The sequence below is a fragment of the Streptomyces sp. CB00455 genome, assembly GCF_001905445.1.
In the GTDB taxonomy this organism is placed as follows: domain Bacteria; phylum Actinomycetota; class Actinomycetes; order Streptomycetales; family Streptomycetaceae; genus Streptomyces.
This window is the reverse complement of record NZ_LIVQ01000003.1, coordinates 112660-169717: the sequence shown is the minus strand read 5'-3', so window position 1 is coordinate 169717 and position 57058 is coordinate 112660. Positions and strand designations below refer to the sequence as shown.

Sequence of the window (57058 nt, the reverse complement as noted above, 5' to 3'; positions counted from 1 at the left end):
CCGGGGCGCCGCCCAGGATCCGCGACCACCCCGCCGCATCCGTCGTCGCCGAAGCCGCCACCAGCCGCAGTTCCGGGCGCAGGGTCTCCCGTACGTCCAGCAGGAAGGCGGCCACGGTGTCGGCGTCCAGGTGCCGCTCGTGGCACTCGTCCAGGACCACCACGTCCACGCCGGCCAGCTCCTGGTCCCGCTGGAGCCGCTGCAGCAGCACCCCCGTGGTGACCACCTCCACCACCGTCCCGGCGCTCACGGCACGCTCCCCGCGCACGGTGAAGCCCACCGCGGCGCCGGCCCGCTCGCCCAGCAGCCAGGCCATGCGCCGCGCCGCCGCCCGGGCGGCGATCCGCCGGGGCTCGGCGACCACGACCCGCCGCCGCGGGCCGCCGCCGACCAGGCCCGCCAGCACCAGCGGCACCAGCGTGGTCTTGCCGGTGCCCGGCGGCGCACAGAGCACGGCGGCGCCGTGCGCGTCCAGCGCCGAGACGAGCGCGGGCACGGCCTCCCGTACGGGCAGGGCGTCGAGGTCGGCGGTACGGATCACGGGAGCCACGGTCAGTCGCGCTCGCAGACGAAGATCGCGGTGCCGGGGATCAGGTTGCCGCGCAGGGGCGACCAGCCGCCCCACTCCTGGCTGTTCCACCGCGGCCACTCCGGCTCGACGAGGTCGACCAGGCGGAAGCCGCCCGCCACCACGTCGCGGACCCGGTCGCCGATCGTGCGGTGGTGCTCCACGTACACGGCGCGGCCCTGCTCGTCCTGCTCCACGTACGGGGTCCGGTCGAAGTAGGAGGCGGTGACGGACAGCCCCTCGGGCCCGGGCTCGTCCGGGAAGGCCCACCGGATCGGATGGGTGACGGAGAAGACCCAGCGGCCGCCCGGGCGCAGTACGCGGCGCACCTCGCGCATGACGTTCACCGGGTCGGCGACGAAGGGGACGGCGCCGTAGGCGGAACAGGCCAGGTCGAAGGAGCCGTCGCGGAAGGGCAGCCGCCCGGCGTCGGCCTCGACGAGCGGGACGTCCTCGCCGATGCGCAGGGCGTGCTGGAGCTGGCGGTGGGAGAGGTCGAGGGCGACCGGCCGGGCGCCCCGGGCGGCCAGCCAGCGGGAGCACTGCGCGGCGCCGGCGCCGATCTCCAGGACGTCCTTGCCCCGCAGGGAGGCGGCGGGGCCGAGCAGGGCCGCCTCCTCCTCGTCCAGTCCCTCCGGCCCCCACACGAAGCGGTCGTCGCCGAGGAAGGCGCCGTGCTCGCTCTGGTAGTCGTCGGCGTTGCGGTCCCACCAGCCGCGGCTCGCCCGGCTGCTCTCCGCGTCCCCCGCGTCACGCCGGGTGGCCTCGGCGTCGTCGCCCCGGCCGGGACCGGCCTCGTGGCCGTCTTCGGTGGCGTAGTCCTCTTGGTTCATGGGGCCCGTCGTCGTAGTCTGCGAATGTCTGCGGGTGTCCGCTGCCGGCCGCGCCCGTGTGCGGCGGGTCGTGGCGACCGGCGCGTCGTGGCGGGGAGGAGCCATCGCGCCCCGCCGCCCACGATTTGTGCCGGTTATACGGCGGTCTGCCGGGGGTGTCCGCCTTCGCGCATTGACCCTGTCCGGCTGCCCCCGTATGCTACAAGTTGCGCTGCGAGCCTGTGCTCCTCAGACCTAGCAGGCTGCGCTTGCATCTGTTGATGTCCCCTCGGTTTTCGAGGCCCCGCCGTGTTTCGCGGAAATGGGGGCCTCCTTGGCTGTCCGGTCTTCGGTGGATGCCGATAAGGGCTCCCGGCGTAGCAGTACCTACGACTTTCTGTCCGTAACCGGAGCCCTTTCCCACATGACGAGCAGCACCGAGACCACCGCCACCACTCCGCAGGTTGCGGTCAACGACATCGGCGACGCGGACGCGTTCCTCGCGGCGATCGACGCGACGATCAAGTACTTCAACGATGGCGACATCGTCGACGGCGTCATCGTCAAGGTTGACCGGGACGAGGTTCTCCTCGACATCGGTTACAAGACCGAAGGCGTCATCCCCAGCCGCGAGCTCTCGATCAAGCACGACGTCGACCCGAACGAGGTCGTCAAGGTCGGCGACGAGATCGAGGCCCTGGTTCTCCAGAAGGAGGACAAGGAAGGCCGCCTGATCCTCTCGAAGAAGCGCGCTCAGTACGAGCGTGCCTGGGGCACCATCGAGAAGATCAAGGAAGAAGACGGCATCGTCACCGGTACCGTCATCGAGGTCGTCAAGGGTGGTCTCATCCTGGACATCGGCCTCCGCGGCTTCCTGCCGGCCTCTCTCGTCGAGATGCGTCGCGTCCGCGACCTCCAGCCCTACGTGGGCAAGGAGCTCGAGGCGAAGATCATCGAGCTGGACAAGAACCGCAACAACGTGGTCCTGTCCCGCCGCGCCTGGCTCGAGCAGACCCAGTCCGAGGTTCGCCAGACGTTCCTCACCACCCTGCAGAAGGGTCAGGTCCGCTCCGGCGTCGTCTCCTCGATCGTCAACTTCGGTGCCTTCGTGGACCTGGGTGGCGTCGACGGTCTCGTGCACGTCTCCGAGCTGTCCTGGAAGCACATCGACCACCCGTCCGAGGTTGTCGAGGTCGGCCAGGAAGTCACCGTCGAGGTCCTCGACGTGGACATGGACCGCGAGCGCGTCTCCCTGTCGCTGAAGGCGACGCAGGAAGACCCGTGGCAGCAGTTCGCCCGGACGCACCAGATCGGTCAGGTCGTCCCGGGTAAGGTCACCAAGCTGGTTCCGTTCGGCGCGTTCGTCCGCGTGGACGAGGGCATCGAGGGTCTGGTCCACATCTCCGAGCTGGCCGAGCGCCACGTGGAGATCCCGGAGCAGGTCGTCCAGGTCAACGACGAGATCTTCGTCAAGGTCATCGACATCGACCTCGAGCGTCGCCGGATCTCGCTGTCGCTGAAGCAGGCCAACGAGTCCTTCGGTACCGACCCGGCGTCGGTCGAGTTCGACCCGACCCTGTACGGCATGGCCGCGTCGTACGACGACCAGGGCAACTACATCTACCCCGAGGGCTTCGACCCCGAGACCAACGACTGGCTCGAGGGCTTCGACAAGCAGCGCGAGGCCTGGGAGACCCAGTACGCCGAGGCGCAGCAGCGCTTCGAGCAGCACCAGGCGCAGGTCATCAAGAGCCGCGAGGCCGACGAGGCCGCCGCTGCCGAGGGTGCTGCCGCCCCGGCCGCCACGGGCAACGCCAGTGCGGGCATCTCGGGTGGTTCGTACTCCTCGGAGTCGGACGAGACCTCCGGCGCCCTGGCGTCGGACGAGGCCCTGGCCGCGCTCCGCGAGAAGCTGGCCGGCGGCCAGAGCTGATCGCAGCGCGCATCGCACTCCGGTGTGAGCTGAGCTGAGTCGAACGGTAAGGCCCGTCCCCTCCGGGGGGCGGGCCTTACCGCGTTTTGCCAACTGGGGAATGGTGGAGCCCTCTTGAACGTTCTGGGCAGGGAACGAGACGAGGAGGAGTGGTGACGGTGCTTGATCCACAAGGTCTGTACGAATGGGATGCCAAGGGCCTGGCGGTGGCCGACCTGGCGCTCGCCCAGGACTCTGCCGGGCTGGTCATGCTGTACCACTTCGAGGGGTACATCGACGCCGGTGAGGCGGGGGAGCAGATCGTCGGGCGGCTCCTGGACACCCTGCCCCACCAGGTCGTGGCCCGCTTCGACGCGGACCGGCTGGTGGACTACCGGGCCCGCCGTCCGCTGCTGACCTTCCAGCGCGACCACTGGACGGAGTTCGAGGAGCCCAGGCTGGAGGTCCTGCTCGTGCAGGACGCCACCGGGGCGCCGTTCCTGCTGCTCTCCGGGCCCGAGCCGGATGTGGAGTGGGAGCGCTTCTGCGTCGCCGTCCGGCAGATCGTCGAGCGCCTCGGCGTCCGGCTCTCGGTCAACTTCCACGGCATCCCCATGGGCGTGCCGCACACGCGGCCCGTCGGCATCACCCCGCACGGCAACCGGACCGACCTCATGCCCGGCCACCGCAGCCCCTTCGACGAGGCCCAGGTGCCGGGCAGCGCCGAGTCGCTGGTGGAGTTCCGCCTGGCACAGGCCGGGCACGACGTGCTGGGCGTCGCCGCGCATGTGCCGCACTACGTCGCCCGTTCCCCGTACCCGGACGCCGCGCTGACGGTGCTGGAGGCGATCACGGCGGCGACCGGGCTGGTCCTGCCCGCCGTGGCGCACGCCCTGCGGACCGAGGCGCACCGCACGCAGACGGAGATCGACCGGCAGATCCGGGAGGGCGACGAGGAACTGGTCGCCCTGGTACAGGGGCTGGAGCACCAGTACGACGCGGCCGCCGGCGCCGAGACCAGGGGCAACATGATCGCCGAGCCTGCGGAGATTCCTTCGGCGGATGAGATCGGGCGCGAGTTCGAGCGGTTCCTCGCCGAGCGCGAGGGCGAGAACTGACAACGGGAGGAGCGGGGGCACCGCGCAGGATCCGGGGCGCAGCGTGGGCAACGGAGGGGCCGGGGGCATCGGAAGGGCCGGGGCCCTGTGGGGCGGCCCGGGCCGGGGTCTAGGCTGCGGGACATGCTGAAAGTAGGCCTGACGGGCGGAATCGGTGCCGGCAAGAGCGAGGTCTCGCGGCTGCTGGCAGGGTACGGGGCGGTCATCGTGGATGCCGACCGGATCGCGCGGGAGGTCGTCGAGCCCGGCACGCCGGGCCTCGCGGCCGTCGTGGCGGCCTTCGGCGAGGACGTCTTGACCGCGGAGGGCGCGCTGGACCGGCCGAAGCTCGGGTCGGTCGTCTTCGCCGACCCGGCGAAGCTCCGGACGCTCAACGCGATCGTGCACCCGCTCGTCGGGACCCGGTCGGCCGAGCTGGAGGCCGCGGCCGGACCCGACGCCATCGTGGTGCACGACGTGCCGCTGCTCACGGAGAACGGCCTGGCGCCGCTGTACGACCTGGTGGTCGTGGTGGACGCGGACCCGGGAACGCAGCTGAAACGGCTGACCGGCCTGCGCGGGATGGCCGAGGCGGAAGCACGCGCCCGGATGGCCGCCCAGGCCACTCGCGAACAGCGCCTCGCGGTGGCGACCCTGGTCATCGACAACGACGGGCCGCTGGAGGCGCTGGAGCCCCAGGTGCGCACGGTGTGGGCGGAGCTCACCGCGCGGGCCGAGCCCACGGCGCGGGCGGCGGAATAACGCTTGCCGGGCCGGGCGTTGAACGCGCCCGTAGAGGGAAGGAACCGACCGTGTCAGACACCCCGCCGCACTCCTCGTCGTCCTCGCCTTCGTCGCCGTCCGGCGCGGCGAGCCCCGAGACGCACGTCATCGACTACCGGGCCGCCGAGCAGCTCCTTGCCGCGCGCGACCCGCGCGGCGCCGTGAAACTGCTCGACTCGGTCATAGCCGCCCACCCCGAGAACACCGCCGCCCGGCTGCTGCGCGCCCGGGCCTTCTTCGCCGCGGCCCAGCTGCGCCCGGCGGAGCTGGAGTTCGAGCTGGTGCTGGAGCGCGAGCCGGACAACGCCTTCGCCCATTTCGCCCTGGCCCGGACCCACGAGCGCTCCGGCCGGCCCGAGCAGGCACGCAAACACTTCCGGCTCGCCGCCGCCCTCGACCCGCAGCCGGAGTACCTCGAAGCGGCCCGCTTCGAGGACTGAGCGGCGACAGGACCCCTGTCGGGCCGGGTCCGGCTCGGGCGCGGCGGGTCCGGGACGGGCGGCTTCGTCGCGGGCGGGTCCGGGACGGGGCAGGTCCGGGACGGGTGCCGGCAGGCGGGCGGCAGTATCCGGAAAGGGGCGGGGTGGCTGTGACGGGCGCCCGAGCCCTGCCCCGCCCTACCCGAAACACGGCCTAGCGGCTCCGCGGGGGTTCGTACGGGGGGATGTCACGGCCGGGCTGGTAGTGCGGGCCCTGGTGGATGTGGTGCACCACCACCGCCAGGTCCACCGCCGCCAGCAGCGCCACCACCCCGCAGGCCGCCGCCCACCCGGGACGCGCGGCCAGCGAGAAGACGGCCGTCCCGGCGGCGGCCCAGACCAGCCCCCACAGACTCAGCCAGAACCGCAGCCGCAGCGGACTGCGGGCGGTCACCGGCTCGTTCCCGGAACGCATGGCACTCGCCTCGGATCGGCTTCGCGGGCTTCACGGCTGCATGACGTCTCGGCCTCTCGGCGTCCTGGCTCCATGGTCCCACCTGGGGCGAGGGCACGCGGGTGCTCAGGCGCTGAGCTTGATCACGGCGAGGGTCGTCGTCTTCCTGAAGGCGGCGACGGCGGGGGCGTCGGACGGGTCGCCCGTCTATTCCCACGTCACGACCGTGACGGAGGAGCCGTCGCGTCCGGTGCCGGTTCGCCACCGAAGTGGGGTGCTGGAGGCGCTGATCCTACGGCGTAGGCCCAGGTCAGCGCGGATTGTCAGTGGCCGCACCTAAACTCGGGGGGAGAGCAGATCCACACCGACCGGGAGCCGGGGAGGGGGGCCACCATGACACCGCAGCCGCAGCCGCAGCCGCAGCCGCAGCCGTCGGCGTCCTCCGACGCGTCGCGCGGGCTGCTGCGCCACGCGGCCGTCTTCCTGCCCGGCGCCGTCCCCCGACAGGGCCGCATCGCGTTCTGGTCGCCCGATGGCGACGCCCTGCCCGAGGCGGGCGCGCCGGTCCCGCTGACCGTCGTGCGCCCGCACGGTGAGGCGGCCCGCAGCCGTACGGTCCCGGCCGTGGCCCTCTCCGTCACCGCCGCGCTGCCGCTGCTGGCCCGGGCGCCCCGCAGCCCCGCCGCCCATCCCGCAACCCGCGCCTGGGGCACCGCGGCCGTGCAGGCGCTCACCCTGATCGCCCGGGGCCGCCTGCTTCCCGGCGTCACCCCCGAGGGCATCGACGCCTGGCGCGCCGGACCGCTCGACGCCGCCGACATCGACCACCTCCGCGCCGTCGCCGGCGCCCTGCCGTACGAGGGGTACGCCACGCCCCTGGCCGGGCGCCGCCCGCTCCAGCTGCCCGAACCGGAAGCGCTGGTCCGCGCCTTCCTCGATGCCGTCGCCGACAGCCTGCCCCGCACTCCGGCCGCGGCGGTGGCCGCGGGCCGGCCCTTCGCCGCGCGGGAGCCCCAGCAGGTGCCGGGGATACAGGAGTGGGCCGCGCAGGTCGCGGCCGGAGCCGATGCAGGAGTGGGGATCTCCCTCCGGCTCGACCTGTCCTCCTTCCGCCTCTTCGACGAAGCCGAGGACGAGGACACCCGCCGGGCGGGCGCCGCCGTCATCCAGGTGCACAGCCTCGCCGATCCGACGCTGGTCACCGACGCGGGACAGCTGTGGGCCGGTACGGCGGCCGCCGGTTTCGGCCCCCGGGCCCGGATCGATGCCGTGCTCGCCCTGCGCCGGGCCGCGCGCGTCTGGCCGCCGCTGCTGCGCCTGCTCGACCAGCCGGTTCCCGATGCGCTGTCCCTGTCGGACCCGGAGCTGGAAGACCTGCTGGGCACGGCCGCGCCCCGGCTGGCTGCCGCCGGGGTCCTCGTCCGCTGGCCGCGCGAGCTGGCCCGTACGCTGACCGCGACCGCCGTCATACGGTCGACCGCCCCGGGTTCAGCCACCGACGGCACGGCCTTCTTCGATGCCGAGCAGCTGTTCGCCTTCTCCTGGGAACTGGCCCTGGGCGGCGACCGGCTGACCCCGGGGGAGATGGACGCGCTGGCCCAGGCCCACCGGCCCGTCGTGCGGTTGCGGGACCAGTGGGTGCGGGTCGATCCGGAGCTGGTGCGCAAGGCCCGCAAGCGCGAACTGGGGCTGCTGGACCCGGTGGACGCGCTGGCCGCGGTCCTGTCGGGAACGGCCGAGGTCGACGGCGAGCCCGTCGAGGCCGTTGCGGTGGGCGCGCTCGCCGCCCTGCGCGAGCGGCTGACGGGAGAACTGGTCCCGCTGCCGCAACCGGCCGCGCTCAAGGCCACCCTGCGCGACTACCAGGCCCGCGGTCTGGCCTGGCTCGACCTGATGACCTCCCTGGGCCTCGGCGGCTGCCTCGCCGACGACATGGGACTGGGCAAGACCGTCACCCTGATCGCGCTGCACCTGCACCGCGACCGCCCCGAGCCGACCCTCGTCGTGTGCCCCGCGTCCTTGTTGGGCAACTGGCAGCGGGAGATCGAGAAGTTCGCCCCCGGTACGCCCGTGCGCCGCTTCCACGGCGGCAGCCGCACCCTCGACGACCTGGCGTCCTGCGCCGGCGGCTTCGTGCTCACCACGTACGGGACGATGCGCGCGAGCGCCGCCCTGCTCGCCGAGCAGAGCTGGGGCCTGGTCGTCGCCGATGAGGCCCAGCACGTCAAGAACCCGCATTCGGCGACGGCGAAGGCACTGCGCACCGTCCCGGCGCCGGCCCGGGTGGCGCTGACCGGCACGCCGGTGGAGAACAACCTCTCCGAGCTGTGGGCGCTCCTCGACTGGACCACCCCGGGGCTGCTGGGTCCGCTCACCACCTTCCGGGCCCGCCACGCCCGGCCGGTGGAGCACCAGACGGAGGAGGACGGCGGCAACGAGGCGGCGGTGGCCCGACTGGCCGCGCTGGTACGGCCGTTCCTGCTGCGGCGCAAGAAGTCCGATCCGGGCATTGCGCCCGAGCTGCCGCCGAAGACGCAGACCGACCACCCCGTCTCCCTGACCCGCGAGCAGGCCTCGCTCTACCAGGCCGCGGTGGAAGAGGCGATGGCCGTGATCGAGTCCAGCGAGGGCATCCAGCGGCGCGGCATGATCATGAAGTTGCTGGCCTCGCTGAAGCAGATCTGCAACCACCCCGCGCAGTACCTGAAAGAGGAACAGCCGCGGATCGCGCACCGTTCCGGCAAGCTCGCCCTGCTGGACGAACTGCTGGACACGATCCTCGCCGAGGGCGGTTCGGTGCTGGTCTTCACCCAGTACGTGACGATGGCCCGCCTCATCGAGCGGCACCTCGCTGCCCGGGGCATCTCCCACCAGCTCCTGCACGGCGGGACGCCGGTCCCGCGCCGGGAGGAGCTGGTGGACCGCTTCCAGGCGGGCGAGGTCCCCGTCTTCCTGCTGTCCCTGAAGGCGGCCGGCACCGGCCTGAACCTCACCAGGGCCGGTCACGTCATCCATTTCGACCGCTGGTGGAACCCGGCCGTCGAGGAGCAGGCCACCGACCGCGCCTACCGGATCGGACAGACCCAGCCGGTGCAGGTGCACCGGATCATCGCCGAGGGCACCGTCGAGGACCGTATCGCCGAGATGCTGGAGGCGAAGCGGGCCCTGGCCGATGCCGTCCTGGGTTCCGGGGAGTCCGCGCTGACGGAGCTGACCGACCGCGAACTGGCCGACCTGGTCTCCCTGCGGAGGCCCGCGTGATCACCGCGCGGGACGACCGTCGCCGCACCTTCGAGACCGTGCCCGCGGGTACGGAGGCGGTGAGCTGGTGGGGCCGGGCCTGGGTGTCCGCGCTGGAAGGCGTCTCCCGCGATCCGGCCCGGCTGGCCAGGGGCCGGGCGTATGCCGCCGAGGGGCACGTCGATGCGGTGACCGTGACGCCGGGGCGGCTCGTGGCTTACGTACGAGGCAGCCGGCCCCGCCCCTACCGCACCGAGCTGGCGCTGCGCGCGTTCGAGGAGGCGCAGTGGGAGGAACTGCTGGAGACCGTCGCGGCCGACCCGGCGGCCCTCGCCGCCCTGCTGGAGCGGGAGGTGCCGCAGAGCCTGGCGGGAGCGGTCCTGCCCGGGGCGGGCGAACTGTTCCCGCGCTGCTCCTGCCCGGATGTCGCCCGTCCGCCCTGCAAGCATGCGGCGGCCCTCTGCTACCGCGCGGCCCGGCTCCTCGATGAGGACCCTTTCGTCCTGCTGCTCCTGCGCGGCCGGGGGGAGCGGGAGCTCCTCGATGAGCTGACCCGCCGCAATGCCGCCCATGCCGCGCGTGAACAGCCCGGCCGGGCGCCGGACTTCCCGGGCGTTGCGGCGCGGGCCGCACTGGCCCGCACCAGCCTGCCGCTGCTGCCCGCGCCGCTCCCGGCGCCGGCCGCCGCCGGGATCCCGCCGGCCTACCCGGCGGATCCGGCCGCCCCGGACCCGCTGGCCCTGGACCAGCTGGCCTCCGATGCCGCCGCGCGGGCCCTCGCACTGCTGACCACCGCCGAGGACCCGATCGCGGAGCTGGACCTGTGGCAGGACGCCGTCCGGCTGGCTTCCGGGCACGCGACGGCCGGGCTCACCGGATCGGCCCGCACCCTCTACCGCGACCTGGCCCGGGCCACCGGCCGCAGCACCACCGACCTTGCCCGGGCCGCCGCGGCCTGGCGGCAGGGCGGCCGCCCCGCCCTGGCCGCGCTGGAAGAACCCTGGGACCCCCCGGCCGGCCCCTTCGACCGGGCCCGTCCGGCGCTCCTCGCCGCCGCCCGGGGTTCCTTCCGCCCCGACCGCAACCGCCTCACGGCCGGTACCCGCCAGCTCCGCCTGGGCCGCGACGGCCTCTGGTACGGCTACGAGTCCCGCCCGGACGACGAGGACTGGTGGCCGACCGGCCGCCCCGCTCCGGATCCGGTCAAGGCCCTGCTGGGCTGAGGCCGGCCGCCCAGCGGGTCAATGCCGTGAAGTCCCGCTCCCGCAGGCCGTGGCGGGGGTGGATGCGCAGGAGCAGCGCCGGCGCGGGATGGTGCGCCGCGACCCACGCGCGGTCACGCGGATTGATCATGTCGTCGACCCAGGCGAAGGGCCGGCCTGCCGCCCAGTCCACGAGGGGGCGGGTCTTCCAGGAGAGGCCGTCCGGATCACGGGCGAACAGTTCCGGCCAGTCGACGACGGGGAGATCACCGGTCAGCCCGATGCGCGGGGCGATCAGCGTGTTGGCCTGGTGCGTCCAGGCGGTCGCCCAGGCGAGCTCGAAGGGCAGGGCCCGCAACCGGGCGCCGTGGGAGGGATGGAGGCGGACCCGCGCGCCGCGCCGGGCGCTGCGGGACTGCGGGTCGCGGTAGGAGAGCCACACGTCCGGTCGCATCCGGTGGCTGGTGTACCCGCGCAGGCCGGCGAAGGCGGACCGGAAGGGGTTGAGCGGCCCGTCCACATCCAGGAGGAGCAGCGGTCGTTCAGTCATAACGTGGCACTACCCAGTACACGATGGGGTGAAATGCCTACCGCCTCTATAACCCGAATGGGTTCAGCGCGTTGTCTCCGGTGCGGGACCACGCCCGCGAAATCCTCCGGAAGGCAGGGAATCTGATGCGTCACAGTCGTCGGAATGGCTTGATCGCGGCGGTGGTCGCGGGAGGCGGCATGGCGGTCGCGGGTGTGAGCGGATTCGCCTACGCCGATGCGGATGCGGCCGGACAGGCCGAGCGCTCGCCGGGGCTGCTCTCCGGGAACCTGGTGCAGCTGCCGGTGCACACCCCGCTGAACGTGTGCGGGAACACCGTCAGCGTGGTCGGCGTCCTCAACCCGGCGGCAGGCAACCGCTGTGCCAACGGCACCCCGGGCGGCACAGGACATCCGGAGCCCAGGCCCGCCCATCCGTCGGCCCACTCCGCCGGCGGGTCGAAACAGGGCGGGGGCAACGGCGGCGGAGCCACCGCCGACGGGCAGGCACAGGGCTCACCGGGGCTCCTGTCCGGCAACGGGCTCCAGCTCCCGGTCGACCTGCCCGTGAACCTCAGCGGCAATGCGGTGAGCATCGTCGGCGTGGGCAACAGCGCGACCGGCAACAGCTCCGTCAACGGCGAGGCGCCCACCGGCGGCAAGCCCGTCCAGCCTCCGGTACGGCCGGCCGGCCGGCCGCCGGTCGCCGAACAGCCGACCGCGACGCCGCCCGCGCCGCCGCGGCACACCAACGGGGCCGCCCTCGCCCACACCGGCGCCGACGCCGTGGGCCTCCTGCTGCCGGGCGGCGGGGCCCTGCTGCTCGGCGGGGTGCTCCTCTACCGCCGCTTCCGCCTCAACTAGGCGGCGTGCGCCAGCCGTCCAGCAGGGCGTCGATGCGTGACGCCAGCCGGGCCCGGGCCGCGAACCGCGGCACCCCCGCCATCAGCAGGGCGTCGTACTCGGTGTCGGTGTGCCGCACGGCGGCCCGGACCGCGACCGAGACCGCCGGTTCGTCGAGGGCCCGGCCGGCGGCGCTGCGGCCCACCCGTCCGCTGCCCCGCACGGAAGCATGAGTGGCGATCGCCACGGCCCGATCCGCCGGACACCCGGGGAACAACCGCACGATCTCGGCGGCGAAGGCCGCCGTGAACCGGGTGTCCTCGGCCGCGCGACGCAGCCGGTCGCGCTCCCGGCGCCGGGCCCGCGCCTCGGCGTCCGCGAGACAGGCGCGCTCGGCACGGGCCAGAGCGGCATCCTCGACGAGGATCCCCAGGCGCTCGTAGCGCCGGCGGCGCCGGTGGAAACGGACGACCACCGCCCAGAGCGAACTGCCTTCGCGCGCCCGGCGCGTGAGGGCCATGTCTCCGCGCGGCAGGTAGACCAGGTGCCCGAGATCGGCGCAGTCGAGGCAGCGCGGCACGCCCGCCTCCCGCACCAGATGCCGGAGCGGGCCCTGCCGGCACTCCGCGCAGTGGATCTGCTTCAGCGACTCGAAGACCACCAGGCTCATACAGGGGTGATACCGCCGCCGCGGCCACATATCACCTGGTGACGCCGTGAGGTTGATGTTTTGTCAACTTCCCCTGGATCCCGCGCCGTGTTCCTACGGTGGGGCGCATGGGTGGACAGCAGGCGACGCTACGGCCGGGCAGGGCGCGCGGCAGGGCGGAGACGGCATCTCCCGCATCTCCCGCATCTCCCGCGTCTCCCGCATCTCCCGCATCTCCCGCGGCCCGGGAGATCGTCCTGGCGCCGGGAGGCTGCACCGGCTGGCACTACCACCGTGTCCGCTTGGAGGCCGTCGTCCTGGCCGGGACCCTGACCCGCGTCCTGCACGACCGCACCGTCCAGGTGCATCCGGCCGGGAGCGCCTTCGTGGAACCCCCGGGCCTGCGGCACATCCACCTGGGCCACAACCTCGGCACCGAACCGGTCGTCCTGCACGTCACCGCGGCGCGGCCCGACGGCATCCCCTTCTCCACGACCACCCCGGCCCCGCCCGGCGCCACCCCGGCGGTCTGCCGGGAGCACGCCCGGTGAAGCCGGCCCGCGGCCCGGCCGGAGCGCTACACCAGACGGCGTATCTCCCCGCGCACCCGGTAGAAACCTCCTGACGCCGCGTGCAGCCCGTCCACCACGTACCGCGTCCCCGGTTCCCGTATCCCCCGGGGGAACTGCACGTTCCAGGACGGCTCGAAGCCCCCCGAGACCACCTGCACGCGGATCCGGCCCCCCTGCTGGACGCACTCCACCACCACACCGCCCGCCGGGGCCGCGGCCTCCCGGACCGTCGCGACCGCCGAGGCCGACGCGGCCGGGGTGTACACGGGCAGCGCCGCCGCCGACTTCACATCCACCGCCGCCGGGACCGAGCCCTGCTGGGCCGCCGCGATCGCCTGCTCGCTCGCGTCCACGCACACCAGGGAACCGTCGGTGGTGACCAGGTACAGCCGCTCGTCCAGATACTGCATGGACAGGGCGGAACCGCTGCCCGTCCCCAGCTTCCACAGCCGCCGGCCATCGGCATCGAAGCAGTACACCGAGGAGGCGAGGTCCCCGGCGAAGACGTGCCGGCCGTCCGGTGAGGTCGCGCACGAGTACACCGCGGCGTCACACCGGTAGGACGCCTCCACCGCGCCCGTCGCCTTCGACAGCCGCTGCACGACCTTGCGCCCGGTGCCCGCGTACACCGCGTGCTCCTCCTGCCAGCCGAACAGCACCCCGCCGTCGGTGTCGGTGTGCCACAACTCCCGCCCGCCGTCGGGGGCGTAGGCCGTCACCCCGCTGCTGTGCCCGTGGTAGACGGCCCGCCCGTCCGCCCGGACCATCCAGGCGCTGTCCCCGGCCGACCGGCGCGACCACTGGAACTCGTCCTCGTGGTCGATGACCGTCAGCCCGCCGCTGCGGTCCGAGACGTTCAGCACGCCCTCCCGGATGTCCAGCCAGAAGATGTCCACGTCCGCCGCTATGTCGTAGGCCCCGAACGGCACCTTCGACGACAGGTCGTACACCGTGCCGTCGTCACAGCCCGCGTATATCCAGAATTCGTCCGCCACCAGGCACTTCACCCCGTCCGGCAGGGAGTACCGGGCCAGGACCTCCCCGCCGTGGCTCAGGGTGTAGACGTCCCCCGCCTGGTTCCCGACCCAGCAGCGGTCCTCGTCCACGTGGATGCCGAAGGCCGAGGACCCGGTGCGGAACCGCCACAGCACCGGGGCCACGGCGCGCGCCGTCGACGGTGCGGAGGTGACCTGGCGGCGGGTCACGGACCGCGCGGCGCGCTGCCCCCGCACGGCCGGGGCGTACCCCTTGCGGACCTTCTCCCCGATCTTCTTGGCGGCGGCCGCCCGTGCCTTGTCCGCGGTCGGGAAGGAGGAGCTCTGCAGCTGGCCGTCCGCGCCGATGCGGCCGTACCGCACGGTGACGGCCACCCCGTCGACCGTCACCTCGTAGAACTTGTGCGCGGCGCCGTCCTCCTGCGACAGCTCCAGATACGTCGTCTCCCCAGCCATGACAGACCCCTCCCCGAAGGCCGGGCCACCGGCGCCCTTTCCGCCGGTGATCCCTCGTGAAAAACGCTACGGGCCACCACTGACAATGGGAGGGTGCAGCTGGAAGCGATCACATGGCAGCGGATGGCCGAGCGGCTCGCCGGCCGCCTCGGCGACACGACCCCCGCCCCTGAGCAGGGGAGTTGGCAGCGGGTGGGTATCGACGGGGCACCGGCCGCCGGGACGGCCCTTCTGGCGGGACACCTCGCCGAAGCGCTGCGGCTGCGAGGGCGGCCGGTCCTGGTGGTGGCGGCCGAGGGGTTCCTGCGGCCCGCCTCCCTGCGGTTCGAGTTCGGCCGCCAGGACGTCGACACGTACCTCGGCGGCTGGTACGACACGGCCGCGCTCTGGCGGGAGGTGTTCGGCCCGACGGATCCGGGGGGCACCGGGCGGGTGCTGCCTGACCTCTGGGACCCGGTGACGGACCGGGCGACGCGCAGCCCGTACGTCGAACTGCCGCCCGGTGGCGTGGTGGTCGTGCACGGCCCGCTGCTGCTGGGCCACTGGTTCCCGTTCGACCTGAGCGTCCACATCCGGCTCTCACCGGGGGCGCTGGCCCGCCGTACCGAGGAGTCCGAGCGCTGGACCCTGCCGGCCTTCGCGCGCTACGAGGCGGACACCGACCCGGCGGGGAGCGCCGACGCGGTGGTGCGCGCAGACGACCCCCGCCACCCGGCCTGGACGGGCCTGGACCGGTAGGGGCGCCCGGGGGGTGCCCCGGTTCCCGCCGCGGCCCTCCCGCCGCGGCCCTCCCGCCGCCGCCCTCCCGACGCCACCCGCGCCGACGGGCCCGCCGCCGCCCGGGGGCGGGGACTACGCCGGGCGGCCGCCCAGGCGGGTGACCGCCACGGCGGCGGCGCGGCAGCCCGCCCGGGCGGCCTCCACGGGGTCCGCGCCCGCCAGGCGGGCCGCCAGGAAGCCGCCGGTGAAGGCGTCCCCGGCGCCGGTGGAGTCCACCGCCTCCACCGCTTGCGCGGTGACCTCGGCCGTGATCCGGCCCCGCTCGGCCACCAGGGCGCCGGCGGCGCCCCGCGTCACCACCACCAGCGGTACCCGCCGGCTCAGCGCCGCCGCCGCACGCGCCACCCCGACCGGTCCCGGCAATCCGGCCAGCAGCAGCGCCTCGTCCTCGTTCGGCAGGAGCACGGCCGCCCCCTCGATGTCGTCGAGGAAGCGCCGCGGGCCCGGCGCCGCGAGGAATCCGGCCGAGGCGGGGTCCACGCTCACCGGCACCCCCCGGCCGCGGGCCGCCCGCAGCGCCACCAGTGCCAGCTCCCGGCTGCTGTCGGCGAAGAACAGGTACCCGGACAGGTGCAGGTGCGCCACCCCGTCCAGCAGGGACGGCGCCCAGTCGGCGGGGCACAGGCGCAGCGCGGCACCGCTGTCGGTCAGGAAGGTCCGCTCCGCGTCCTTGCCGACGAGCGCGACCACCGTGCCCGTCGGCTCCTGCCGGTCGATCACCAGCCGTGGCCGGACCCCCGCGTCCACCAGCGCCCGTTCGTGCCAGCGCGCCGACTCCACGCCGACCCGCGCGAGGAGCCGCACCTCCGCGGGCCCCGAGCATGCCGCCCAGCATGCCGCGTTGGCCCCCGCCCCGCCCGGCAGGGTGCGGATCCGGGCGGCCGTGTCGGTGGCCGGGGTCAGTGGTTCCGGATGGACGGCGACCACATCGGTCACCACGTCCCCGACGACGAGCAGCGCCCCCGGGCCGTCCGCCGGTGCCCCCGCTCCGCCCGGCGCCGTCCCCGTCCGGCGGCCGGGTACCGGGCCCGGGCCGTCCGGTACCCCGCCCGGGCCGTCCGGTACCGGGTTCGGGCCGTCCGGTACCGCGCCCGCCCCGCCCGGGGGAGGCCCCGCCCGGCGGTCCGGGACCGTCCCCGCTCCGTTCGGAACCGTCCGTGCCGGCCCCGTCATGCCCGCGCCGCCCAGGCCCCCGCGATCGCGGCCCCGAGCCGCACGTTGCCCCGGACCGCCGCCAGGTTCGCCTCCAGCGACGCCCCGCCCGTCGCTCCGGCCAGGAAGTCCAACAGGAACGGAGTCACCGCCTGGCCCGTGATCCCCCGCTCACGGCATGCCGCGAGCCCCTCGGCCAGCACCCGGTCGTGCAGGTCCGGATCCAGCTGCTCCGCCTCCGCCACCGGATTGGCCACCAGCAGTGCCGAATCCGGGCCGCCCAGGGCGTCCTGAGCGGCCATCACCGCCGCGACCTCCTCCGGCCCCTCCACCGTCCAGTCCACCGCCTCACCGGAATCGGCCAGGTAGAAGCCGGGGAACCGCCGCGTCCCGTACCCGAGCACCCCCACCCCCAGCGTCTCCAGCCGTTGCAGCGTGGCCGGTACGTCCAGGATCGACTTCACCCCCGCGCACACCACCGTGATCCGGGTCCGCGCCAGCAGCGAGAGGTCCGCAGACTCGTCCTGCGTCCGCGTCCACTCCCGGTGCACACCGCCCAGCCCGCCCGTGGCGAAGACACGCAGGCCCGCCCGGGCGGCCAGGAGGGCCGTCGCGGACACCGTCGTCGCCCCGGTCGCCCCAGCGGCCAGCGCGGGCGCCAGATCCCGGTGGCCGAGCTTGCGTACGCCTGCGCCGCCCGCGAGCCGCTCCAGCTGGGCCTTGTCCAGGCCCGCGTACGCGACCCCGTCCACGACGCCGACCGTCGCCGGAACCGCGCCCTGCGAGCGGACCAGCTCCTCCAGCTCCAGCCCCACCGCGAGATTGCGGGGGCGGGGCAGGCCGTGCGAGATGATCGTCGACTCCAGGGCCACCACGGGCCTGTCGCGGGCGAGCGCCTCGCGTACCTCTTCCGAAAGGACCGGGACCGCGGATGCTCTGCGCTGTGACATGTCCCCATCCATGGCACGGGAGGCGCGCCCCCAAACGCGCTCATGCCCCACCCGCCACAAGCTGTCCGAACAGTGCTCCTGCGCGGCCACCCCGGGAGTCCGCCGCGAGCCCCGGCCCGCAGGTGCCGGACGGCCGCAACCCGACGGCGCCAGTGACGGCGCCCCGCTGGACAGGGTGACTCGCCCGCCCCGTCCCCGCTGGACGCTCTGGCCACCGCGCCGGGCGCCTCCGCCGGATTAGGCTCACGCGCCATGAGCACCAGTGATCACAGCGCCGCGCCCGGCACCGTCCCCGCCCCCGACAGCGTCCCCGAGGCCGCACCCGCGGCCCCCGCCGCCTCTTTCGCCGTGTCCGTCCCGGACGTCCCGGACGCGGAACTGGAGGTCGAGGACCTCAACCCCGGGCAGATCGTCTCCGGCGACCCGGTGGTCACGGGCAAGGTGTTGTGGGAATCGCAGGACGGCAGCCAGATCCGCGGTATCTGGAAGATCACTCCGGGCGTGGTCACCGACACCGAGGCCGATGAACTGTTCGTCGTGGTCAGCGGCCGCGCCACCATCGCGGTCGAGGGCGGCGGGACCCTGGAGGTGGGCCCGGGCTCCGCCTGCGTGCTGCGGGAGGGCGACAGGACGACCTGGACCGTGCACGAGACGCTCCGCAAGGCCTACCACATCAGCTACTGACGTCCTTCGAGGGCGCCGAGGAAGGCGCTGGCGAGGGCGCTGACGAGGCTGACGAGTGCGCGGCCGAGGGCGTGGCCGCCGCTCCGGACCCGGGTGCGGGTGCGGGAGCCGGGTGGCGGCGCGCGGTGAAGAGCGCGAGTGCCGCCATCGGCAGGAGCAGGCAGGCGCCGATGGCGTTCAGCCAGCCGTAGCCCGCCTGGGACATGACCAGACCGGCGGCCGCGCCCCCCACCCCGGCCGCGGTGTTCATCGTCAGGTCGCTCAGGCCCTGCACGGCGGCCCTCGCGCGCTGCGGCACCGAGTCGGTCAGCAGGGCCGAGCCGGACACCATCCCGGCGGACCAGCCGAGACCGAGCAGGAAGAGGCCGAGGGCGGTCTGACCGTGGTTCGGCCCGGCGGTGCCGGCCAGCAGGGCCGCCACCGAGAGGAGCCCGGCCGCCAGACCGATCACGGACAGCCGGCCGAGACGGTCGGCGAGCAGGCCCATCAGCGGCGAGAAGGCGAACATCCCCGCGATGTGCCCGCTGATCACCAGGCCGACGAGCTCCAACCCGGCGCCGTGGTGGCCCAGGTCCATCGGGGTCATCACCATGATCGAGACCATGGTGGTGTGGGACACGGCGACGGTCAGCAGCGCGAGCCGGGCCCGCGGTGAGGCCTTGACGGCGGCGATCCCGGCGCGCAGCGAGCGCCCCTCGCGGGACCGCTCCTCGGGCGCGGCCAGCGCACGGGCCGTCAGCAGCGGGTCCGGGCGCAGGAGTACGCCGATCAGCGTGCCGGTGAGGAGGAAGACGGCGGCGGCCCACACGAAGGGGCCCGCCGTCTCGGGTATGGAGGTGCCGGCGAAGCTGCGGCTGGCGGGTGCGGACAGGTTGGGACCGAGGACCGCGCCGAGGGTGGAGGCCCACACGACGAAGGAGATCGCCCGGGCCCGCCGGTCCGGGGCGGCGAGGTCGGCGGCGGCGAACCGGGCCTGGAGGTTGGCCGAGGATGCGGCCCCGAAGGCGGCCATGCCGAGCATCAGCAGCGGGAAGCTCTTGACCGTGGCGGCCAGGACGACGAGGCACGCCCCGGCAGCGCCGATCCCGTAGGCCAGCACCAGGCCGGGGCGGCGGCCGCGCGCGGTCATCAGGGCCGCCAGCGGCAAGGACACCAGGGCGGTTCCGATCACCGCGGCGGTGGAGGCGAAACCGGACAGCGCCTCGGTACCGCTGATCTCCGTCGCGAGCACGGGCGCCAGGGCGATGCTGATGGGCACGCCCAGGCCGCCGAGGCTCTGGCTCGCCATGAGCACCCCGGTGGTGCGGCGCTGCAGCGCGGCCCGCTCGGTGGGGCCGGGGGCCGGCGCGGTGGACCGGCCCGGGCCGGGTGGAGTGCTCATGCCGCACACCCCGGGCGGGGACACGGGCGCGGGCGCGGGACGCGCGAGGAGGCCGTGCGGCCGGGTGCGGCGCGGCCGGGTGCGGCGGCTGGAGTAGTCACCGCGGCAGTGTGCCACCCCTTACCGCGCGGTGGTACCGGGATTCGGCCCTCCGCTCGCGCGGTGCCCGCATGCGCCCGCACCGCGCCCCGTGAGGAGGGGGTGCGCGCCCGCTGCCCGCCGACACGGCCCCCCGGTGTCCACAGCGTCCCGCTCCGTCCACCGCGCTCATCGCACTCCCCCCGCAGGCTCAGAACAGGAGCTCGGGAAGGACGCCTTCCAGTGCGAGCAGCCGCCGCTTGGTCTCGACCCCGCCCCCGAACCCCCCGATGCCGCCGCCGTTCTCCACGACCCGGTGGCAGGCCACCACCAGCGGCAGCGGATTGGAGCCCATGGCGTGGCCCACGGCCTGGGCGGCGCCCGGCCGGCCCACGCGGGCGGCGAGCTCCCCGTAACCGACGACCGCTCCGTACGGCACGGACCGGTCCAGCTCCTGGAGCACCTGCCGGTTGAAGCCCGCGCTCAGGCGCCAGTCCAGCGGCAGCTCGAAGCGCCGCAGCGCCCCGGCGAAGTACGCCGCGAGCTGGCGTACCGGCTCCGCCAGCAGCACTTCCCGGCCCGGCGCGGGACGCCAGGCGTCGGCGCCGAGGCGGGAGACCAGCGCGCCGATCATCGCTGAGGCCCGGTCCGGCCCGGCATGGAACTCGACCCGGACCAGACCCTCCGGGGTCGCCGCCAGGAGCAGGGGACCTATGCCGGTGCAGTCGCCCGCGACGACGGTCCATTCGAGGCGCGGCCCGCGGGGCCGCTCGGTGCTGTCCACCCGTCCACGGTACGGCGCCCCTCCGACAGCGCGCGCCGTCCGGAGCAGGCCGCGGGGAGGGACTGGCGGCTCAGAACCCGTCGACCGCTTCCCGGACGACGTCGGGGGCGTTGGTGATGATCCCGTCCACGCCCATGTCCTGGACCTTCCGGGCGGTCGCGGCGTCGTCCACGATCCAGGTGTCCACTTCCATGGGCTTGCCGTGGGCTCCGGGCAGGCGGTGGACCGCAGCGACCCACTCCGCCGAGATCGTGGTGTGCCAGGGGTTGATCCGGTCGGTGAACTGCGCGTAACCGGGCAGTTCCGCCACCGTGGGCGTGCCCAGGAAGGCCGTCACGATGTCCGGGCGCAGCCTGTGCACGGCGCGCACGCTCGCGGCGCTGAAGCTCTGCACCACCAGCCGGGAAGCCACGTGGCGCTGGTCGAGCCAGCCCGCCTCGTCGAGCACGTTCAGGGTCTGCAGCTCGATCCCGGGGTAGAGCTCGGGCTTCTTGATCTCCAGCAGCAGCCGCTGCTGGTTGCGCCGCACCCGGTCGAGGTACCGGCGCAGGGTCGGCACCCGGGCGCCCCGGAACTCCTCCCCGAACCAGCTGCCCGCGTCCAGCCGGGCGATCTCCGCCGCCGTGAAGTCCTTGACCCGCCACGGCGCGCGCTCCGGGAACACCTGCTCGACATCGGTGGTCCGGGCCAGGGTGTCGTCGTGGACGACCACCAGCTGGCCGTCCTTCGTGCGCTGCACGTCGTTCTCGACCCATTCGAATCCCAGCCGCATCGCGAGGTCGATCGAGTCGAGGGTGTTCTCCGGTGCGTACGCCGAGGCCCCCCGGTGGGCGTACACGACGGGCCCGGACAGCAGGTCCGCGAAGTCCGCCGCGCCCGGCGGGTCGACGTCCGCGGCCAGGCCGGCGGGCGAGGCGAAGGAGGAGAGGGGAGGGCCGGGGGTGAGGCGCGGGAGGCGCGGGAGGGAGGCGAGGGAGGAGGAGCTGGAGGAGGCGGAGGAGGCTGTCCCGCCGAGCACGGTGAGGGTGAAGCCCAGGCATGCGGCGGCGGCCGCGGCGGCGGGTCGTACGACGTACATGTGCGTTCTCCTCGGGTCGTGAGCCTGCTCCCGCCTCAAACCGGAAAGGAGCGGCAGACGTTGCGGCGATGCACTTCACGGACGGCAGTCGTGTCAAGGCGATCATGGCGTTGAAGATCGCCGGGCCGCTACCGAACTACGACAAACGGACCAGACGGCCCAGGCCCCGCCGGACCCGCCGGAGCGGCGCGGACCGGCACGAATACGTGAGTGTCAGTGGGGGGTCGTACGGTTGACCCATGCGGCCCGTATCGAAGATCGAACGCACGGTGGCGCCTTTCGAGGTCGTCAGCTCCTACCAGCCCAGCGGCGACCAGCCGGCGGCCATCGCCGACCTGGAGAAGCGCATCCGCGCAGGTGAGAAAGACGTCGTCCTGCTGGGTGCGACCGGCACCGGCAAGTCGGCGACCACCGCCTGGATGATCGAGAAGCTTCAGCGCCCCACCCTGGTCATGGCGCCGAACAAGACCCTCGCCGCCCAGCTGGCGAACGAGTTCCGCGAGCTCCTGCCGAACAACGCCGTCGAGTACTTCGTCTCGTATTACGACTACTACCAGCCCGAGGCGTACGTACCGCAGTCCGACACCTACATCGAGAAGGACTCCTCGATCAACGAGGAGGTGGAGCGGCTGCGCCACTCCGCGACCAACTCGCTGCTGACCCGGCGCGACGTCATCGTCGTGGCCTCCGTGTCCTGCATCTACGGCCTCGGCACCCCGCAGGAGTACGTCGACCGGATGGTCCCGCTCAAGGTGGGCGAGGAGACCGACCGGGACCAGCTGCTGCGCCGCTTCGTCGACATCCAGTACACGCGCAACGACATGGCCTTCACCCGCGGTACCTTCCGGGTGCGCGGTGACACGATCGAGATCTTCCCGGTCTACGAGGAACTGGCCGTCCGCATCGAGATGTTCGGCGACGAGATCGAGGCCCTGTCGACCCTGCACCCGCTGACCGGCGAGATCATCAGCACGGACCGCGAGCTCTACGTCTTCCCCGCCAGCCACTACGTCGCGGGCCCCGAGCGCATGGAGAAGGCCGTCCGCGGCATCGAGGCCGAGCTGGCCGAGCGCCTCGCCGAGCTGGAGAAGCAGGGCAAGATGCTGGAGGCCCAGCGCCTGCGGATGCGCACGACCTACGACCTGGAGATGATGCGGCAGATCGGGTCCTGCTCCGGCATCGAGAACTACTCGCTGCACATGGACGACCGCGAGCGGGGATCCGCGCCCAACACCCTCATCGACTACTTCCCCGAAGACTTCCTGCTGGTCATCGACGAGTCGCACGTCACCGTGCCGCAGATCGGCGCCATGTACGAGGGGGACGCCTCCCGCAAGCGGACCCTGGTCGACCACGGCTTCCGGCTGCCGTCGGCCCTGGACAACCGGCCGCTGAAGTGGGAGGAGTTCCAGGAACGCATCGGGCAGACCGTCTACCTGTCGGCCACCCCCGGCAAGTACGAGCTCTCCCGCGGCGACGGCTTCGTCGAGCAGATCATCCGACCCACCGGCCTCATCGACCCGGAGGTCGTCGTCAAGCCGACCGAGGGGCAGATCGACGACCTGGTGCACGAGATCCGCGGGCGCGTGGAGAAGGACGAGCGGGTCCTGGTCACCACCCTCACCAAGAAGATGGCCGAGGACCTCACCGACTACTTCCTGGAGCTCGGCATCCAGGTCCGCTACCTGCACAGCGACGTCGACACCCTGCGCCGCATCGAGCTGCTGCGCGAGCTGCGCTCCGGTGAGTACGACGTACTGGTCGGCATCAACCTCCTGCGCGAGGGCCTCGACCTGCCCGAGGTGTCCCTCGTGGCGATCCTCGACGCGGACAAGCAGGGCTTCCTGCGCTCCGGGACCTCGCTGATCCAGACCATCGGCCGCGCGGCGCGCAACGTCTCCGGCCAGGTCCACATGTACGCGGACAGCATCACCCCGGCCATGGCCCAGGCGATCGACGAGACCAACCGCCGCCGGGAGAAGCAGGTCGCCTACAACACGGCCCACGGCATCGACCCGCAGCCGCTCCGCAAGAAGATCAACGACATCGTCGCGACCATCGCCCGCGAGGAGCTCGACACCGAGCAGCTCCTCGGCACCGGCTACCGCCAGGCGAAGGACGGCAAGGCGGCCAAGGCGCCGGTGCCCGACCTGGGCGGCAAGGCGGCCCTCGCCAAGGGCAAGGCGGGCGGCAAGGGGGCCAAGGGCGCCGAGGTCCTCACCGACCGGCCCGCCACCGAACTGGCCGCGCTCATCGAGCAGATGACCGAACGCATGCGCGCAGCGGCCGCCGAGCTGCAGTTCGAGGTAGCGGCCCGGATCCGGGACGAGGTGGGCGAGCTGAAGAAGGAGCTGCGGCAGATGAAGGAAGCGGGCCTCGCCTGACCGGGGGCCTGTCAGTAGGGTTGGGCCGAGGAGTGACGTCGCGGCCGCGCCGGCCGCCCGGGGCGTCGGCCACCGGGCCGAGTGCGGGCCCGGCGTCGCGACGGGAGCCGCAGGGACACGCTGCGCGCCCGTAACAGGGGCGGGCTATGGAGAGGGGACAGCGCGTGACGGTCAACATGACCAAGGGTCAGGCCATCAGTCTGCAGAAGGCGGACGGGGGCACGCTGACCGCGGTCCGCATGGGCCTGGGCTGGCAGGCGGCCAAGCGCCGCGGCCTGTTCGGCTCGCGGACCCGGGAGATCGACCTGGACGCGTCGGCGGTGCTCTTCGCCGACAAGCAGCCCGTGGACGTCGTGTTCTTCCGGCACCTGCAGAGCGACGACGGCTCCGTGCGGCACACCGGTGACAACCTCGTCGGCGGCGCGGGCCAGGGCGGGGACGACGAGTCGATCCTCGTCGACCTCCAGCGCGTGCCGGTGCACATCGACCAGATCGTCTTCACGGTGAACTCCTTCACCGGCCAGACGTTCCAGGAGGTGCAGAACGCCTTCTGCCGCATCGTCGACGAGACCAACGGTCAGGAGCTGGCCCGCTACACCCTCGACGGCGGCGGCCAGTACACGGCGCAGATCATGGCGAAGGTGTCCCGCGTGGGCGCCGGCTGGCAGATGACGGCCCTGGGCAACCCGGCCAACGGCCGCACCTTCCAGGACCTGATGCCGACGATCCTGCCGCAGCTGTAGCGGTACCGGACGGACACAAGAGAAGAAGGCACGGGGGAGGGGCTGCACGATGACGGCCGAACTGGTCCGGGGGCAGAACCACCCCGTGTCCCACAGCCGGGTGGAGATCGGGGTCTCGGCGGGCACACCCGTGCTCGCCCTGGCCTCGCTCGCCGACGAAAGGGGCCGGTTCACCGGTCCCGGGATACTGGCCCACCCCGGTGAGCGGTCCCTCCCGGGGATCCACGCACCGGGAGGGCTCGCCGACCGGCACACCTTCGCCGTCGACCTCGACGCGGTCGCGGCGGAGGTCCACCGGATCGGCGTCCTGCTCGTGCTGCCGCCCGGCGGCCCGGCGTGCTTCGGCTCGGTTCCGGCGTCCTACGTGGCCGTGGCCGGCCCGGAGGGCACCGAACTCGCCTGTTACACCCTGACCGGTCTGGAGGCCGAGACGGCCGTGGTGGCCCTGGAGCTGTACCGCCGCCAGGGCGCCTGGAAGGTCCGGGCCGTGGGCCAGGGCTACGCCGACGGCCTCGGCGCGCTCCTGGCCGACGGCGGGCTGACCCCGCCGGAGGCGACCCGGCTGGCCGCCGCCGCGCTGCGCACGGCAGCCCGGACGGGGGAGGGCGACGGCACCCTCGCGACCCCTCCGACCCCGCTCGGAGAGCTGCGTGCCCCGCGGCCCCCGGACCAGGCCGCCACGACCCCGGCAGCCGCGACCCCGCCGCCCGCCACCGCGTCTGCGGCTCCCGCGGCCCCGCCCACCCCCGGGACCCCGGCCTCCGGGAGCCCGTACGCCGCTGCGCCCGGTCCCGCGAGCGGGGTCGGCGGCGACTCCGGCTCGTCGCCGACCATCAGCTACGCCCACCCGCGACGCCGCCGCACCAGCAGCGAGCCGCCCGAGCCGGCCCCGCAGGCAGCCCCGCCGCCGGAGCCCGGGCAGCCTCCGCGGCCCGTCGCGGGAGACGCGGCAGGCTGGTCCTTGGAGGAAAGGCTCTACAACCAGGTCTGGGGCATGTTCGAGGACCTGGCCCGCGCGGTCGCCGCCTACCGCAGCGCCGTCGATTTCGCCGACTCCCGGATGGACCGCGAGCTCGACGACGCCCTGTCCGACCCGCGCCACCGCATCGCGGGCGCCGGCAGCGCCGCCCGCGACACCGCCCGGGCGCGCCGCGACGAACTCGTGGCCCGGGCCCGGGCCGTCCTCGACCGTGACCTCGCCCAGCTGGACGCCGAGTCGGAGGTGGTGGAGCCCGCGCTGCCGCCCGCGTACGCCCGCTGGGACAACCCGGTCTGGCACGACGGCCGGTCGAGCGCGCCGCCCGAGGAGACCCCGCTCGCCCTGCGGCTGGGAGACGTCCACCTGCCCGAGCGGCCCGGTCTGCGCATCCCCCTGCTCGTCCGGCTCCCGCTGGAGCGCGGGCTGTGGATCGACAACGGCCGCACCGGCTCCGAGGCGGCCATGACCATGGACACCGACCGCCTGCGCCGGCTCGCCATGGACATGGCCGTCGCGCACGCGGTGCGGCTGCTCGCCGTCCACCCCGCCGGCCGGTTCTCCGTCCACGTCATCGACGCGGCCGGGGCCGGGGCCGCCTCGCTGGCCCCGCTGGTGCGGGCCGGGGTGCTCGCGGGTCCGCCCGCCACCGGCGCGGGCGGGGTCACCGAGACCCTCGCGCAGCTGACCCGACGGGTGGACCTCGTACAGATGGCGCGGCGGGCCGGCGCGCCCGAGGACCTGCCGCCGGACCTGGACACCGCCGAGCAGCTGCTGATCGTGCACGACTTCCCGCACGGCTTCGACGACCGCGCCGTCACCCGGTTGCGCTACCTGGCCGACGAGGGCCCGGAGGTCGGCGTGCACCTGCTGATGGTCGCGGACCGTGACGAAGCCTCGGCCTACGGGCCGCTGCTGGATCCGCTGTGGCGTTCGCTGATGCGGCTGTCGCCGGTACCGGACGACCACCTGGCCGATCCCTGGGTCCGGCACGCCTGGACCTTCGAACCGGATCTGCCGCCCCGGGGCAGCCGGGTCCTCGATCAGGCACTCGACCGCATACGGGAGGCCCGGGGGGCCCGTCCGTAGGACGGGGTGGCAGGCCCACGACCGGCCCATGACCTCTTCCTGGCCTGCCGCTGACCATTTCTTGGGAGTCCCTTTACCTTTACGGCCTCCGGCCGGTACCCTGGTGAGCGCGGAGGGGAGTATTCCTGCTTTCCTGCTACGGCGTACCCGTCAATACGGACCGTGATCGGTCCCGGGGCGCCGGCCCACGGCCTCCAGGCCGCCCGGGTGGAAGAGACCTCCGGCAGCGATGACGCTGACGAAGTGCTGAGCCATCCGCCGGAGGCGTGTCAATCATGGAAGTTTCCTGGACCCTGTGGGCGCTGACCATTCTCGGTCTGTCGCTCCTCATCGGCGCCGATTTCCTCATCGGCCGCAAACCGCACGACGTATCGATCAAGGAAGCGGGCATCTGGACGGTCGTCTGGATCGTCCTCGCCGGACTCTTCGGCCTCGGCCTGTGGTTCTTCGGCAATGGCCAGGCTTCCCAGGAGTTCTTCGCGGGCTTCATCACCGAGAAGTCCCTGAGCGTGGACAACCTCTTCGTCTTCGTGCTGATCATGGCGAAGTTCGCTGTGCCCTCCCACCTCCAGCAGCGCGTACTGCTCGTGGGCGTCCTGATCGCCCTGGTGCTGCGCGCGATCTTCATCGCGGCCGGCGCGGCGATCATCGCCAGCTTCTCCTGGGTCTTCTACATCTTCGGCGCCTTCCTGATTTACACGGCCTGGAAGCTGATCCAGGAGGCCCGCAAGGACGAGGACGAGGAGGAGTTCGAGGAGAACCGCCTCCTCAAGTCCGTCGAGAAGAGGTTCGGCGTCGCCGACCGGTACCACGGCACGAAGCTCTTCATCCGCGCCAACGGCAAGCGCGTCCTGACCCCGCTCATGGTCGTCATGCTCGCCATCGGCACCACCGACGTGCTGTTCGCCCTGGACTCGATCCCCGCGATCTTCGGCCTGACCCAGGACCCGTACATCGTCTTCACCGCCAACGCCTTCGCCCTCATGGGCCTGCGCCAGCTGTACTTCCTGATCGGCGGCCTGCTGAAGAAGCTGGTCCACCTCAGCTACGGCCTGTCGATCATCCTGGGCTTCATCGGCGTCAAGCTGGTGCTGCACGCCCTGCACGAGTCCGGGGTGCACGTCCCGGTGATCTCGATCCCGGTCTCCCTCGGCGTCATCTGCGGGGTCCTGGCCATCACCACGATCACCAGCCTGATCGCCTCGAAGAAGCAGGCGGCGGCCGAAACCGCCGCCCGCCCGGAGAACGTCGACGCCTGACCGGCCCGCACGGCGATACGGGGGCGGCCCTTGCGGCCGCCCCCGTTCGCGTCCCCGCCCTCAGGAGGCGGGTGCGGTCATCACCGACCGGAAGATACGGACCGCGTACGGGGTTGCCGGCCGCGGGTCCCGGTTCACCAGCCGCGCTCGCGCCATTCGGCGAGGTGCGGCCGCTCGGCGCCGAGCGTGGTGTCGTCGCCGTGCCCGGGGTACACCCAGGTCTCGTCCGGCAGCTGCTCGAAGATCTTGTGCTGGACGTCGTCGATCAGCCGCCCGAACGCCTCCGGGTCGCCCCCCGTGTTGCCGACGCCGCCCGGGAACAGGCAGTCACCGGTGAACACGTGCGGGTGCCCGTGCGGGTCGTCGTAGACGAGGGCGATCGAGCCAGGGGTGTGTCCGACCAGGTGGCGCGCGGTGAGCGCCACCCGCCCCACGCGGACGGTGTCCCCGTCCGCCACCAGGACGTCGGTGGCCACCGGGATGCCCTCGGCGTCGTCGGCGCCCGCGTACGTGGTGGCCCCCGTCGCCTCCACCACGGCCTGGAGCGCCCCCCAGTGGTCGCCGTGCTGGTGCGTCGTGACGACGGACGCGATGCCGTCGTCGCCGATCAGGCTCAGCAGCGTCGCCGGCTCCGCGGCCGCGTCGATCAGCAGCTGCTCGCCGGTCGCCCGGCAGCGCAGCAGGTAGGCGTTGTTGTTCATCCCACCCACTGCGACCTTGGAAATCATCAGGTCCGCGAGTTCGTGCACGTCGGCCGGACCGCCGACCTTGACCGCTCCGCTGTACGTCATGGTCCGATCCTAGAGCGACGGGAGCTCGGGCAGGGGCCCGCCGTCCACGGTGAGGCCCGCGCCCCGCCGGCCGCGGCCCGCCAGCCAGCCCAGCAGCTCGTCGGCGGGGCCCGTGACCGTCACCGGAGTCCCCGCGGCGCCGCCCGTGTGCCAGACGCGGTCGTCGTGGGCCGTCGTCAGCGTGACCGGGGGGACTTCCGGGCGTCCGGACCAGCGGTCCGCGAGGAAGGTGATCTCGCGGGAGGTGAACTCGTCCGAGAGGTCGGCGAGCTCGTAGCCGATGTTGAGGTCGACGTGGTGCAGCTCCACCTCGATGAGCCGGCGGAACGGCACGTTGGCGGCGAGGTCGGTGACGCCGTTCCGCAGCTCGACCGTGCGGGACCAGTCCTGGGCGGGCTCCGTGGTGGCCAGGAAACGGGCCCCGGAATCACGGAGGTCCGTCAGGTGTTCCCCAAGGGACCGGCCGGAGTCACGCTCGATGTCCGCGTCGCGCGCGGAGGCGCTCTCGTACATGGGGCGGCCCTCGAAAACGTTGACGAGTGCGTCGGCGTTGCGGGCGAGGTGGGCCAGGATGTGGCCGCGGCTCCAGCCGGGAAGGTGTGACTCCTCGGCGACGGCGCCGTTGTCCAGTTTCGCGACGGCGGCCAGTAGCCGGTCAGTGGCCTCACGGACAGATCGCAGGTCGCGCACATGATCAGTCATGGCGCCGAGCGTAGTGGTCGCGTGGCCCGGCCACACGATCGGGTGAAGCGGTCCTTCGGGTGCCGTAAATCGAATGTGCGTGCTATACGCTCGGAAGTCCACTGTCCAAGTCCAACGCAGAGGCGCCCCCCATACCCTGGGACGGGGGCCCCGTGCCCCCGCTCTCTCAAGAAAGGTGCGGACCGGCGTGACCGACCGTCTCATCGTTCGTGGCGCTCGCGAGCACAACCTCAAGAACGTCTCGCTCGACCTGCCCCGCGACTCACTCATCGTCTTCACCGGGCTCTCCGGTTCGGGCAAGTCCTCCCTGGCCTTCGACACGATCTTCGCCGAGGGCCAGCGCCGCTACGTCGAGTCGCTCTCGTCCTACGCCCGCCAGTTCCTCGGGCAGATGGACAAGCCCGACGTCGACTTCATCGAGGGCCTCTCCCCGGCCGTCTCGATCGACCAGAAGTCGACCTCCCGCAACCCCCGCTCGACCGTGGGCACCATCACCGAGGTCTACGACTACCTGCGCCTGCTGTTCGCGCGCATCGGCAAGCCGCACTGCCCCGAGTGCCGCCGGCCGATCTCGCGCCAGTCGCCGCAGGCGATCGTGGACAAGGTGCTCGCGCTGCCCGAGGGCAGCCGCTTCCAGGTGCTCTCGCCGCTGGTGCGCGAGCGCAAGGGCGAGTTCGTCGACCTCTTCGCCGACCTGCAGACCAAGGGCTACAGCCGGGCGCGCGTGGACGGGGAGACGATCCAGCTCTCCGAGCCGCCCACGCTGAAGAAGCAGGAGAAGCACACCATCGAGGTGGTCATCGACCGCCTCACCGTCAAGGACAGCGCCAAGCGCCGGCTCACCGACTCGGTGGAGACCGCCCTCGGCCTCTCCGGCGGCATGGTCATCCTGGATTTCGTCGACCTCGCGGAGGACGACCCCGAGCGTGAGCGGATGTACTCCGAGCACCTCTACTGCCCCTACGACGACCTCTCCTTCGAGGAGCTGGAGCCGCGCTCCTTCTCCTTCAACTCGCCCTTCGGTGCCTGCCCCGAGTGCACCGGCATCGGCACGCGCATGGAGGTGGACCCCGACCTGATCATTCCGGACGAGGAGAAGTCCCTGGACGAGGGCGCGGTCTCGCCGTGGTCCCTCGGCCACACCAAGGACTACTTCCAGCGCCTCGTCGGCGCCCTCGCCGGCGAGCTGGGGTTCCGTACGGACATCCCGTGGGCCGGGCTGCCGCAGCGCGCGAAGAAGGCCCTGCTCTACGGGCACAAGACGCAGATCGAGGTCCGCTACCGCAACCGGTACGGGCGCGAGCGGGCGTACACGACGGCCTTCGAGGGCGCCGTGCCGTTCGTCAAGCGCCGGCACTCCGAGTCGGAGAGCGACGCGAGCCGCGAGCGCTTCGAGGGCTACATGCGCGAGGTGCCCTGTCCGACCTGTGAGGGCACCCGCCTCAAGCCGATCGTGCTCGCGGTGACGGTGATGGACAAGTCCATCGCCGAGGTCGCGGCGATGTCGATCAGCGAGTGCGCGGACTTCCTCGGCCGGATGAAGCTGGACGCCCGCGACAAGAAGATCGCCGAGCGGGTCCTGAAGGAGGTCAACGAGCGGCTGCGCTTCCTCGTGGACGTCGGCCTGGACTATCTCTCGCTGAACCGCGCCGCCGGCACCCTGTCCGGCGGCGAGGCCCAGCGCATCCGTCTGGCCACGCAGATCGGCTCCGGCCTGGTGGGCGTGCTCTACGTGCTGGACGAGCCCTCCATCGGCCTGCACCAGCGGGACAACCACCGGCTGATCGAGACGCTGGTGCGGCTGCGGGACATGGGCAACACGCTCATCGTCGTCGAGCACGACGAGGACACCATCAAGGTGGCCGACTGGGTCGTGGACATCGGTCCGGGCGCGGGCGAGCACGGCGGCAAGGTCGTGCACAGCGGTTCGCTGAAGGAACTGCTGAAGAATTCCGAGTCGATCACCGGGCAGTACCTCTCCGGCAAGCGGTCCATCCCGCTGCCGGCCACGCGGCGGCCCGTGAACGGGGAGCGCAGGCTGACCGTCCACGGCGCCAAGGAGAACAACCTGCGGGACATCGACGTCTCCTTCCCGCTGGGTGTGCTCACCGCGGTGACCGGTGTCTCCGGCTCCGGCAAGTCGACCCTGGTCAACGACATCCTGTACACGCACCTGGCCCGCGAACTGAACGGCGCCCGCTCGGTGCCGGGGCGGCACACGCGGGTGGACGGGGACGACCTCGTCGACAAGGTCGTGCACGTGGACCAGTCGCCGATCGGCCGGACCCCGCGCTCCAACCCGGCCACCTACACCGGTGTCTTCGACCACGTGCGCAGGCTGTTCGCGGAGACGATGGAGGCGAAGGTGCGCGGCTACCTGCCGGGCCGCTTCTCCTTCAACGTCAAGGGCGGCCGCTGCGAGAACTGCTCCGGCGACGGCACGATCAAGATCGAGATGAACTTCCTGCCGGACGTCTACGTCCCGTGCGAGGTCTGCCACGGCGACCGGTACAACCGGGAGACGCTGGAGGTCCACTACAAGGGCAAATCCATCGCCGAGGTCCTGAACATGCCGATCGAGGAGGCGCTGGACTTCTTCGAGGCGGTGCCGACGATCTCGCGGCACCTGCGGACGCTGAACGAGGTGGGGCTGGGCTACGTCCGCCTCGGCCAGTCCGCGCCGACGCTGTCGGGTGGTGAGGCACAGCGCGTGAAGCTGGCCTCCGAACTCCAGAAGCGCTCGACGGGCCGGACGGTGTACGTGCTGGACGAACCGACCACGGGTCTGCACTTCGAGGACATCTCGAAGCTGATCAAGGTGCTGTCGGGGCTGGTGGACAAGGGGAACTCGGTGATCGTCATCGAGCACAACCTGGACGTCATCAAGACCGCGGACTGGGTCATCGACATGGGCCCCGAGGGCGGCTACGGCGGCGGCGTGGTGGTGGCCGAGGGAACGCCGGAGCAGGTCGCGTCGGTGGGGGCGAGCCATACGGGCAAGTTCCTGCGGGACATCCTGGGGGCGGACCGGGTCTCCGATGCCGGGTCGCCTCCGGCGAGGTCGGCGGCGAAGAAGGCCCCGGCCAAGAAGGCGGCCCCGGCGAAGAAGGCGGCCCCGGCGAAGAAAGCGGCTGCGGGGAAGAAGGCGGCTGCCGCGCCGGCGAAGAAGGCGGTGCCGAGGGCCCGCAAGGCGTAGCCGCTGCGCGGGCTCGGCGGTGAGGGGTCCGGCCTGGCGGCCGGGCCCCTTTCGCGTGCCGCCGCTGGCGCTGGCGCTGGCGGTGGCGGTGCCATTGCCGTTGTCGCTGGCTCTGCCGGGGCCGGTAGTGCTTCGGGCCGGGGTGGTCGGGGGGTGCAGTGCCGTTGGCGGGGGCCTGGCCAGGGCCCCTGCGCCTCCCACCGCCTGCAGGGTGGAGGGCGCGCTGCTGAGGCGGGGAGGGAGACGAGCCGGTGCCGGGGTGGTGGCCGGGGGTGTGTGGGGCCCTTTCCCCGGGGTCTATTCCCGGCCCGGCGGCGCTTCGAACGTCTGCGGGGGTGTGCCGGGGCCGGGAGGGGCGCCGGGACTCGTGGGGCGGTGGGTCGGCAGGGGTGGTGGGTCAGGTGGCTACGCCCAGGGCGCGGCCGGTCGTGGTGGGGTCCGTCAGGGTGCTCAGGAGGGCATGGGCCACGTCCGCCCGGGGGATGACGCGCCCGCGGGGGACGTTGGCGTCGAGGGCGCGGCGGTAGGTGCCCGTGCCGGGCCGGTTCAGGAGGCGCGGCGGGCGGACCACCGTCCACTGCGTGCCGCTGGCGACGACGGCCGCCTCCATGGCCGCCAGATCCGCGTACAGGTCCCGCAGCGCCCACCGCAGCAGCGGGAGGAACACCGACCGGCTGAGGAAGCCGTCGCCCGCCGCGTCCGGGCCGAGCGGGGCCGCGCTGACCACCGACAGGCGGCGCACGCCCGCCCGGTCCATCGCCCCGAGGACGGCCCGTACGGCCGGACCCGTGACGGGGGCGGCCTTGGCCTGCCGGTTGCTCGCCGCCCCCAGTGCCGAGATCACCGCGGACCGCCCCTCCAGCAGCGGGACGAGTGCGTCCTCGTCCGTCAGGGCCGGCACGACGGCTACGTGGAGTCGGTCCTGGGCCGGCACGTCCAGCCGGGCGGGGTCGCGCACCACGGCCGTCACCTCGTGGCCTGCGGCCAGTGCCTTTCGTACCACCTCGTGGCCTACGCCGCCCGTCGCTCCGAACACCGTGATCCGCACAGCCGTCTCCCGCATCCAGGGGGTGGGTGAGTGTTTACTCACCCCTGCTTCCCTTAGGGTGAGCGAGTGCTCACCCCAAAGTCAAGCCGTCCCACTCCCGAGCGGCTCCTCGACGCCGCCGAGACCCTCATGCGCACCACCGGGCTCGCCGCGGCCACCACCAAGGCCATCGCCCGCGAAGCCGGCTGCTCGGAGGCCGCGCTGTACAAGTACTTCGCGAACAAGGAAGAGCTGTTCGTGCGTGTGCTGATGGAGCGCACCCCCAACGCGGGTCCGCTGATGGCCGCGCTGCTCGCCGAACCGGGAGCGGAGGCGGGGGCGGGGGAGAGAGGAGTCGAGGAGGGGCTCGTCGCCATCGCCCGCCACGCCTCGCTCTTCTACGCCGACGCCATGCCGATGGCGGCCTCGCTGTTCGCCGACCCCGCCCTGCTCGCCCGGCACCGCGACGGCGTACAGGAGATCGGGGCCGGCCCGCACGTGGTCCTGGACGCCCTGACCGGGCGGCTGCGACGCGAGCTGGACGCCGGGCGGCTGCGAGCCGACGCCGATCCACGGGCCGCTGCGGCCCTGCTGCTCGGCGCGTGCTTCCAGCGCGCCTTCTTCCTGCACTTCTCCGGCGCCCATGTGGTCCAGCCGGTGGAGGAGTTCGCCCCCGCCGTGGCCCGGACCGTGTGGGCCGCTATCCGCTGAGCTCGGCCGCGTACGGCGGCTCCGCGCCCGCCCGCGTGCACGTCAGGGCCGCCGCGTGCGCGGCGTAGGCCAGCACATCGGGCCAGTCCACCGGATCGGTCCCGGTTCCGGCCACGGCTCCGGCCCCCGCCCCCGCGAGGCGGTGCATCAGGGCGGCGTTGACGGTGTCGCCCGCCCCGATCGTGTCCGCCACGGCGACCGGGCGGGCCGCCGCCGAGTACTCCTCCCCGTCCCGCGTCCACACCGTCAGGCCCGCCGCGCCCCTGGTCAGCACGACGGCCGACGGGCCCGCCGCCAGCCAGTCGCAGACCCGGCCGCCCAGCCAGCGCGCGTCCTCCTCCGACAGCTTGAGCACGGAGGCGTACGGCAGCAGCCCGGTCAGGAAGCGGGTGCGGTAGGCGTCCGGATCGGCGATCAGCGACGGCCGGATGTTGGGATCCAGCAGGGTCAGCAGCCCGCGCCGCGACTCCCGGCGCACCAGGGCCTCGTACGCGCTCGCGCCCGGCTCCAGGACCAGCGAGCAGGTGCCGAGCGCGAGGGCCCGTGCCCCCGCCGGAAGGGCGGGCGGCAGGGTGAACAGCCGGTCAGCCGTGCCCTCGACGTAGAAGCCGTACGAAGCCGATCCGTCCGGCGCCAGGGAGGGCACGGCCAGCGTGGTCGGCTCAGGCCCGCGCTGCACCAAGGACAGGTCGACCCCGGCCGACCGCAGGCCGGCGAGGAGGCTCTCGCCGAAGCCGTCCGTGGAAACCCGGGAGCAGAAGGCCACCTCGGCACCGAGACGCCCGAGCGCCAGCGCGGTGTTGTACGGTCCGCCGCCCGGCCGGGGCAGCAGCGCGCCCGGCGGCTCCGCCACGGGCACCAGGTCGATGAGGGCTTCTCCGCCGACGACGATCACGCGGGGGAAGGTACCCCATCACACGGCGGTATCGTCGGGTGGGCCGGCGCCCCGGCCAGGCGCAGAGCCGCAGCCGCCAGGACGTCGGACGAATCGGGCCGCGCCCGCCGGTCCCGTGCCCAGCCCCAGGAGAACCGCATGTCCGCCCCCCAGTCCGTGCCCGGCCACCGCGATGGGGCGGCCCCGGCCCGCCGCACCGTCCTGCGGAGCGCCGCCGCGCTCGCGGGCGCCGTCGGAGCGGGGTCGGCGCTCGCGGCCTGCTCCCCGCAGAGCGCGAGCGGCGGGGGGTCGCCCGCGACGCCCGCCGGGCCGGTCGACCTGGGGGCCGCGGCCGATGTCCCGGTCGGTGGCGCGAAGCTGTACCGGGAGGAGAAGCTGGTCGTCAGCTGCCCGGCGGAGGGGCAGTACCGGGCCTTCAGCGCCCGGTGCACGCACGCCGGCTGCGTCCTCGACAAGATCGTGAAGGGCGAGGGCAACTGCCCCTGCCACGGCAGCCGCTTCGACGTGGCGACCGGCAAGGTCCTGAGCGGCCCGGCCACCGAGCCGCTCCCGGCCGTCCCGGTCAAAATGGAGAACGGCAGGCTGGTAGCGGGCTGACCGCTCGCCCGCCGCGTGGCCTGCGGCCCGCGTCCGGCCTGTGCCTGTCCTGCGTCCGGCCCGCGTCGTGGTCCGCCGGCGGCCCGCGGCAGGGTTGCCGCCCGTACCGGCTGCGGCCGACCCGTGCTGCGCCCGGCCTGCGGCCGGTGCCCGTGCTGCGCCCGGCCTGCGGCCGGTGCCCGTGCTGCGCCCGGCCTGCGGCCGGTGCCCGTGCTGCGCCCGGCCTGCGGCCGGTGCCCGTGCTGCGCCCGGCCTGCGGCCGGTGCCCGTGCTGCGCCCGGCGCGTGGTGTCCGGGGCCGCGCCGTGTCGGCGCGGGGCTTGGGCTTGGCCGCGGTGTGCGGTTTGCGCCGCGTCGTGCGCCGCCGCGGCCGGCTTGCCGCCCGTACCGGTCCGCTGCCGACCCGTGCTGCGCCCGGCCCACGGCCCGCGCCCGGCCTGCTTGCGGCGTGGGTCCGGGCCGGGCTGCGTGTGGCCTGCGGGCTCTTGTTCGGCCCGCGGCGTGCCGTTTGGGCCGTTTTCGGGCGGCGCCGTGCCCTGGGTGCGGGCGGCGTTCGGCGTGCTGCTCGCGGCCCGCGCCGTTCTCGGCCTCTCGTACCCGTGGTGCGGCGGCCCGTGCCGTACCCGGCCTGCGGCGATCGCCGTTTCCGCCGGCGGCGGGTCGTTTCGCGTCAGTCCCAGTCCCAGGCGATGCCCAGGATTCCGCGGTGCACCGACTGTTCCACCAGGTGTACCGCGCGGTGCCGGCCGCTCGGGGTGAGGTCCGTGAGGGCCGTGCGCGGGGCGTGGGGGCCCGTGCGGGAGAAGCGGCGGCAGCGCACCGGCAGGGCCGCCTCGTCGAAGCGGACCTGGAGCATGTACTGGCCCCCCGCGTAGCTGAAACCCCGCACGTATTCGCCGCTGCGCGCGCCCGTGCCGTCCTCCACGCCGTAGCCGAAGACGTAGGTGTCGCCGCGCCGCAGCCGGGTGTCGAACAGCAGCTCCGCGACCACCACCCCCGCCTCCGGGTGGCGCCGGACCCGCCCCGTACGGCAGTTCTCGTACGCCGTCACCTCCATCCGCGACGTATCGCACCCGGGGTCGCCATGGTGGACGGCGAGGTAGCGGTCGACGCCGTCGCGGTGGGCCCGGACGATCTGCTGCGACTCCCTGCTGCGCATCTCGCCGCCCGCCCCGATCCGGACCCGTTCGTGGTGGCCGAGCGAGTGCAGCCCGCCGTCGGGCGGCAGCTCCATCCCGTCGAGCAGCTGCTCCACCGCGCCGCCGACGCTCACGAGCGCCCGGTACGGCCGGGCGGCCGGGCGCGCGGGCCCGGCGTCGGACCCCGGGCCGCCCAGCAGGCGCAGGAGGGCGCCGTCCGGGAGCTCCAGGATCTGCTCCAACGCGCTGACAGCCCGCAGTGACTCCGCGTGCCGCGGGCGACGGGCCCCCTGCTGCCAGTAGCTGAGGCTGGTGACACCGACCTTGATGCCGCGCGCCGCGAGCCGGCGCTGCACCCGGTGCAGCGGCAGGCCCCGCGCGGCGAGGGCGGCGCGCAGGGCGAGGTGGAAGGGGCCGCCGCGCAACAGGCGGCCGAGTTCCGCCGTGTCCGCGGGCGGCGGGGCCATGGGGACTCCTCTGTGAACGTTCACTCCCGGCCGGGCGTGCGACGCGCCGGTGACGCCCGGGGACCAGGTGAAACGACAGCAACCGTTCACACCACAGCCCCACCGTTCACACCGCGATGTCACCGCGTATTGAAGCGTGTTGACCTGATCGCGACAACACCCCGATGCTCCTCCACAGCGTCCGGACGCGCTCCTCCACCCCCACCCCCCCCACCTCGGGAGGAACGCGATGCGCAACCGAAACCGGCGGCTTTCCCCGGCCGCCCTCATCTCCGCCCTGCTCCTCGCCCTGCCCCTCGGTGCCGGCACCGCCACCGCCGCCGATGCCGGCACCGTCACCACCGCCGCCACCGCCGCCACCGATGCCGTCAGCGGGTCCGCCCTCGCCTCCAAGCGCCTGAACATCACCATGCAGGCGCAGCAGAAGACCAACTGGTGCTGGGCCGCGAGCGGCAACACCATCGCGGGCTGGTTCGGCCGCACCTACAGCCAGAACCAGTTCTGCAACGCCGCCTTCAACCGCCAGCAGGGCTCCGAGTGCCCCAACAACCAGGCCAACCTCGCCAACGTCCAGACCGGCCTGCGCTGGGCCGGTATCAACTCCGGCTCCTACGTGACCGGCTGGCTCCAGTACGCGACCGTCCAGACCGAGATCAACGCCAACCGCCCCATCGAGACCCGCATCCAGTGGTCCAACGGCGGCGGCCACATGCACGTGGTCTACGGCTACGACACCACCAACAGCTGGGTCTACTGGGGTGACCCGTGGCCCTCCAGCGACCGCTACAACTGGGCCTCCCACGCCTGGTACGTCGACAACAGCAGCTTCTCCTGGACGCACTCCCTCTACCGGATCGGGGCGTGAGCGCCATGACTCTGCGCGCCACTGCCGCCGCCGCGGTACTCGCCGCCACCGCCCTCCTCGGCCTGGCCCCGCAGGCCGCCGCGGCCCCCGTGCCGCAGCCCGGGGCGGCCTCCGCCGAGAACCGTGCCGCCGCTGCCCGTGCCGCGGCCGCACCCGACACCCTGGCCACCCTCTCCCGGTTCTTCTCCCGGGAGGGCAAGGTCTCGCTCGCCGCCGCGCAGCCCCGGATCGAGGGGGAGGCCGTCCCGGTCAGCTACCTCTCCCCGGACTTCGTCGCGGGGAAGGCGGGGGCGCCGGTCGCCCGCCTGGAGTTCCTCGCCAGCAAAGCGGTCTCCTCCGACGGGCAGCAGGCCGCCCTGTGGACCGCGCGGACCGCAGCCGGCTGGCAGGTGGTGAACATCGCCACCGGTGACGACGAGTTCCGCTACGCACAGCTGGGCGCCGCGAAACTTCCGGGCGGGACGGTGTTCCGGGAGCCGCAGATCGACGCCTGGTACGTCGCCGGGGGCAGCCGGGTGCTGCCGCTGGACGAGGACGCGGTGCGGGCCGTCGGCGCCGGGGGTTCGAGCCTGGCCGCCTACCGGGCTCGGGTGGGCCGGGCGTACGGGGACAAGCTTCCCGGCTCGGCGTACGCGAAGGATGGCCGTGCGGGTGGCTACGCCGAGGCGGGCGGTCCGGCGGGTGCGGCGGGGCCGGCGTTGCCGGTGCTGCCGGTGCTGCCGGTGGGCGTGGTGGCCGGGGGTGGGGCGCTGGTGCTGCTCGGCGCGGCCGGGGTCGTGGTCGTGCGGCGGGGCCGTCGGGCCGGCGCCGCCGACGCCCTGGCGTAGCCACGCTGCCGCCGCGGGGCCCGGCCTCCGCCAGGGGCCGGGCCCCGCGATCCGCCGCCCGGCCGCCCCGGGGTTCCGGCCCACGGGCCCCGGCACCTCAAGCGCCGGCGGGGCTGAAAAGGTGCGGCGCCGCTGTCGGCGACCGGCCCCTGGGCCCCTGCGCCTCACACGTCGGCGGGGCTGGAGGGGTGTGGCGGGGCGGTCGGGCCGGATGTGGGGCGCCTGCGGGCTCCGCCCCGGATTCCCTCCGTGCTCCGTCCTGGCCTCCGCCCTGGGGTCAGCCCCCCGGTTCCGCCCCGGGCCTGCCCCTGGCTTCACCCCGGGCCCCCGCCGGCTTCACCCGTGGCCCTGCCCCCGGCTCCGCCCCGGACCGCCCTGGGCTCCACGCCGGCCCTGCCCTCGGGCTTGACCCCCGGGCTTGACTCCGACCCTGGCCCAATCTCCACGCCGGGCTGCACGCCGGGTACCTCCTGCTTCACTCCGGGCCCCCTGCTTTACGCCGGGCCTCGCCCCAAGCCCTGCCCCGAGCCGCCCTCAGGCCCTGCCCCGGGCCGCCCTCAGTCCCCGCCCTCAGGCTCCCCGCCGGGCTTCACCCCCGGCGCCGCCCTGCCCCCGGCGCCGCCCTGCCCCCGGCGCCGCCCTGCCCCCGGCCCCGCCCTGCCCCCGGCCCCGCCCTGCCCCCGGCCCCGCCCCGGGTGCGGGCCGGCAGGGGGCGGGTGCGGGGGGTTGTCGGACCGCGCAAGTAGGGTGGTTGGCATGGCCGACCCTTCCAGCTACCGCCCCGAGCCGGGCCAGATCCCCGAGTCCCCGGGGGTCTACAAGTTCCGCGACGAGCACCACCGGGTGATCTACGTCGGGAAGGCCAAGAGCCTGCGCCAGCGCCTGGCCAGTTACTTCCAGGACATCGCCGGCCTGCACCCCCGTACCGCCACCATGGTCACGACGGCCGCCTCCGTCGAGTGGACGGTCGTCTCCACCGAGGTCGAGGCGCTCCAGCTGGAGTACACCTGGATCAAGGAGTACGACCCGCGGTTCAACGTCAAGTACCGCGACGACAAGAGCTACCCCTCCCTCGCCGTCACCCTCAACGAGGAGTACCCGCGGGTCCAGGTCATGCGCGGCCCCAAGAAGAAGGGCGTGCGCTACTTCGGTCCCTACGGGCACGCCTGGGCCATCCGCGAGACCGTCGACCTCATGCTGCGGGTGTTCCCCGTCCGCACCTGCTCCGCCGGAGTGTTCAAGCGCTCCGAGCAGATCGGCCGCCCCTGCCTGCTCGGCTACATCGGCAAGTGCTCCGCGCCCTGCGTCGGCCGGGTCACCCCCGAGGAGCACCGCGAACTGGCCGAGGACTTCTGCGACTTCATGGCCGGCCGCACCGGCACCTACCTCTCCCGCCTCGAACAGCAGATGCGGCACGCCGCCGAGGACATGGAGTACGAGAAGGCCGCCCGCCTCCGCGACGACATCGGGGCGCTGCGCCGGGCCATGGAGAAGAACGCCGTCGTGCTGGCCGACGCCACCGACGCCGACCTGATCGCGGTCGCCGAGGACGAACTCGAAGCCGCCGTGCAGATCTTCCACGTCCGCGGTGGCCGGGTCCGCGGCCAGCGCGGCTGGGTCACCGACAAGGTCGAGGCCGTCGACACCGCCGGGCTGGTCGAGCACGCGCTCCAGCAGCTCTACGGCGAGGAGTCCGGCGAGGCGGTCCCCAAGGAGGTGCTGGTCCCGGCGCTCCCCGAGGACACCCCGGCCCTGAGCCAGTGGCTGGCCGGGCGCCGCGGGTCCCACGTCAGCCTGCGCATCCCGCAGCGCGGCGACAAGAAGGCCCTCATGGAGACCGTCCACCGCAACGCCCTGCAGTCCCTCGCCCTGCACAAGACCAAGCGCGCCAGCGATCTGACCACCCGCTCCCGGGCGCTGGAGGAGATCGCCGAGGCCCTGGGGCTGGACGGCGCCCCGCTGCGCATCGAGTGCTTCGACATCTCGCACCTGCAGGGCGACGACGTGGTGGCCTCCATGGTCGTCTTCGAGGACGGCCTCGCCCGCAAGAGCGAGTACCGGCGGTTCCAGATCAAGACCTTCGAGGGGCAGGACGACGTCCGGTCCATGCACGAGGTGGTCTCCCGGCGCTTTCGCCGCTACCTCCAGGAGAAGCTGAAGACGGGGGAGTGGTCCCCCGAGAACGGCTCCGACGGGACCGCCAACGCCGCCTGGACCGCCAGCGCTGACGGGACCGCCAGTGCCACCGGTATCGACGGCGTGGACGGCATCGACGGCGCCGGCGGGCCGGCCGAGGGCGACGGGCGCCCCCGCCGCTTCGCCTACCCCCCGCAGCTCGTCGTGGTCGACGGCGGCCAGCCGCAGGTCGCCGCCGCCAAGCGGGCCCTCGAAGAGCTCGGCATCGACGACGTGGCGGTGTGCGGCCTGGCCAAGCGCCTGGAGGAGGTCTGGCTGCCGGGCGAGGACGACCCGGTCGTGCTCCCCCGCAGCAGCGAGGGCCTCTACCTGCTCCAGCGGGTCCGTGACGAGGCCCACCGCTTCGCCATCCGGTACCAGCGCAACAAGCGCGGCAAGCGTCTGAAGGCCGGGCCGCTCGACGAGGTCGCCGGCCTCGGGGAGAGCCGCAAACTGGCCCTGCTCAAGCACTTCGGTTCGGTGAAGAAGCTCCGGCAGGCGACAATCGACCAGATCTGCGAGGTCCCGGGCATAGGCCGCAAGACGGCCGAGACCGTGGCTGCGGCCCTCGCCCGGGTGGTTCCCGGTGGTCCTGCCGTCAACATGGCCACAGGAGAGATCATTGAGGATGAGACCCCCGCGCCCGCGGGAGCATCGTCCGAACGGGGGACCGAGCAATGACCGAGCACGAGACCACGCACGACCGAGACGGAGCACAGGTGAGTACGGGCACGACAGTGGAGCCCGGAGAGACCGCCGAGGCGGCCATCCCCGAGCTGGTGATCATCTCCGGAATGTCCGGGGCCGGCCGCAGCACGGCGGCCAAGTGTCTGGAGGACCTCGGCTGGTTCGTCGTCGACAACCTCCCGCCGGCCCTGATCCCCACGATGGTGGAGCTCGGCGCCCGCTCGCAGGGGAACGTGGCGCGCATCGCCGTCGTCGTCGACGTCCGCGGCCGGCAGTTCTTCGACGCCCTGCGGGAGTCCCTCGCCGACCTCGACAGCCGCGGCGTCACCCGCCGCATCGTCTTCCTGGAGTCCTCCGACGACGCACTGGTCCGCCGGTTCGAATCCGTCCGCCGCCCCCACCCGCTCCAGGGCGAGGGGCGCATCACCGACGGCATCGCCGCCGAGCGCGACCTGCTGCGCGAACTGCGCGGCGACGCCGACCTCGTCATCGACACCTCCAGCCTGAACGTGCACGAGCTGCGCGCCAAGATGGACGCCCAGTTCGCCGGGGACGAGGAGCCCGAGCTGCGGGCCACCGTCATGTCCTTCGGCTACAAATACGGCCTCCCCGTCGACGCCGACCTCGTCGTCGACTGCCGCTTCATCCCCAACCCGCACTGGGTGCCCGAGCTGCGCCCCTTCACCGGGCTCAACGAGGAGGTGTCGGGGTACGTCTTCAGCCAGAGCGGCGCCAAGGAGTTCCTCGACCGCTACACCGAGCTGCTCCAGCTCATCGCCACCGGCTACCGCCGCGAGGGCAAGCGGTACGTGACCATCGCGGTCGGGTGCACGGGCGGCAAGCACCGCAGCGTGGCCATGTCCGAGAAGCTCGCCGCCCGCCTTGCCTCCGAGGGAGTCGAGACCGTCGTAGTCCACCGGGACATGGGGCGCGAGTGACCGCACGGACCCCGCGGCTGAGCCGCCTGCGCCGCCTGACCCCCGGACGGGGCGAGGACGGCGCGGGACGTCCGGGCCGCCGGCGCGGCACCGCGCCCAAGGTAGTCGCACTCGGCGGCGGACAAGGACTGTCGGCCTCCCTCGCGGCCCTGCGCCGGATCACCGGTGACCTCACCGCCGTGGTCACCGTCGCCGACGACGGCGGCTCCAGCGGCCGGCTGCGCGAGGAGCTCGGCGTGCTGCCGCCCGGCGACCTGCGCAAGGCGCTGGCCGCGCTGTGCGGCGACGACGACTGGGGCCAGACCTGGGCCCGCGTCATCCAGCACCGCTTCCAGTCCCAGGGCGACCTGCACGGGCACGCGGTCGGCAACCTGCTGATCGTCGCCCTGTGGGAACAGCTCGGCGACCCCGTCCAGGCCCTCGACCTCGTCGGCACGCTGCTCGGGGCGCAGGGGCGGGTCCTGCCCATGTCCGCGGTGCCGCTGGAGCTCCAGGCCCTGGTCAAGGGGCACGATCCGGCCCGGCCCGAGGACGTGGACACCGTCCGCGGCCAGGCCACCGTGGCGCTGACGCCGGGCGAGGTGCTCTCCGTCCAGGTCGTGCCCGGCGATCCGCCGGCGGTGCCGGAGGCCGTCGCGGCCGTGCTGGACGCCGACTGGGTCGTCCTCGGTCCGGGCTCCTGGTTCTCCTCGGTGATCCCGCACCTGCTGGTGCCGGAACTGCTCGACGCGCTCGTCGAGACGAAGGCCCGGCGGGTGCTCTCGCTGAACCTCGCGCCGCAACCCGGCGAAACAGAGGGCTTCTCTCCGCAGCGTCATTTGGAGGTTTTGGCCCGACACGCCCCTAAACTCGCCCTGGACGTGGTGCTGGCCGACGAGGCCGCCGTGCCCGACCGCGAGTCGCTCGCCGATGCCGCAAAACGGTTCGGAGCCGCGGTCGAGCTGGCGCCGGTGGCCAGGCAGGACGGCTCTCCGAAGCATGATCCGGAGCTGCTCGCCGCCGCGTACGACCGTATTTTTCGGATGCACGGAAGGATCGGCCCATGGCGATGACGCCCGCGGTGAAGGATGAGATCTCTCGCCTGCCCGTCACCCGCACCTGCTGCAGGAAGGCGGAGGTCTCGGCGGTCCTTCGGTTCGCCGGCGGGCTGCACCTGGTGAGCGGCCGCATCGTCATCGAGGCGGAGCTGGACACCGGGATCGCCGCCCGGCGCCTGCGCAAGGACATCCTGGAGATCTTCGGCCATTCCTCGGACCTGGTGGTGATGGCTCCCGGCGGTCTGCGCCGCGGAAGCCGCTACGTGGTCCGCGTCGTGGCCGGAGGCGACCAGCTGGCCCGCCAGACGGGCCTCGTGGACGGCCGCGGACGGCCCATCCGCGGTCTCCCGCCGCAAGTGGTCTCCGGGGCCACCTGTGACGCCGAGGCGGCATGGCGCGGCGCCTTCCTGGCCCACGGCTCGCTGACCGAGCCGGGCCGGTCCTCCTCGCTGGAGGTCACCTGCCCCGGCCCGGAGGCCGCCCTGGCCCTGGTGGGCGCCGCCCGCAGGCTCTCCATCGCCGCGAAGGCGCGCGAGGTGCGCGGCGTCGACCGCGTGGTGGTCCGCGACGGCGACGCGATCGGCGCGCTGCTGACCCGCCTCGGCGCCCACGAGTCGGTGCTGGCCTGGGAGGAGCGGCGGATGCGGCGCGAGGTGCGCGCCACCGCCAACCGCCTGGCCAACTTCGACGACGCCAACCTGCGCCGCTCGGCGCGGGCCGCGGTGGCCGCCGGGGCCCGCGTGCAGCGCGCGCTGGAGATCCTCGGCGAGGAGGTCCCCGAGCACCTCGCCGCGGCCGGCCGGCTGCGCATGGAGCACAAGCAGGCATCCCTGGAGGAGCTCGGCGCACTGGCCGACCCGCCGCTGACCAAGGACGCCGTCGCCGGGCGGATCCGGCGCCTGCTGGCCATGGCCGACAAGCGGGCCCAGGACCTCGGCATCCCCGGCACGGAGTCCAACCTCGACCTCAGCGAGGAGATGGCCGACAACATGGCCGGCTAGCGCCGTGACCGGAAAGGTTCACCGGGTCGCGCCGCCCGGTGTCCGGCAAAGGGACCCTCGCGATCACTCGCACGGGTCCCTTTGCCGTAGGCCCCATTGACATGAGCATGGGCCGGTCTTGAGTCTGTCGTCCGAACGCTTTCGTGGCAGACGACGCCCAGGGGGGCACATGAGGCACCGCGCGAGATCGATCCTCGCCGCAAGCGCACTCGTCTTCGCAACCACACTCACCGCACTGCCCGCGGCGGCCCAGGCCCGGCCCGGCTCCGCAGCGGGCACCGCGCCCGCCGCCGACGAGGTCCGGGTCTACGACGCCGAGGTCACCCGGGAACAGATCCCGCTCGTCCTCGCCCTCGGCCAGGACTCCCGCGAACTCGCCGAGCAGGCGCCGCCGGCCGGCGCCGCCAAGGTCGAGCTCTTCCTGACCGGCGGTCAGGCCGGGCAGCTGTCGGCCCAGGGCATCAAGCTCGCCGAGCGCAAGGTGCCCGCCGAGGGCCTCGCCCGCGCCAAGGCCGCGGGCGACGGGGTGTTCCGCCCGTACAGCGGCAAGGGCGGACTCCAGGAGGAGATCCTGCGGACCTCCCGGGAGAACCCCGGGCTCACCAAGGTCGTCTCCATCGGCAAGACCGTCCAGGGCAAGGACATCCTCGCCCTCAAGGTCACCAAGGACGCCGGGAAGACCAAGGACGGCGGCAAACCGTCCGTGCTCTACATGTCCAACCAGCACGCCCGCGAGTGGATCACCCCCGAGATGACCCGGCGGCTGATGCACCACACCCTCGACAACTACGGCAAGGACCCGCGGATCACCAAGCTGGTGGACTCCACCGAGCTGTGGTTCCTGCTCTCGGCCAACCCGGACGGCTACGACTTCACCCACGCGCCGGACGGCGAACGGCTCTGGCGCAAGAACATGCGCGACAACGACGGGGACGGCAGGCACACCGCCGTCGACGGCGTCGACCTCAACCGCAACTTCGCCTACAAATGGGGCTACGACAACGAGGGCTCCTCGCCCAACCCGGCGAGCGAGACCTACCGCGGCCCCAGGGCCTCCTCCGAGCCGGAGACCGTCGCGCTCGACCGGTTCGAGAAGCGCATCGGCTTCGAGTACGCGGTCAACTACCACTCGGCCGCCGAGCTGCTGCTCTACGGCGTGGGCTGGCAGGTGGCCACCCCCACCCCGGACGACGTCGCCTACACGGCGCTCGCGGGCACCCCGGAGCACTCCGCGATCCCGGGCTACTACCCGCAGGTCTCCTCCGAGCTCTACACCACCAACGGCGAGGCCGACGGACACGCCTCCAACGTCAACGGCGTCATGATGTTCACGCCGGAGATGACCACCTGCCAGACCGCCTCCGCGAGCGACCCCGGCGACCAGTGGAAGCCCGAGGACTGCCCCTCCGGCTTCAACTTCCCGGACGACGAGAAACTCGTCCAGGCCGAGTTCGCCAAGAACGTCCCCTTCGCCCTGTCCGTCGCCGAGAGCGCCGCGCACCCGGACCGGCCGGCCTCCTCCGTCGGCCTGAGCGCCGCGGACTTCACCGTGGACCCCTTCACCACCTCCTACGCCGCCCGCGGCGAGGACCAGACGGTCTCCGTCACGGCCCGCAAGGCGCTGAAGGACAAGGAGCTCAACTTCCGGATCAACGGCGGCCGCACGCACGACGAGGACCTCAAGGCATGGAAGGGCGGTGACGTCTACGGCGGCGACGACAACAACTGGTTCGACGAGTACCGGGCCGAGGTGGACGGCGCCCGGCCCGGCGACAAGGTCGAGGTCTGGTTCACCGGCCGCGACCGCTCCGGCCGGCAGGTCTCCAGCGAGCACTTCACGTACACGGTGGCCGAGCGGCCGCGCGCGGACGTGCTGGTGATCGCGGAGGAGGGGGCCAAGGCCCAGCACGCCCAGACCTACGTCGACGCCCTGCGCGCCAACGGCAGGACCGCGGCGGTCTGGGACGTCGCCACCCAGGGCGCCCCGCACCCCCTCGCAGTCCTCTCCCACTTCCGTACCGCCGTCCACTACACCGGGGCCAAGTCCCCCGGCGGCGCCACCCAGCTGGCGGTCCGCGACTTCCTGAACGAGGGCGGAAAGCTGATCGAGGCCGGCGAGCTCGCCGGCGGCAACGCCCAGGTCGGCCGCGCCGTGACGAACGACTTCAGCCAGTACTGGCTCGGCGCCTACGGCCGCACGACCGTCGCCGGCGCGACCGGCTTCACCGGCGCCGGAGCCCTGAGCGGCGCCAAGGGCGGCCTCGGCGGCGCCGCGGGCAACCCGCTCGACGCCCCCGGGTCCTACACCGTCACCTCCCAGACCCTGGCCCCGGCGCAGTTCCCGCAGTTCAAAAGCGCACCGGCGGGTCAGTTCGCCGGGGTCGTGAACCCGTACGCCCCCTACGCCGGCAGCTGGATGGCCTCCGCCCTCCACGACGACGACGACTGGAAGCGGCTGGTCCGCACGATCGACCTCACCCAGGTCACCGCCGCGGACAAGCCGCAGCTGAAGCTCGCCCTGAACTGGAACACCGAGGAGGGCTACGACCACGCGGCGCTGGAGGCGCACACGGCAGGCGGGGACGACTGGACCACCCTCGCGGACACGGGCGGCCTGAGCAGTGCGGCCGTGCCGCAGGAGTGCGGCGCCGGCTTCCTCGTCAACGACCACCCCTTCCTGCGCCGCTACCTCACCCTGGACGGCGGCGGCTGCACCGCGCGGGGCACCAGCGGGGCATGGAACAGCTTCACCGGCTCCTCCGGCGGCTGGAAGCAGGTCTCCTTCGACCTGAGCGCCTACGCGGGCAAAACAGTCGAGGTCGCGCTCTCCTACATCACCGACCCGGGCTCGGGCGGCCGCGGCGTCTTCGCGGACGACGCGCGCCTCTCGACCGGCGGCGCCGACCAGGCCGTCGAGGGGTTCGAGACTTCCCTGGGGGCCTGGGCCGCACAGGCCGGACCCGCCGGAAGCCCCGAAGTTCCGGGTGACTGGTCCCGCACCGGAGAGCTGTTCACCTCCTACGCGGCCGTCACCACGCGTGACACCGTCCTGCTGGGCTTCGGCCTGGAACACCTGCCGGCCGCGGCGGATCGCGCCGTACTCGTCGGTAAGGCGCTGCGCACGCTGAACCGCTGACCAGCGTCCCTGCCGCCATTCACCCTGCGTGACGGGGCGCAGGTCCCCGGGGCTCCGTGCCGGCACGTCCGGCACGGGGCCCGCAGGGGGTCCCCCCGCGAAGTAGGGGGAGTGTCAGGCCCCGGCCGATGTCACCCCCAAGCTCACGGAGAGGTAGGGTCGTAAGCGGTCGGGGACATCCCATACAGCTCGCCGGCGCACTGACCGGCGCACCAACGAGGAGATCGGTTCGTGACGATCCGCGTAGGCATCAACGGTTTTGGCCGAATTGGCCGCAACTACTTCCGGGCGCTCCTGGAGCAGGGAGCGGACATCGAGATCGTCGGTGTCAACGACCTGACTGACAACGCCACCCTGGTGCACCTGCTCAAGTACGACACCATCCTGGGCCGCCTCAAGGCCGAGGTCTCCCACACCGCGGACACCATCACGGTCGGCGGCAACACCTTCAAGACCTTCGCCGAGCGCGACCCCGCGAACCTCCCCTGGGGCGAGCTGGGCGCCGACATCGTCATCGAGTCGACCGGCATCTTCACCAAGAAGGCCGACGCCGCGAAGCACATCGCCGCGGGCGCGAAGAAGGTCCTCATCTCGGCTCCGGCCAAGGACGAGGACATCACGATCGTGATGGGCGTCAACCAGGACAAGTACGAGGCGGCGAACCACCACGTCATCTCCAACGCCTCCTGCACCACCAACTGCGTGGCGCCGATGGCCAAGGTCCTCCTGGAGAACTTCGGCATCGTCAAGGGCATGATGACGACGGTCCACGCCTACACGAACGACCAGCGCATCCTGGACTTCCCGCACTCGGACCTGCGCCGCGCCCGCGCCGCCGCCGAGAACATCATCCCGACGACCACCGGCGCCGCCAAGGCGACCGCGCTCGTCATCCCCGAGCTCGCCGGCAAGCTCGACGGCATCGCGATGCGCGTCCCGGTACCGACCGGCTCCGTGACCGACCTGGTCATCGAGCTGGAGCGCGAGGTCACCCGCGACGAGGTCAACGCAGCCTTCCAGAAGGCGGCCGAGGGCCAGCTCAAGGGCATCCTCGACTACACCGAGGACGCGATCGTCTCCTCCGACATCGTGAACTGGCCGGCGTCCTGCACCTTCGACTCCTCCCTGACCATGGTCCAGGGCAAGAGCGTCAAGGTCATCGGGTGGTACGACAACGAGTGGGGCTACTCCAACCGCCTCGTCGACCTGACCGTCTTCGTCGGCGGCCAGCTCTAAGGATCCCCAGGGTCGTCAGACGCGGCCGAAGGCAAGGCACCACGATGTGAGCACAGGGTCCGGGCAGCGCGACGAAGCGCCGCACGGGCCCTGTCGCTTGCCTCGTCCTCCCTTCCTCGCCCTTCGGGTGAAGGGCTTCAAAGGAGCAGAAGAAACACATGAAGACGATCGACGAACTGCTCGCCGAAGGCGTCAAGGGCAAGCGGGTCTTCGTCCGCGCGGACCTCAACGTCCCGCTCGCCGAAGGCACCATCACCGACGACGGCCGCATCCGCGCCGTCCAGCCCACGATCGCGAAGCTCGCCGCCTCCGGCGCCCGCGTCATCGTGGCCTCGCACCTGGGCCGCCCCAAGGGCGCCCCCGACCCGGCGTTCTCGCTCGCCCCGGCCGCCGCCCGCCTGGGCGAACTGCTCGGTGCGGACGTCACGTTCGCCACCGACACCGTCGGAGACTCCGCCAAGGAGACCGTGGCGGCCCTCACCGACGGACAGGTGGCCGTCATCGAGAACCTGCGCTTCAACGCCGGTGAGACCTCGAAGGACGACGCCGAGCGCGGCGCCTTCGCGGACCGGCTCGCCGAGCTCGCCGACCTGTACGTCGGCGACGGCTTCGGCGCCGTCCACCGCAAGCACGCTTCGGTCTTCGACCTCCCGGCGCGCCTCCCGCACGCGGCCGGCTACCTCATCGCCACCGAGGTCGGCGTCCTGAAGAAGCTGACCGACGAGGTCAAGCGCCCCTACGTCGTCGTCCTCGGCGGCGCCAAGGTCTCCGACAAGCTGGCCGTCATCGACCAGCTGCTCGGCAAGGCCGACCGCATCCTCATCGGCGGCGGCATGGCGTACACCTTCCTCAAGGCCCAGGGCCACGAGGTCGGCATCTCCCTCCTCCAGGAGGACCAGGTCCCGACCGTCATCGAGTACATGCAGCGCGCCGAGGCCTCCGGCGTCGAGCTGGTGCTCCCCGTGGACGTCCTGGTCTCCAAGGACTTCCCCGACCTCAAGGGCAAGACGCCGGCCGACTACGACACGGTCGACGCCGACAAGATCCCTGCCGACAAGGAGGGGCTGGACATCGGCCCCAAGACGCGCGAGCTCTACGCGTCGAAGATCACCGATGCCGAGACCGTCTTCTGGAACGGTCCCGTGGGCGTCTTCGAGCACCCCGACTACGCCGGTGGCACCAAGGCCATCGCACAGGCCCTCGTCGACAGCCACGCTTTCACCGTCGTCGGAGGCGGCGACTCGGCCGCGGCCGTGCGCACGCTCGGCTTCGACGAGAACGCTTTCGGCCACATTTCCACCGGTGGTGGCGCCTCCCTCGAATACCTCGAGGGCAAGACGCTCCCCGGCCTCGCCGCCCTGGAGGGCTGACCCGCAATGTCCGCAGTTGACAACGGCCGTACCCCGCTGATGGCGGGCAACTGGAAGATGAACCTCAACCACCTCGAGGCCATCGCCCACGTCCAGAAGCTCGCCTTCGCGCTCGCCGACAAGGACTACGACGCCGTCGAGGTCGCCGTCCTGGCGCCCTTCACCGACCTCCGGTCGGTGCAGACCCTGATCGACGGCGACAAGCTGAAGATCAAGTACGGCGCGCAGGACCTCTCGGCGCACGACACCGGCGCCTACACCGGCGAGATCTCCGGATCGATGCTGGCGAAGCTGAAGTGCACGTACGTGGCCGTCGGCCACAGCGAGCGCCGCCAGTACCACGGCGAGAGCGACGAGCTCTGCAACGCCAAGGTCAAGGCCGCCTACCGGCACGGGCTCACCCCGATCCTGTGCGTCGGCGAGGGCCTGGAGGTGCGCAAGGCCGGCCGGCAGGTCGAGCACACGCTGAGCCAGGTCGACGGCGGCCTCAAGGACGTCCCGGCCGAGCAGGTCGAGTCCATCGTGATCGCGTACGAGCCCGTCTGGGCCATCGGGACCGGCGAGGTCGCCACCCCCGACGACGCCCAGGAGGTCTGCGGGGCGATCCGCGGCCGCCTCGCCGAGCTGTACTCGCAGGAGCTGGCCGACAAGGTCCGCATCCAGTACGGCGGCTCCGTCAAGTCCGGCAACATCGCGGCGATCATGGCCCAGCCCGACGTCGACGGCGCGCTGATCGGCGGCGCGGCACTGGACGCGGACGAGTTCGTCAAGATCGTCCGGTTCCGCGACCAGTAGGCACGGCAGTGAGTATGCGGTAGGACGGATCCGTCGTACCCTTGCGGGGGCCGGCAGCTGGACACCAGCAGCCGGCCCCCGCGCACATCCAGCACAGCCGGAAAGCCAGAAAGTAGGAATCAGCCGTGATTATGGGGTTCTCGATCGCCCTGATCGTCTTCAGCGCCCTGCTGATGCTGCTCGTGCTGATGCACAAGGGCAAGGGCGGCGGCCTTTCCGACATGTTCGGCGGAGGCATGCAGTCCTCCGTGGGCGGCTCCTCCGTGGCCGAGCGGAACCTGGACCGCATCACGGTCGTCGTCGGTCTGCTGTGGTTCGCCTGCATCATGGCGCTCGGCCTTCTGATGAAGTAGCGGAGTCGGCCGTTCTGGCCGTTCCGGCCGCCCGGTCGGTCCCGCCCGGCCTATCATGAGGTCCGGCGTCCACGGTGCGGAACGAGTAACTCCGTTCGCTGGACGTGCGTTGGGCCTTACGTAGACTTGGGCGCCCGCGGCGGAATTCCACTCACGCTCCGCGGCACCATCACGCAGGGAGTTACGACCGTGGCAAGTGGCAACGCGATCCGTGGTAGCCGGGTCGGAGCGGGGCCGATGGGTGAGGCCGAGCGCGGCGAGTCCGCGCCCCGCCTGCGCATCTCCTTCTGGTGCTCGAACGGGCACGAGACGCAGCCGAGCTTCGCCAGCGACGCGCAGGTGCCGGACACCTGGGACTGCCCGCGCTGCGGGTTCCCGGCCGGCCAGGACCGGGACAACCCGCCGGCGCCGCCGCGTACCGAGCCGTACAAGACGCACCTGGCGTACGTACGGGAACGGCGCACGGACGCCGACGGCGAGGCGATCCTCGCCGAGGCCCTCGCCAAACTCCGCGGCGAGATCTGAACCGTGACACGGGGCCCGGGCCCGCAGGAACCTTCTCCTGCGGGTCCGGGCCCTTCGCGTTGCCCCGCCGCCGAAGCGCCTGTCCGACACACCCGCTTCTGATCCTTTAAGTTGGAGTTCGGCGGGGCACGACAGGACGGAAGAAGTGGGTTGATGTCCGAGATGAAGGCAGACAGCGGCACGAAGCTCAACCGGATGCCCGAGTGGCTTGCACTCGGCAAGCACCGGGAGGAGTTCGGGCAGAAGCATCTGCGGGAGCTGTTCGAGGAGAATCCCGGCCGGGGCAGCGACTACACCCTGCGGGTCGGGGACCTGCACATCGACTACTCGAAGCACCTCGTGACGGACGAGACGCTGCGACTGCTGCGCGAACTGGCGGCGGCGACGGGCGTGAGCGCGCTGCGCGACGCGATGTTCCGCGGCGAGAAGATCAACACGACCGAGGACCGGGCGGTCCTGCACACCGCCCTGCGCGCCCCGGCCGACGCCGTCGTCGAGGTGGACGGCGAGAACGTCGTCCCCGCCGTGCACGCCGTCCTCGACAAGATGGCGGCCTTCTGCGGCCAGGTCAGGTCGGGGGAGTGGACCGGCTCCACCGGCAAACGCATCAGGAACGTCGTCAACATCGGCATCGGCGGCTCCGACCTCGGCCCGGCGATGGCCTACGAGGCCCTGCGCGCCTTCGCCGACCGCGATCTGACCCTGCGTTTCGTGTCCAACGTGGACGGCGCGGACCTGCACGAGGCCGTGCGGGACCTGGACCCGGCCGAGACGCTGTTCATCATCGCCTCCAAGACCTTCACCACCATCGAGACCATCACCAACGCCACTTCGGCCCGCGAGTGGCTGCTGACGGGCCTCGGCGGCGATCAGGCCGCCGTCGCACGGCACTTCGTCGCCCTGTCGACCAACGGCGAGAAGGTCACCGGCTTCGGCATCGACGCGGCCAACATGTTCGAGTTCTGGGACTGGGTCGGCGGACGCTACTCCTTCGACTCGGCCATCGGGCTCTCGCTGATGATCGCGATCGGCCCCGACGCCTTCCGGGAGCTGCTGGACGGCTTCCACTCCATGGACGAGCACTTCCGCACGGCGCCGCCCGAGGAGAACGCGCCGCTGCTGCTCGGCCTGTTGGGCATCTGGTACGGCAACTTCTTCGACGCCCAGTCCCACGCCGTGCTCCCGTACAGCCACTACCTCTCGCGCTTCACCGCCTACTTGCAGCAGCTGGACATGGAGTCCAACGGCAAGTCCGTGGACCGGCAGGGCGATCGGGTCGAGTGGCAGACCGGCCCGGTGGTCTGGGGCACGCCCGGCACCAACGGACAGCACGCGTACTACCAGCTGATCCACCAGGGGACGAAGACGATTCCCGCCGACTTCATCGGATTCGCGCGCCCCGTGGCCGAACTGGAGCCCACGACGGCTGCCCAGCACGACCTGCTGATGGCGAACTTCTTCGCGCAGACGCAGGCGCTGGCCTTCGGCAAGACGGCGCAGGAGGTACGGGAGGAGGGCGCCGCGGAGCCCCTGGTCCCGCACAAGACCTTCCGGGGCAACCACCCGACGACCACCATCCTGGCCCGCGAACTCACCCCCTCGGTGCTGGGGCAGCTGATCGCGCTCTACGAGCACAAGGTGTTCGTCCAGGGCGCGGTGTGGAACATCGACTCCTTCGACCAGTGGGGCGTGGAGCTCGGCAAGGTCCTCGCCAAGCGGATCGAACCCGCGCTGACGCAGGGCGCCGACGTACCGGGTCTGGACGCCTCGACGAAGGCCCTCGTGGCCACCTACCGCGAGCTGCGCGGCCGCGGCTGATCCGCACGCACGCGAAGGGCCTGCTCTCCAGGGAGAGCAGGCCCTTCGGGTTTGTTGGCTCCGGCGCCGCGGGAGCTTGAAGCGCCGCGGGAGCTTGGAGCGCCACGGGGGCGCCACCGGGGCGCCGCGGAAGCCCGGCGCGGTGGCGTCAGGCGATCGGCGGAGGGTACAGCCCTGCCGGGAGCTTCGCCGCAGCCGCGCGGTCCAGCAGCCACAGGGTGCGGGAGCGGCCGTAGGCGGCCGCGGCCGGGGCCTGGACCCCGCCGGCGCCGCCGAGGGCGATGGAGACCGCCCCGGCCTTGTCCTCGCCGGCCGCCAGCAGCCAGACCTCACGGGCCGCCCGGATCGCCGGGAGGGTCAGGGAGATCCGGGTGGGCGGGGGCTTGGGGGCGCCGTGGACGCCGACGACCGTGCGCTCGGTCTCCCGCGCCGCCGGGTGCTCCGGGAACAGGGAGGCCACGTGGGTGTCCGGGCCGACGCCCAGCATCAGCACGTCGAAGCGCGGGACCGGGCCGTGGTCCTCCGGACCGGCCGCCTTCGCCAGCTCGGCCGCGTACGCCGCGGCCGCCGCGTCCACGTCGGGCCCGTACGGGCCGTCCGAGGCCGGCATGACGTGTACGCGGGCGGGATCCACCGGGACGGAGTCCAGGAGGGCCGCACGGGCCTGGGTGTGGTTGCGCTCGGGGTCGTCCGCCGGGACGTAGCGCTCGTCGCCCCACCACAGGTCCAGCCGGGACCAGTCGACCGCGTCCCGCGCGGGGGCCGCGGCCAGCGCCGCGAGCAGCCCGTTGCCGTTGCGGCCTCCGGTGAGGACCACGGACGCGGTGCCGCGGGCCGCCTGCGCGTCCACGACCTTGGTGATGAGCCGGGCCGCCGCGGCCTGGGCCATCAGCTCCTTGTCCCGGTGGACGACGACCTGGGGAGTCGTCATACCCATGCGATGCCACCTTCTCGGTAGTGCGGGGGATGCGGGTGCGGAACCCGCCGCGCTGAGCCTTCCGCCTCACCCCCCATTCCCGGGGCTCCGCCCGGGCCCCGCGCCTCGAACGCCGGGCGGGCTGACATCAGCCTGCCCGGCGGCGGTTGAGGGCGGGGTCCGGGGCGGAGCCCGGTTTCGGGAGGGGGCGGGGTGGGGGAGGAGACTCGGCGCAGCGGTGGCGTTACTTGGCCGCCGTCTTCTTGGCCGGCTTCGGCGCGGGCGCGTTCGCCCGCTCCTCGGCCTTGGCCGGGGCCGCCCCGCCCTTCGCCGGAGCCGCCTTGGCGGGGGCCGGCTTCGCCGCCGCGGGCGCGGCTCCTGCCGCCTGGGCGGCCTCCAGCTGCGCCACGCCGAACTTCAGCGCGGCCTCGTAGGTGTTGTCCGGGTCCAGCCGGCGCAGCTCCTCCGCCAGCAGCTCGGCCGTGTCACGGCGGTTGAGCGCCACCGCACGGTCGGGCTGCCCCGGCATGCACAGCGTGGCCAGCGAACCGTCCGCCCGGTCCAGGACGATCACGCCGTCCTCGGTTTCCAGACGTACGGCCGTCAGGCCCGGACCGGACGACAGGGTCCGCTTGACGGGGATGCCGAGACGGTCCGCCAGCCACATGGCCAGCAGCTCGCAGCTCGGGTTGTCGTCCTCGCCCTCGACGACCGCCGAGGTGACCGGGCGGGTCCGGGTCTGCTGGTCCAGCGCGGCCGCCAGCATGGAGCGCCACGGGGTGATCCGGGTCCAGGACAGGTCCGTGTCCCCGGGGGCGTAGGCCGTCGCCCGGGCCTCCAGCACCCCGATCGGGTCCTCGCAGGAGTACGTGTCCGAGATCCGGCGCTGCCCGAGCGCACCCAGCGGGTCACCGGCCAGGTCGGCGGGGGCACGCTCCGGCCACCAGACGACCACGGGGGCGTCCGGGAGCAGGAGGGGGAGAACCACCGACTGGGCGTGGTCGACCAGTTCGCCGTGCAGGCGGAGCACCACCGTCTCGCCGCTGCCGGAGTCCGCACCGACGCGGATCTCCGCGTCGAGACGGGCGCCCTGGCGGCTGCGCGGCGAGCGGCTGACCCGCTTGATGACGACGAGGATCCGCGAAGGGTGTTCGTGGGACGCGTCGTTCGCCGACTTGAGCGCGTCGTACGCGTTCTCCTCGTCGGTCACGATCACCAGCGTGAGGACCATGCCGATGGCCGGCGTGCCGATGTCCCGGCGCGCCTGCACCATCGCGGCGTTGATCTTGCTGGAGTTGGTCTCCGTGAGGTCGATCTTCATGGCCGGCGCCAGCTCCGTCCGTCTCGTGCGAGCATCTCGTCCGCCTCGACCGGCCCCCACGTGCCCGCCGGGTACTGCGCGGGCTTGCCGTGCTTGTCCCAGTACTCCTCGATCGGGTCGAGGATGTTCCAGGAGAGCTCGACCTCCTGGTGGCGCGGGAAGAGGTTCGCGTCGCCGAGGAGCACGTCGAGGATGAGCCGCTCGTAGGCCTCGGGGCTCGACTCCGTGAAGGACTCGCCGTAGGCGAAGTCCATCGTGACGTCCCGGACCTCCATGGAGGTGCCCGGAACCTTGGAGCCGAAGCGGACCGTCACGCCCTCGTCCGGCTGGACCCGGATGACCAGGGCGTTCTGCCCGAGCTCCTCGGTCGCACCCGACTCGAAGGGCAGGTAGGGGGCCCGCTTGAAGACCACCGCGATCTCGGTCACCCGGCGGCCCAGGCGCTTGCCCGTGCGCAGGTAGAACGGGACGCCCGCCCAGCGGCGGTTGTTGATCTCCAGGCGGACGGCCGCGTAGGTGTCGGTCTTCGACTTGGGGTCGATGCCGTCCTCTTCGAGGTACCCGACGACCTTCTCGCCGCCCTGCCAGGCGGCCGCGTACTGACCGCGCACGGTGTGCTTGCCCAGGTCCTCGGGCAGCTGCACCGCCGTCAGGACCTTGAGCTTC

The 57058-nt window shown here is 72.9% G+C and carries 49 protein-coding genes (2 of these 49 running past the window's edge); 30 read left to right on the top strand and 19 right to left on the bottom strand.

Annotated elements, in window-relative coordinates; translation table 11 throughout:
- Positions 1-541 carry the start of an ATP-dependent helicase HrpB gene (gene hrpB / locus AMK16_RS13380; RefSeq protein ID WP_073914142.1) on the bottom strand. 2009 nt of this gene lie to the left of the window's left edge, so the window shows 541 of its 2550 coding nt (coding positions 1-541); the start codon lies at positions 539-541; the stop codon falls past the left edge of the window.
- Positions 542-552: 11 nt separating this feature from the next.
- A complete protein-coding gene (locus AMK16_RS13375) occupies positions 553-1401 on the bottom strand; it encodes a class I SAM-dependent methyltransferase (protein ID WP_073914140.1) in 849 nt (282 codons plus the stop codon).
- Positions 1402-1804: 403 nt separating this feature from the next.
- Here AMK16_RS13375 and rpsA point away from each other — a divergent pair, with 403 nt between their 5' ends.
- From rpsA to AMK16_RS38090, 4 genes are all read left to right on the top strand, one after another.
- Complete coding sequence (gene rpsA, locus AMK16_RS13365) at positions 1805-3313, top strand: 30S ribosomal protein S1 (protein ID WP_073914135.1); 1509 nt, start codon at positions 1805-1807, stop codon at positions 3311-3313.
- Between the two features lie 158 nt (positions 3314-3471).
- The gene (locus AMK16_RS13360; RefSeq protein WP_073915904.1) at positions 3472-4410 is read left to right on the top strand and encodes a PAC2 family protein; all 939 of its coding nucleotides are present in this window, start codon (positions 3472-3474) and stop codon (positions 4408-4410) included.
- Positions 4411-4533: 123 nt separating this feature from the next.
- On the top strand, positions 4534-5151 hold the full coding sequence (gene coaE, locus AMK16_RS13355) for a dephospho-CoA kinase (RefSeq protein ID WP_073914132.1): 618 nt from the start codon (positions 4534-4536) through the stop codon (positions 5149-5151).
- Between the two features lie 50 nt (positions 5152-5201).
- On the top strand, positions 5202-5612 hold the full coding sequence (locus AMK16_RS38090; protein WP_073914130.1) for a tetratricopeptide repeat protein: 411 nt from the start codon (positions 5202-5204) through the stop codon (positions 5610-5612).
- Positions 5613-5805: 193 nt separating this feature from the next.
- On the opposite strand, the gene AMK16_RS13345 is transcribed toward AMK16_RS38090, so the two are convergent.
- Entirely contained in the window at positions 5806-6066 is a 261-nt protein-coding gene (locus AMK16_RS13345; protein ID WP_073914127.1) for a DUF6343 family protein, read from the bottom strand.
- Positions 6067-6438: 372 nt separating this feature from the next.
- Here AMK16_RS13345 and AMK16_RS13335 point away from each other — a divergent pair, with 372 nt between their 5' ends.
- Positions 6439-9306, top strand: coding sequence for a DEAD/DEAH box helicase (locus AMK16_RS13335; protein ID WP_073914122.1), 2868 nt, complete (start codon positions 6439-6441; stop codon positions 9304-9306).
- Positions 9303-10508: an SWIM zinc finger family protein gene (locus AMK16_RS13330; protein ID WP_073914120.1), complete on the top strand. Its 1206-nt coding sequence runs from the start codon at positions 9303-9305 to the stop codon at positions 10506-10508. Before AMK16_RS13335 ends, AMK16_RS13330 begins: the two co-directional genes overlap by 4 nt.
- Here AMK16_RS13330 and AMK16_RS13325 read toward each other — a convergent pair.
- A complete protein-coding gene (locus AMK16_RS13325; RefSeq protein WP_073914117.1) occupies positions 10489-11037 on the bottom strand; it encodes a hypothetical protein in 549 nt (182 codons plus the stop codon). The two genes, AMK16_RS13330 and AMK16_RS13325, sit on opposite strands and share 20 nt — an antisense overlap.
- Before the next feature lie 179 nt (positions 11038-11216).
- On the opposite strand from AMK16_RS13325, the gene AMK16_RS13320 reads away from it, so the two are divergent.
- Positions 11217-11879 carry a chaplin gene (locus tag AMK16_RS13320; RefSeq protein ID WP_274535360.1) on the top strand — a complete coding sequence of 221 codons (663 nt, stop codon included), beginning with the start codon at positions 11217-11219 and terminating at the stop codon, positions 11877-11879.
- On the opposite strand, the gene AMK16_RS13315 is transcribed toward AMK16_RS13320, so the two are convergent.
- Complete coding sequence (locus AMK16_RS13315; protein WP_073914112.1) at positions 11872-12528, bottom strand: DUF2293 domain-containing protein; 657 nt, start codon at positions 12526-12528, stop codon at positions 11872-11874. The genes AMK16_RS13320 and AMK16_RS13315 overlap by 8 nt on opposite strands.
- Positions 12529-12635: 107 nt before the next feature.
- Between AMK16_RS13315 and AMK16_RS13310 the strand changes: the two genes are divergently transcribed.
- The gene (locus tag AMK16_RS13310; RefSeq protein WP_073914110.1) at positions 12636-13058 is read left to right on the top strand and encodes a cupin domain-containing protein; all 423 of its coding nucleotides are present in this window, start codon (positions 12636-12638) and stop codon (positions 13056-13058) included.
- A 26-nt stretch (positions 13059-13084) separates the two neighbouring features.
- Here AMK16_RS13310 and AMK16_RS13305 read toward each other — a convergent pair whose 3' ends face one another.
- Positions 13085-14530 carry a WGR domain-containing protein gene (locus AMK16_RS13305; RefSeq protein ID WP_073914107.1) on the bottom strand — a complete coding sequence of 482 codons (1446 nt, stop codon included), beginning with the start codon at positions 14528-14530 and terminating at the stop codon, positions 13085-13087.
- Positions 14531-14623: 93 nt separating this feature from the next.
- Between AMK16_RS13305 and AMK16_RS13300 the strand changes: the two genes are divergently transcribed.
- Positions 14624-15268 carry a uridine kinase gene (locus tag AMK16_RS13300; protein ID WP_073914105.1) on the top strand — a complete coding sequence of 215 codons (645 nt, stop codon included), beginning with the start codon at positions 14624-14626 and terminating at the stop codon, positions 15266-15268.
- A gap of 114 nt (positions 15269-15382) precedes the next feature.
- Here AMK16_RS13300 and AMK16_RS13295 read toward each other — a convergent pair whose 3' ends face one another.
- Complete coding sequence (locus AMK16_RS13295) at positions 15383-16249, bottom strand: carbohydrate kinase family protein (protein WP_443333562.1); 867 nt, start codon at positions 16247-16249, stop codon at positions 15383-15385.
- Positions 16250-16479: 230 nt separating this feature from the next.
- On the bottom strand, positions 16480-17412 hold the full coding sequence (locus AMK16_RS13290) for a pseudouridine-5'-phosphate glycosidase (RefSeq protein WP_107417131.1): 933 nt from the start codon (positions 17410-17412) through the stop codon (positions 16480-16482).
- Positions 17413-17664: 252 nt separating this feature from the next.
- Here AMK16_RS13290 and AMK16_RS13285 point away from each other — a divergent pair, with 252 nt between their 5' ends.
- The gene (locus AMK16_RS13285; protein WP_079191491.1) at positions 17665-18096 is read left to right on the top strand and encodes a cupin domain-containing protein; all 432 of its coding nucleotides are present in this window, start codon (positions 17665-17667) and stop codon (positions 18094-18096) included.
- Here AMK16_RS13285 and AMK16_RS13280 read toward each other — a convergent pair.
- From AMK16_RS13280 to AMK16_RS13270, 3 genes are all read right to left on the bottom strand, one after another.
- Positions 18086-19477, bottom strand: a complete 1392-nt coding sequence (locus AMK16_RS13280) for an MFS transporter (protein WP_242438718.1) — start codon at positions 19475-19477, stop codon at positions 18086-18088. The genes AMK16_RS13285 and AMK16_RS13280 overlap by 11 nt on opposite strands.
- A 289-nt stretch (positions 19478-19766) precedes the next feature.
- Positions 19767-20339: a methylated-DNA--[protein]-cysteine S-methyltransferase gene (locus AMK16_RS13275; protein WP_073914100.1), complete on the bottom strand. Its 573-nt coding sequence runs from the start codon at positions 20337-20339 to the stop codon at positions 19767-19769.
- Between the two features lie 70 nt (positions 20340-20409).
- Complete coding sequence (locus AMK16_RS13270) at positions 20410-21417, bottom strand: glycerophosphodiester phosphodiesterase (protein ID WP_242438717.1); 1008 nt, start codon at positions 21415-21417, stop codon at positions 20410-20412.
- A gap of 239 nt (positions 21418-21656) precedes the next feature.
- Here AMK16_RS13270 and uvrB point away from each other — a divergent pair, with 239 nt between their 5' ends.
- From uvrB to AMK16_RS13250, 4 genes are all read left to right on the top strand, one after another.
- Positions 21657-23801: an excinuclease ABC subunit UvrB gene (gene uvrB, locus AMK16_RS13265; protein ID WP_073914098.1), complete on the top strand. Its 2145-nt coding sequence runs from the start codon at positions 21657-21659 to the stop codon at positions 23799-23801.
- Positions 23802-23965: 164 nt separating this feature from the next.
- On the top strand, positions 23966-24544 hold the full coding sequence (locus AMK16_RS13260) for a TerD family protein (protein ID WP_073914096.1): 579 nt from the start codon (positions 23966-23968) through the stop codon (positions 24542-24544).
- 49 nt (positions 24545-24593) lie between these two features.
- Entirely contained in the window at positions 24594-26609 is a 2016-nt protein-coding gene (locus AMK16_RS13255) for a TerD family protein (RefSeq protein WP_073914093.1), read from the top strand.
- A gap of 275 nt (positions 26610-26884) precedes the next feature.
- Entirely contained in the window at positions 26885-27868 is a 984-nt protein-coding gene (locus tag AMK16_RS13250; RefSeq protein WP_073914091.1) for a TerC family protein, read from the top strand.
- Between the two features lie 134 nt (positions 27869-28002).
- Here the strand turns inward: AMK16_RS13250 and AMK16_RS13245 are convergent, their stop codons facing one another.
- Together AMK16_RS13245 and AMK16_RS13240 are read right to left on the bottom strand one after the other, a co-directional pair.
- Positions 28003-28659 carry an MBL fold metallo-hydrolase gene (locus AMK16_RS13245; RefSeq protein ID WP_073914088.1) on the bottom strand — a complete coding sequence of 219 codons (657 nt, stop codon included), beginning with the start codon at positions 28657-28659 and terminating at the stop codon, positions 28003-28005.
- Positions 28660-28668: 9 nt separating this feature from the next.
- Positions 28669-29361, bottom strand: coding sequence for a maleylpyruvate isomerase family mycothiol-dependent enzyme (locus tag AMK16_RS13240; RefSeq protein ID WP_073915889.1), 693 nt, complete (start codon positions 29359-29361; stop codon positions 28669-28671).
- Between the two features lie 187 nt (positions 29362-29548).
- Here AMK16_RS13240 and uvrA point away from each other — a divergent pair, with 187 nt between their 5' ends.
- Positions 29549-32557, top strand: a complete 3009-nt coding sequence (gene uvrA, locus AMK16_RS13235; protein ID WP_073914085.1) for an excinuclease ABC subunit UvrA — start codon at positions 29549-29551, stop codon at positions 32555-32557.
- 397 nt (positions 32558-32954) lie between these two features.
- Here uvrA and AMK16_RS13230 read toward each other — a convergent pair whose 3' ends face one another.
- Complete coding sequence (locus AMK16_RS13230; protein WP_073914083.1) at positions 32955-33605, bottom strand: NAD(P)-dependent oxidoreductase; 651 nt, start codon at positions 33603-33605, stop codon at positions 32955-32957.
- A 66-nt stretch (positions 33606-33671) separates the two neighbouring features.
- Here AMK16_RS13230 and AMK16_RS13225 point away from each other — a divergent pair, with 66 nt between their 5' ends.
- Entirely contained in the window at positions 33672-34295 is a 624-nt protein-coding gene (locus AMK16_RS13225; RefSeq protein WP_073914081.1) for a TetR/AcrR family transcriptional regulator, read from the top strand.
- Here the strand turns inward: AMK16_RS13225 and AMK16_RS13220 are convergent.
- Positions 34285-35190: a carbohydrate kinase family protein gene (locus tag AMK16_RS13220; protein ID WP_073914078.1), complete on the bottom strand. Its 906-nt coding sequence runs from the start codon at positions 35188-35190 to the stop codon at positions 34285-34287. The two genes, AMK16_RS13225 and AMK16_RS13220, sit on opposite strands and share 11 nt — an antisense overlap.
- Before the next feature lie 138 nt (positions 35191-35328).
- On the opposite strand from AMK16_RS13220, the gene AMK16_RS13215 reads away from it, so the two are divergent.
- On the top strand, positions 35329-35787 hold the full coding sequence (locus tag AMK16_RS13215; protein WP_073914076.1) for a Rieske (2Fe-2S) protein: 459 nt from the start codon (positions 35329-35331) through the stop codon (positions 35785-35787).
- Between the two features lie 669 nt (positions 35788-36456).
- On the opposite strand, the gene AMK16_RS13210 is transcribed toward AMK16_RS13215, so the two are convergent.
- Complete coding sequence (locus AMK16_RS13210) at positions 36457-37392, bottom strand: hypothetical protein (protein ID WP_073914074.1); 936 nt, start codon at positions 37390-37392, stop codon at positions 36457-36459.
- A gap of 229 nt (positions 37393-37621) precedes the next feature.
- On the opposite strand from AMK16_RS13210, the gene AMK16_RS13205 reads away from it, so the two are divergent.
- From AMK16_RS13205 to pgi, 13 genes are all read left to right on the top strand, one after another.
- Positions 37622-38257, top strand: coding sequence for a papain-like cysteine protease family protein (locus AMK16_RS13205; RefSeq protein WP_073914071.1), 636 nt, complete (start codon positions 37622-37624; stop codon positions 38255-38257).
- 5 nt (positions 38258-38262) lie between these two features.
- Entirely contained in the window at positions 38263-39084 is an 822-nt protein-coding gene (locus AMK16_RS13200; RefSeq protein ID WP_073915885.1) for a hypothetical protein, read from the top strand.
- 756 nt (positions 39085-39840) lie between these two features.
- A complete protein-coding gene (gene uvrC, locus AMK16_RS13195) occupies positions 39841-41940 on the top strand; it encodes an excinuclease ABC subunit UvrC (protein ID WP_073914069.1) in 2100 nt (699 codons plus the stop codon).
- Positions 41937-42884 carry an RNase adapter RapZ gene (rapZ, locus tag AMK16_RS13190; protein WP_073914066.1) on the top strand — a complete coding sequence of 316 codons (948 nt, stop codon included), beginning with the start codon at positions 41937-41939 and terminating at the stop codon, positions 42882-42884. Before uvrC ends, rapZ begins: the two co-directional genes overlap by 4 nt.
- Positions 42881-43936: a gluconeogenesis factor YvcK family protein gene (locus AMK16_RS13185; RefSeq protein WP_073914063.1), complete on the top strand. Its 1056-nt coding sequence runs from the start codon at positions 42881-42883 to the stop codon at positions 43934-43936. Before rapZ ends, AMK16_RS13185 begins: the two co-directional genes overlap by 4 nt.
- A complete protein-coding gene (gene whiA / locus AMK16_RS13180) occupies positions 43927-44922 on the top strand; it encodes a DNA-binding protein WhiA (protein ID WP_073914061.1) in 996 nt (331 codons plus the stop codon). Before AMK16_RS13185 ends, whiA begins: the two co-directional genes overlap by 10 nt.
- 169 nt (positions 44923-45091) lie before the next feature.
- Positions 45092-48058 carry a M14 family metallopeptidase gene (locus tag AMK16_RS13175; RefSeq protein ID WP_073914058.1) on the top strand — a complete coding sequence of 989 codons (2967 nt, stop codon included), beginning with the start codon at positions 45092-45094 and terminating at the stop codon, positions 48056-48058.
- 231 nt (positions 48059-48289) lie between these two features.
- The gene (gap, locus tag AMK16_RS13170; RefSeq protein WP_073914055.1) at positions 48290-49294 is read left to right on the top strand and encodes a type I glyceraldehyde-3-phosphate dehydrogenase; all 1005 of its coding nucleotides are present in this window, start codon (positions 48290-48292) and stop codon (positions 49292-49294) included.
- Between the two features lie 158 nt (positions 49295-49452).
- Positions 49453-50664, top strand: a complete 1212-nt coding sequence (locus AMK16_RS13165; RefSeq protein ID WP_073914053.1) for a phosphoglycerate kinase — start codon at positions 49453-49455, stop codon at positions 50662-50664.
- A 6-nt stretch (positions 50665-50670) separates the two neighbouring features.
- A complete protein-coding gene (gene tpiA, locus AMK16_RS13160; protein ID WP_073914051.1) occupies positions 50671-51459 on the top strand; it encodes a triose-phosphate isomerase in 789 nt (262 codons plus the stop codon).
- Positions 51460-51590: 131 nt separating this feature from the next.
- Entirely contained in the window at positions 51591-51812 is a 222-nt protein-coding gene (gene secG / locus AMK16_RS13155) for a preprotein translocase subunit SecG (RefSeq protein ID WP_073914048.1), read from the top strand.
- Positions 51813-52001: 189 nt separating this feature from the next.
- Positions 52002-52337: an RNA polymerase-binding protein RbpA gene (locus tag AMK16_RS13150; protein WP_007263454.1), complete on the top strand. Its 336-nt coding sequence runs from the start codon at positions 52002-52004 to the stop codon at positions 52335-52337.
- A 162-nt stretch (positions 52338-52499) separates the two neighbouring features.
- Positions 52500-54155, top strand: a complete 1656-nt coding sequence (gene pgi / locus AMK16_RS13145; protein WP_073915882.1) for a glucose-6-phosphate isomerase — start codon at positions 52500-52502, stop codon at positions 54153-54155.
- Between the two features lie 148 nt (positions 54156-54303).
- Here the strand turns inward: pgi and pgl are convergent, their stop codons facing one another.
- The 3 genes from pgl to zwf form a co-directional block, all read right to left on the bottom strand.
- A complete protein-coding gene (pgl, locus tag AMK16_RS13140) occupies positions 54304-55086 on the bottom strand; it encodes a 6-phosphogluconolactonase (protein ID WP_073914046.1) in 783 nt (260 codons plus the stop codon).
- A 229-nt stretch (positions 55087-55315) separates the two neighbouring features.
- Entirely contained in the window at positions 55316-56392 is a 1077-nt protein-coding gene (gene opcA, locus AMK16_RS13135) for a glucose-6-phosphate dehydrogenase assembly protein OpcA (protein WP_073914043.1), read from the bottom strand.
- Positions 56389-57058, bottom strand: partial view of a glucose-6-phosphate dehydrogenase gene (gene zwf, locus AMK16_RS13130; protein ID WP_199885452.1) — the 3' portion only. 860 nt of this gene lie beyond the right edge of the window; 670 of the gene's 1530 nt are visible here — the last part of the coding sequence; the start codon falls outside the window, past its right edge; it ends in the stop codon at positions 56389-56391. The genes opcA and zwf overlap by 4 nt, the downstream gene beginning before the upstream one ends.

What these genes read in the sequence shown, in the direction of transcription:
- uvrB (WP_073914098.1), top strand. Translation starts at nt 21,657, where the DNA reads ATGCGGCCCGTATCGAAGATCGAACGCACGGTGGCGCCTTTCGAGGTC.
- AMK16_RS13345 (WP_073914127.1), bottom strand. Translation starts at nt 6,066, where the DNA reads ATGCGTTCCGGGAACGAGCCGGTGACCGCCCGCAGTCCGCTGCGGCTG.
- coaE (WP_073914132.1), top strand. Translation starts at nt 4,534, where the DNA reads ATGCTGAAAGTAGGCCTGACGGGCGGAATCGGTGCCGGCAAGAGCGAG.
- AMK16_RS13315 (WP_073914112.1), bottom strand. Translation starts at nt 12,528, where the DNA reads ATGAGCCTGGTGGTCTTCGAGTCGCTGAAGCAGATCCACTGCGCGGAG.
- AMK16_RS13240 (WP_073915889.1), bottom strand. Translation starts at nt 29,361, where the DNA reads ATGACTGATCATGTGCGCGACCTGCGATCTGTCCGTGAGGCCACTGAC.
- AMK16_RS13250 (WP_073914091.1), top strand. Translation starts at nt 26,885, where the DNA reads ATGGAAGTTTCCTGGACCCTGTGGGCGCTGACCATTCTCGGTCTGTCG.
- pgl (WP_073914046.1), bottom strand. Translation starts at nt 55,086, where the DNA reads ATGACGACTCCCCAGGTCGTCGTCCACCGGGACAAGGAGCTGATGGCC.
- AMK16_RS13215 (WP_073914076.1), top strand. Translation starts at nt 35,329, where the DNA reads ATGTCCGCCCCCCAGTCCGTGCCCGGCCACCGCGATGGGGCGGCCCCG.
- AMK16_RS13335 (WP_073914122.1), top strand. Translation starts at nt 6,439, where the DNA reads ATGACACCGCAGCCGCAGCCGCAGCCGCAGCCGCAGCCGTCGGCGTCC.
- AMK16_RS13255 (WP_073914093.1), top strand. Translation starts at nt 24,594, where the DNA reads ATGACGGCCGAACTGGTCCGGGGGCAGAACCACCCCGTGTCCCACAGC.
- uvrC (WP_073914069.1), top strand. Translation starts at nt 39,841, where the DNA reads ATGGCCGACCCTTCCAGCTACCGCCCCGAGCCGGGCCAGATCCCCGAG.
- tpiA (WP_073914051.1), top strand. Translation starts at nt 50,671, where the DNA reads ATGTCCGCAGTTGACAACGGCCGTACCCCGCTGATGGCGGGCAACTGG.
- opcA (WP_073914043.1), bottom strand. Translation starts at nt 56,392, where the DNA reads ATGAAGATCGACCTCACGGAGACCAACTCCAGCAAGATCAACGCCGCG.
- AMK16_RS13290 (WP_107417131.1), bottom strand. Translation starts at nt 17,412, where the DNA reads ATGTCACAGCGCAGAGCATCCGCGGTCCCGGTCCTTTCGGAAGAGGTA.
- AMK16_RS13310 (WP_073914110.1), top strand. Translation starts at nt 12,636, where the DNA reads ATGGGTGGACAGCAGGCGACGCTACGGCCGGGCAGGGCGCGCGGCAGG.
- AMK16_RS13320 (WP_274535360.1), top strand. Translation starts at nt 11,217, where the DNA reads ATGGCGGTCGCGGGTGTGAGCGGATTCGCCTACGCCGATGCGGATGCG.
- AMK16_RS13375 (WP_073914140.1), bottom strand. Translation starts at nt 1,401, where the DNA reads ATGAACCAAGAGGACTACGCCACCGAAGACGGCCACGAGGCCGGTCCC.
- AMK16_RS13205 (WP_073914071.1), top strand. Translation starts at nt 37,622, where the DNA reads ATGCGCAACCGAAACCGGCGGCTTTCCCCGGCCGCCCTCATCTCCGCC.
- AMK16_RS13305 (WP_073914107.1), bottom strand. Translation starts at nt 14,530, where the DNA reads ATGGCTGGGGAGACGACGTATCTGGAGCTGTCGCAGGAGGACGGCGCC.
- rapZ (WP_073914066.1), top strand. Translation starts at nt 41,937, where the DNA reads ATGACCGAGCACGAGACCACGCACGACCGAGACGGAGCACAGGTGAGT.
- rpsA (WP_073914135.1), top strand. Translation starts at nt 1,805, where the DNA reads ATGACGAGCAGCACCGAGACCACCGCCACCACTCCGCAGGTTGCGGTC.
- AMK16_RS13245 (WP_073914088.1), bottom strand. Translation starts at nt 28,659, where the DNA reads ATGACGTACAGCGGAGCGGTCAAGGTCGGCGGTCCGGCCGACGTGCAC.
- AMK16_RS13325 (WP_073914117.1), bottom strand. Translation starts at nt 11,037, where the DNA reads ATGACTGAACGACCGCTGCTCCTCCTGGATGTGGACGGGCCGCTCAAC.
- AMK16_RS13285 (WP_079191491.1), top strand. Translation starts at nt 17,665, where the DNA reads ATGAGCACCAGTGATCACAGCGCCGCGCCCGGCACCGTCCCCGCCCCC.
- AMK16_RS13200 (WP_073915885.1), top strand. Translation starts at nt 38,263, where the DNA reads ATGACTCTGCGCGCCACTGCCGCCGCCGCGGTACTCGCCGCCACCGCC.
- AMK16_RS13210 (WP_073914074.1), bottom strand. Translation starts at nt 37,392, where the DNA reads ATGGCCCCGCCGCCCGCGGACACGGCGGAACTCGGCCGCCTGTTGCGC.
- AMK16_RS13270 (WP_242438717.1), bottom strand. Translation starts at nt 21,417, where the DNA reads ATGTACGTCGTACGACCCGCCGCCGCGGCCGCCGCCGCATGCCTGGGC.
- whiA (WP_073914061.1), top strand. Translation starts at nt 43,927, where the DNA reads ATGGCGATGACGCCCGCGGTGAAGGATGAGATCTCTCGCCTGCCCGTC.
- secG (WP_073914048.1), top strand. Translation starts at nt 51,591, where the DNA reads ATGGGGTTCTCGATCGCCCTGATCGTCTTCAGCGCCCTGCTGATGCTG.
- AMK16_RS13165 (WP_073914053.1), top strand. Translation starts at nt 49,453, where the DNA reads ATGAAGACGATCGACGAACTGCTCGCCGAAGGCGTCAAGGGCAAGCGG.
- AMK16_RS13175 (WP_073914058.1), top strand. Translation starts at nt 45,092, where the DNA reads ATGAGGCACCGCGCGAGATCGATCCTCGCCGCAAGCGCACTCGTCTTC.
- pgi (WP_073915882.1), top strand. Translation starts at nt 52,500, where the DNA reads ATGAAGGCAGACAGCGGCACGAAGCTCAACCGGATGCCCGAGTGGCTT.
- AMK16_RS13280 (WP_242438718.1), bottom strand. Translation starts at nt 19,477, where the DNA reads ATGAGCACTCCACCCGGCCCGGGCCGGTCCACCGCGCCGGCCCCCGGC.